The following is a 57671-nucleotide window of genomic DNA, read 5'->3' on the forward strand; positions in this document are numbered from 1 at the left end:
TCGGTCTATAAATTGCGCCATGAAATAGCCCTCTTCATGTTTCACAAGCGACCTAACTCAAACTGGTTAGGATGACTTACGTACTCGTAGGTACCACTCAGAAAGTAGGCGAACCTGTTTCTCGGTGTAGCCTTTTTCCATCATGCGAGCGACAAAGTCGTCGTGTTTCTTCTGATCTTCAGAAGACGTTTTCGCATTGAATGAGATAACCGGAAGCAGCTCTTCGGTATTGGAGAACATTTTTTTCTCGATTACCGTGCGCAGTTTTTCGTAGCTGGTCCAAACTGGGTTTTGACCATTGTTATTGGCTTTCGCACGAAGCACAAAGTTTACGATTTCGTTTCGGAAATCTTTCGGGTTAGAGATGCCCGCTGTTTTCTCGATCTTCTCTAATTCAGCATTTAGAGAAGCACGGTCGAACAGTTGGCCTGTTTCTGGATCGCGATATTCTTGGTCTTGGATCCAGAAGTCTGCATAGGTGACGTAACGGTCGAAGATATTCTGACCGTACTCAGAGTAAGACTCTAGGTATGCCGTTTGAACTTCTTTACCAATGAACTCGACATAACGAGGCACTAGATAGCCTTTCAAGAATTCAAGGTACTTCTCTGCCATTTCTGAAGGGAACTGCTCACGTTCTACTTGCTGTTCAATAACATAGAACAGGTGAACAGGGTTGGCCGCCACTTCCGTTTGGTCGAAGTTGAACACGCGAGATAGGATTTTGAAGGCGAAACGAGTTGATAGACCGTTCATACCCTCGTCAACGCCTGCGTAGTCACGGTACTCTTGGTAGCTCTTCGCTTTCGGATCGGTGTCTTTCAGTGTTTCACCATCGTACACTCGCATCTTAGAGAAGATGGACGAGTTCTCAGGCTCTTTAAGTCGCGAAAGAATACTAAATTGTGCCAGAGTTTCAAGCGTACTTGGTGAGCAAGGTGCTTTAGAAAGCTCACTGTTTTCAAGCAGTTTCTGGTAGATCTTCACTTCTTCCGACACACGTAAGCAGTAAGGTACTTTCACTATGTACACACGGTCTAAGAACGCCTCATTGTTCTTATTGTTGCGGAAGGTTTGCCACTCAGATTCGTTCGAGTGAGCCAGAATCATACCGTCGAATGGAATCGCAGACAGTCCCTCGGTACCATTAAAGTTGCCTTCTTGAGTTGCGGTTAATAGAGGGTGTAGCACCTTGATTGGCGCTTTGAACATCTCTACGAATTCCATCAAACCTTGGTTCGCTTTACACAGCGCGCCAGAGTAACTGTAGGCATCTGGGTCGTCTTGTGAGTAATGCTCTAACTGACGAATATCGACTTTACCAACGAGGGACGAAATGTCTTGGTTGTTTTCATCGCCTGGCTCGGTTTTAGCAATAGCCACTTGGTCGAGGATGGAAGGGCGTACTTTCAGCACTTTGAACTTGGTGATATCACCACCAAATTCATGCAGACGTTTTGCTGCCCACGGTGACATGATAGATCTTAGGTAACGATGTTCGATGCCGTATTCTTTCTTCAAGATCTCGCCATCTTCTGTCGGATTGAACAGACAGAAAGGGTGATCGTTAACTGGGCTTCGTTCGCCGTTCGCACTAAGCACATAAACGGGCATTTTTTCCATTAGGGCTTTTAGCTTTTCGGCAAGTGATGACTTACCACCACCAACAGGACCGAGTAAGTACAGAATTTGTTTACGCTCTTCCAAACCTTGTGCGGCATGTTTGAGATAAGAAACAATCTGCTCAATCGCATCTTCCATGCCATAGAAGTCTTTGAAGGTTTCATAACGTGAGATGACTCGGTTCGAGAATATACGGCTCAGTCTTGGATCTTGAGCAGTATCAATGACTTCTGGCTCTCCGATAGCCATCAGTAGGCGTTCTGCAGCATTAGCGTAAGCGCTTTTGTCGTCTTTACACAGGGCTAAGAAATCCTGTAACGACATCTCTTCATCTTTTGCAGCTTCATATCTTGATTGATAGTGGTCGAAAATACTCATGTCGCTTTCCCCTTTAACTAGTCAGTCTACCGACGAACGTTGACGCAGGCTTATCCACCTTTGATATGCCCTTCGTTGTATGAAGTTATACGTCCTGTTATCACGTTTGGTTTGTACTGGAAGTAAGCTAGACAACACCAAAGACTTTGCTTTATGGACACTTTTTCACTGCAACGGAGAACGATGGATAGGTACCTTTCAATCACTCCCTTTCTCATTTTAAGCCTAGTCGGGGATTTCCAATTTTGCTTAACAATTATGAATTTATTGCAAAAGTGACATTTGAATCACTGTTTGGAGATTGAAAAATTTATGTTGTGAATAGGAGTGATAGAAATCAGATATTTGGCTTTGAATCACTGATATTAGTGATTCGTATACAAGTCTAGAGAATGAAAGATAAAACTGTGCTGATAGAATGAGCTTGACTTGTGACAGGGGAAAAGAAAAAAGGAGAGCCTTTGCCCTCCTTTTCAAATACTTGCTGAATTATGCACTAAAGATTTGTGCTAGCTCGTTTGCACATAGGTGGTATTGACGAGGACAGTTGCGCCAGGTTTTTAGCATGCGGCGGTATTTGTCTAACATTGGCATTTGGCTATTGAAGTGGTGATCAGCTTTATCAAATTGAGGGTAAAGACCTTCTGAATCCACTAGGAAGCGCACATAGTGTACTTGTTGTGCTTCTGTCGCAATATCAAAGCCAAGGAACTGAAGGCGACGCTGGTCGACTTTACCGCGCTCTTCGTCATCCAGCATTTTGTTTGATTCTTGCATTGCGTGGTACATCTCCATGATGTCGATGATTTCACGACACTCGGTTTCTGTAATGCAGCCAAAATCTTTGTTCAACTCGCGCATTTGTAGCTCGTAACCACGCTCTACAATAGTCTGTAGACGCTTGTATTTTGCTGCGTTGTTAGGATCAAGTTGAGACATTAGGTTGTACTGGTTTGATAGGATCAAACGTTGAGCGTTTGACATTTCCATGGTGACCTCACTAAATAATCTAATACATTTTTAATGTGCTTAGGTTAACGTTTCGGATGAAGGTGAAACATGATCTCAACACATATTTAATATGAAAAATGGCAAGAATTATCGAATTTAACCAGTTTACAAATGCAGTATGAATGGGGCGTTACAACTTATTTGTGATAATGGTTGTATATGTAGTCACGGTCTGAAAAAACTCTCAGCCACTCAGGCTTAAAAACGGTCAGTACCGCTAAAGCCATTCCATTAAGAAGACCTTCAGGGAAAGCGAGTAACGGAACAAACACAAAGTAATTGTGCTGGATGGTTTGCCAATCATAGTGACCCACAGATAGGTGGTAAAAAGAATTGATCAGCAAGTGGAGGCTGCCGGTAAGTGCACCATTGAAGAATCCTGCCACAAAAATGAAAACGAAGATGTTACGTGGTAAGTACTGGTAGCTCAGAAGAAAGATGCTGTAACTGATAAGTATTGGAATCAGTGCAGAGAGCACCAGCGCGCTTGGCAACATCAACAACGATATGTCATGAATCAAGTGGTTGACGACCATCGCAGGGATGCAAAATAGAAAAGCCATGCGCCAACCATACATCATAGTTAGCGTGGTTAAAGCAAGGAAATGAATTTGTAACCCTTCTTTTACCCCTGCTTGGGCAGACCACAAAACGCTAATCAAGAAAAGTGTCGCGAAGACTAAATGTTGGAATGGCTTTTCTTGTTCCATTTTAGGCCAAACGACTCTTCGCCAATCGGGGAGACAATAAACGACGACGACCCAGAAAATAATGATGATCGAAACAAAATTAAACCAATCCATGTGTTATCCCAACGCTTTTCCTATGAGCTTTACTTACGGTTTCGTATTCCTAATACGTCTAATATGAGTTGGATAGGGCACAAGACCTGCTGGTCCGTTAGACACATATACCTACGTATAGGTAAAAAAATACCAGCAAGTTGCTGGTATTTTTAATCTATTCAATAACCTAATGCTACTTAGTATTTCACATTTGAGTGGTATTGGGAAAGAATTGACTGGATTTCGTCCATAGTTTCTTTAGATGGAGGATTTACACCATCAAGAGGATATTCAACACCAAGCGCCTCCCATTTGTGTGCGCCGAGTTTGTGGTATGGCAGAAGCTCTACTTTTTCAATGTTATCCATATCTTTAATGAATTCACCAAGCATATGAGCGGCTTCTGGTTCGTCCGTGTAGCCAGGAACAACCACATAACGAATCCAAGTCTTTTGACCAATTTTATGTAGATAACGAGCAAAGTCTAAAACACGACGGTTAGACACACCAATGAAGTCTTGGTGAATCTCATCTTTCATGTGTTTTAGGTCAAGCATGACTAGGTCAGTCGCATCCAACACTTCATCGATCACGTCGGTGTGTTTACGGATGTAGCCGTTAGTATCCAAACAAGTGTGAATGCCTTCTGCTTGAGCAGCGCGGAAGAAGTCACGAACGAACTCAGGCTGAAGCATCGCTTCACCACCGGAACAAGTAATGCCACCACCTGATGCGTTCATGAAGTGACGGTAAGTTTTTGCTTCAGCAATAATCTCTTCAACCGTAACTTCCTTGCCATCATGCGTGTCCCATGTATCGCGGTTATGGCAATACTTACAACGCATTAAGCAACCCTGCAAGAAGACGATAAAACGGATACCAGGTCCGTCTACGGTACCACATGACTCAAACGAGTGAATACGACCAGTTGTTGACATCTTTTGCTCTCATTTTTAATAAATTCTGACCGTTATTTTATTACAAATTGCAGGGTTAAAACAGTCTAAGTGGGCTTTCGTTGGCGAGATATTGAGCAAAGACAACGGCGAATGAAAACTCACACGCCGTATGGGGAGATTTCTTTAGAAGAAGGCGAACAAAGACAAAGAGCCTGTACCGTAAACGTCAGTTTGGGCTTCCTCATAGTCTGGCGTTTTCACTGTAAATGTTAAGCTTGCGCCATAGTTTTGGTTGTACCAAGCCGCACCTGCAACGGCACTCGCTTGCCAGTTCTGTAGTGTGACATCATATTGGTCTGATGGCTCTGGTAGACCTGAACGGTCGCCTTCAATAGTGATATCGTTAAAGCGGTAACGACCTTCAAAGCCCGTGAATAAGAACCAACTTGATGTGCTCTTAGCTAACATGCTGGCATGGAATGGACTTTCAACGCTGATGTTTGCGGCACCTATGCTGTTGGCTAAGTTAGTACCCCAACGAAACATGACACCTTGTGAAACGTCACTTCGGAAATTACCTGCGTTAATATCGTTAACGTTGGTAATTTCCCACTGTGTCGTTTTGCCTTCGCTACGCATCAATTTGTTGAACGCTCGGTAGCCGACGCTAAATGCCAACTCGTCATCAATTTGGTAATCCCAACCTTGTGGATCGGTTGAACCAGTAATGCTATGAACCAGCTCTTGCGCCTTTTCAGACAGTGAGCTCTCACCCGTTGCGCCGATAGTGAAATTGTAGCGAACAGCTTTATCAGCGGTGAGTGAGATATAGTTGATTTCAGTATGTAAGTAGCCCGCGTAAGGACGATCGTTGACAAGTGGGTAGTCGGCTTCGATGTCACTTGGCGTGTACATTTTATGCCCAAGCACTAATTCAATCTTATCGACGTTGCTTTGGCTAGAATCATTTAATGTAAACCATTTCCATTCTGCGTCTTCACGCAATTGTTCAGTCGCGTAAGAGAGAAAAATACCATTGGTATAATCTTGGTCAACGCCAAAAATGCCATCGTTATCGAGAGTGAAAGAGACTGTGGATTTGGTGGATGCGATTGCTGCCGGTGATAGCAGCGCAAGGATGAATAATTTACTGAGTTTCATAGTGTATGTTTGCAAGCTTTTTACGCATCATACGGAAGATCCCAGACAAAATCTTTTGTAATGTCACAACTTTAGTTCAAGAAACAAAAAAAGGTCGATGCTTTTCAGCATCGACCTTTGTTCTATCACTTAAAGTGCTAATTCAATCAGTCTTATAGAGACTCAGTGAATGTACGTGCGATTACGTCAGCTTGTTGCTCTGCAGTTAGAGAGTTGAAGCGTACAGCGTAACCAGATACACGGATTGTTAGCTGAGGGTATTTCTCTGGGTGCTTAACAGCGTCTTCTAGAGTTTCGCGGTTAAGAACGTTCACGTTTAGGTGTTGACCACCTTCGATACCAGATTCATGGTGGAAGTAACCATCCATTAGACCAGCAAGGTTAGCACGTTGTGAACCTTCATCTTTACCTAGAGCGTTAGGTACGATAGAGAACGTGTAAGAGATACCATCTTTAGCGTGAGCAAACGGTAGTTTACCTACAGACGTTAGAGACGCTACAGCACCTTTTTCGTCACGACCGTGCATTGGGTTAGCACCTGGTGCGAAAGGAGCACCTGCGCGACGACCGTCAGGCGTGTTACCAGTCTTCTTACCGTATACCACGTTTGAAGTGATAGTTAGGATAGACTGGGTAGGGATTGCGTCACGGTAAGTCTTAAGCTGACGAATCTTGTTCATGAACACTTCAACAAGTTCACAAGCGATGTCATCTACGCGAGCATCGTTGTTACCGAATTTAGGGTAGTCGCCTTCGATTTCGAAGTCGATTGCTACGCCATCTTCGTCACGAACTGGTTTAACTTTCGCGAATTTGATTGCAGATAGTGAGTCAGCTGCAACAGATAGACCTGCGATACCACAAGCCATAGTACGGCGAACGTCACGGTCATGTAGAGCCATTAGCGCAGCTTCGTAGCTGTACTTGTCGTGCATGAAGTGGATGCTGTTTAGTGCAGTCACGTACTGCTTAGCTAGCCAATCCATGAAGTGGTCTAGTTTGCCCCATACATCGTCGAAGTCTAGAACTTCGTCAGTGATCTTAGGCATTTGAGGACCAACTTGGATCTTCAGTTTCTCATCCACACCGCCGTTGATAACGTATAGAAGAGTCTTAGCTAGGTTAGCGCGAGCACCGAAGAATTGCATGTGCTTACCAATGATCATTGGAGATACACAACATGCGATTGCGTAATCATCAGACTCGAAGTCTGGACGCATTAGATCGTCGTTCTCGTACTGGATTGATGAAGTATCGATAGATACTTTTGCACAGAACTTCTTGAAGCCTTCAGGTAGTTGCTCAGACCAAAGAACAGTGATGTTTGGCTCTGGAGAAGGACCCATTGTGTATAGAGAGTTTAGGAAACGGAAGTTTGAACGTGTAACTAGCGTACGACCGTCAAGACCCATACCACCCATAGACTCTGTTGCCCAGATTGGGTCGCCAGAGAATAGATCATCGTACTCAGGAGTACGTAGGAAACGAACCATACGTAGTTTCATTACGAAGTGGTCGATCATTTCCTGTGCGTCAACTTCAGTGATCTTACCTTCAGCGATATCACGTTCGATGTAGATATCTAGGAAAGTAGAAGTACGACCTAGAGACATTGCTGCGCCGTTTTGAGATTTAACAGCTGCTAGGTAACCGAAGTAAGTCCACTGGATAGCTTCTTGTGCAGTTTCAGCTGGACGAGAGATGTCACAGCCGTATTTAGCAGCCATAACTTTCATTTGACCAAGTGCACGGTGCTGCTCAGCAATCTCTTCGCGAAGCTGCATAGTCATCTGTAGATCTTCACCGTTCTCAAAACGCTCTTGTAGAGACTTGAATTGAGCTAGCTTGTCTTGCATTAGACGGTCGATACCGTATAGAGCAACACGACGGTAGTCACCGATAATACGACCACGACCGTACGCATCTGGAAGACCAGTTAGAACGCCTGATTTACGACATGCTAGGATATCTGGAGTGTAGATATCGAATACGCCAGCGTTGTGCGTTTTACGGTATTCTGTGAAGATTTTCTTAACTTGTGGGTCAAGCTCGCGATCGTAAGCTTTGCAAGAACCTTCAACCATACGGATACCACCGTTAGGGATGATTGCACGCTTAAGAGGAGCTTCAGTTTGTAGACCTACGATAGTTTCTAGGTCTTTTTCGATGTAGCCTGCATCGTGAGCAGTGATGGTAGAGATAACTGAAGTATCGAAATCAACAGGAGCGTGAGTCGCGTTCTCTTGTTTGATACCTTCCATTACCTTAGCCCAAAGCTTGTTAGTCGCTTCAGTACCTTCAGAAACTAGGAAAGATTCGTCGCCTTCGTACGGAGTGTAGTTCTTCTGAATGAAATCACGAACGTTTACTTCGTTTTGCCAGTCGCCTGCAGCAAAACCTTCCCAAGCTTTAGCAAATTGCTCTGCCATGACATACCTACCTTTGTAGTAGAAAAAAATACGTACTGGTTCGCCGTTGAGCCAGCTATCTCCACTGTTAAACGGAGAACAGTACACTCTTAATGAATAACAATATTTATAGTCTTAAATAAGAAAGAGTAGGTCATAAAACTATAAATATTGTCACTGCTAATAATGTGGGTTCTTCCCAACCACAATTCAAGGCTACACTAAAAAAATTTTGCAAACCTTAAACTAAATCAATAAATCCTAAAAAATCTCGATAAAAATTGGGTAGCGACGAGCGCTACCCACACAATTTTTGAACGAATGTCATTATAGCCAAGCTTTAATGCCATATTGTCCTTCTAGCATACCTACTGCAAGCATAGCGACTAAACAGATAACAAGTACACCTACAGGGATCACAATCTTATCGACAAAGGATAGACGAGAAGCGCGCTCTTTATCACCAATCAGACCATTGTTGTCTAGCAGCATAGTCAGTGCCCAAGCAAGAACTGGGTTAACGACTGCAGAACCAAAGATACAGATACCTGCTGCTTGAGAATCTTTCGAGTCTTTCACCATCTGCATACCTGCTTCAAGTAGAGGTAGAGATACACCTACAAGAAGAGCAACACGCATTACTGGTGGCCATACTGCGATATCCATTGGGAAACCAAGGATTGCAATGATCATTACCAGAAGACCAAGAAGGATTGCACCGCCAGGGATAGGGCGTTTTGCGATCGCTGCTGGGATCATGTAAGTACCCCAAGATGAAGTGATGTTACCACCACCTACTGCTGTACCTACCATCTGACGGATAGAACACATTGTCATTGTGTCATCTACGTCCATCAATACTTTTTCTGTCTTTTTAGGGTAGTTCAATTCTTGGAAGATACGGTGACCTAGGAAGTCAGGAGACCACATTGCCACGGCAAGGATTGCAAATGGTAGAGATGCGATGAAGTGTTCCATGTTAGGAAGACCTAGCATCCAACCTTCTTCAGTACTGCCCCACCAGTAAACAGGGTTTAGGTTAGGAAGACCTGTTTCAGTGACGAATTTAATATCGAAACCTGCACCTAGTACTAAAGCGATTGCAAGACCAGTGAAAGCACACACCGGAATAGCAAGCCAACGCTTGTTCACTTTTGCAAGGAATGCGTATAGTGCGATAGTGACTGCCAGTACGATCAGACCAACATAGCCCATGCTACCAGCTTCAACAGTAGAAGATTGCAGACCAACTGCCCATTCTTGAATCGAAGTAATCTGGCTCATGGTACCAGTCAAACCCAAGAAGATAAGCAAGCCACCGGCTGTACCTTCCGAGGTGAGGTTCACCAGTTTGGAGCCGCCTTTTAGGAAACTCAGTAGAAGACCGAACACACCGATTAGAATTGCCAATGCAAGAGGGTGAGCACCAGCAAGAGCGATGGTACCAATAAGAGGGATCATTGGACCGTGGTTACCTGCAAGGTTGGCTTTAGGGTTAATAAAACCAGAAGCAAGTACACAGAAAAGAAGTGCAGGGATAAGCATTTCTACACGTGCAACTTCGATAGCAAAATCTTTGCCCAAGTTGACGTGGTCCCATGCTGCAGTAAGACCTTCAGCCCAAGACATCATTACCGCAGAGTACATTGCGATAATACCGATAGTACCAGCAAGTGCTGGAACAAGGTCTTCAAGCTCAAAGCGGAAGTCACGACCTGGCAAGTTCAAGCCAAATCGACGTGGCTTCATAATTTGTAGTTCGTGGTCTAGGTAGTCTGAACGGCTTGCGAACTCAGATGATGGACGATGAAGCTCGCGGTAGCTTTTAGTCTCAATATCCGAATCAGAGTGCGCTTTATTAACTGCGTCTGACATAGATTCCTCATATATTTAAAAGTTATGAATTCTAAATTGAATTGTGTTTTTCCGCTTCCTGCGGCACGTCCTATGCTAGCTATTATTAGATTTTGTCACACGAATATCTCGTGCCTAAGCATAGCTAATAACTTGTTGTGTTGAGGCACAAAAAATTCCTCATCATTGGGGCGGAGTCTAACAAGATAGCCCTTTGGGGTGATTGATTTAGATCACTTTAAGAATAGATGTGAAAGAAAACTACAGAAAGTGTCTGGCATGCGAACAACTTGGTTATTTCGTGTGTAATTCGATTACACAAGTTGCATAAAATTAGATGTGGTTTTGCGGAAATAATACTCAACGATATTTATTGATATCATTCATGAGTGATATTAAAAGCTGGCTTTATTCTTGCTTAGTACCGAGCAAAGACGATTTTTTGGCTAACCATTGCCGCTCAGTTTAGGAAGAAGACATGAAACAGCTTAAAGTACTGCCGCTAGTGGCAATCATTTCGGGATTAATGGTCGGTTGCGGTGGCGGCGGCGGCGGTGGCGGTGGCAGTTCTACACCGAGAACTACATTCACTTTTACTTTTGCTGCCCCAAATGTCATCAGTGAAGCAAACGCACAAAAAGATAGTTGTACTGTTTACGAGCGTAGAGTAGATGGCAATGGCATCAATCAAGTATTAACTTATCAACCAGCTGTAAGTGCACAGTTAACAGGGGATAAGGTTGTTGGTTTCTATTCTGACAAGAATGGTGTCCGTCAAGGCGACTTTATCTACCCATCAGGCACTACTTTGAAATTTGTTCTAGAAGACATTCCTGAGGACGGCTACTTTACTTATCAGTTGCTTGATGCTTCTGGAACCGTATTTACGGCAAACAGCTTTAGTCGAGACTTTTTACAGGACAATAACCTTAGAAACTCAACGTTCTCGATGAATCGAGAGGCGGTGTCTGCTTGTAACAAAAATGGTAACTTTAATAAGACTACCCGAACCGATCTTAACTATGTGGCAACAGAAGCTGGTGGCTTAGAGTACAACTTTATATCTCAAGTTGCTAAAGAGTCTAAGCCTGCTTATTCCATTGACTCTTTGGATGTGAGAGCTATTGGTTCGAAGATGGAGTCGACTATCGTGCTGCAATATGCGGACGCAGCGAAGACAGAACTGCACCAATATGGTATTCGCGATTGGTCAAGTGAATCACCATTGCCGTTGGTTGGTATGACTGGTTCTTCACCAATCTTGAACCCAACATCTTTTAAATATGACACTTTAGACATCAGTGTACTGGTTGGTGATTACAACTACGAAGTTGCAGAGTTACCTATGTCAACGACGAAGTTCTACCACCCGCTTGAACCTAAAACGGAAACTTGGACTTACAGTGTTGCAGCTGAAAAACCGATCAATGGTTGGACAGTTGCGCTGAACCAAAAGATGTACCAGGACGCAAAATGGGATATCTCAATTGATCCAAGCGCTTACTACAACCTAAATGCTCTGCCTGCAGCGCATGTGGTGAGAGGTTCAACGATTGATACTGGTTTTGCTTTCAATGACCAAGATAAAGGCTTTAGCCGCCTCGCATATCGTGCAGAGTCTAACTCTGGAACACTACACCGAGTAACACACAAGATATTTACAACTTTAGAGAGTGATGTCGTTGTTCCGGAATTGTACTACTACACATTCGATGACAGTGTGAAGCAAGATTTGAAAGTTTCTTCTACCAGTGATTACTCACAATCTATTGTCGTGGAGTCTGCTGAAGCAAACCTAAATAGCTATGACTTTGTTTCTCTTTTCTCTCATGGTGATGTGACCGATCTTAAAGTGGATCACGATGGTCTTGTGATCAGTGAAGTTGATTCTGAGAAGGTCAATACGAATGCTCAGAAGTCTGACTTTATGGTGTTGATTAAGTAATAATTAACATTTTTACAAAAAAGAGCCCCTTCCTGTGAGGGGCTTTTTTACGTCTAATATTCAGCATTAAAAGAATATATTGCTAAAAATTGCATATTCATTTGATTGTTGTATCTATCTATTCGAATTATTTAGGTTAATAATTTGTTGCAACTTGCGATGGGTGGTGATAGTTTGTTCCAATTCAAAGAGGGCGGAGTCCCTTAATTGCAGTGACAAAAACACAGGGAGTAAGGCGCATGAATGATGTACCAGCGCTAGATATAAAAGACCTGCACAAAACATTTGGACAAAATGAAGTCTTGAAAGGCATTTCACTTGCCGCTCATAAAGGTGATGTTATCTCCATCATCGGCTCTTCCGGTTCAGGTAAGAGTACCTTCCTTAGATGTATTAACCTTCTTGAAACTCCGACCGCCGGTGAAATTTGGGTAAATGGTGAACTTATCCAGATGAAGAACAACCGAGCAGGAGAGTCAGTTCCAGCTAATGAGAAACAAGTTCAGCGCATTCGCTCTCGTTTAGCCATGGTGTTTCAAGGCTTTAATCTTTGGTCACATCTAACCGTTCTAGAAAATGTGATTGAAGCACCAGTTCATGTGCTTGGCGTACCGAAAGCTCAAGCCATCGAAAACGCTGAACTGCTTTTGAAAAAAGTGGGATTGTACGAACGTAAAGATTACTACCCTGGACATCTATCCGGAGGTCAACAACAACGTGCTGCTATTGCTCGTGCTCTTGCTGTTGATCCAGAAGTGATGTTGTTCGATGAGCCGACCTCAGCACTCGATCCTGAGTTGGTTGGTGAGGTGTTAGGAGTAATGCGAGATTTGGCAGATGAAGGGCGAACGATGTTGGTCGTTACCCATGAAATGGCATTTGCGCGTGACGTATCTAACCACGTGATGTTTTTGCATCAAGGCTTAGTGGAAGAACAGGGAGATCCAGCTAAGCTATTTACAAACCCAGATTCAGAACGATTACAGCAATTTATCTCATCTATCTACTAATATTTCTTGGGTGGCAGTCTTTTGCCACCCATAAGCACAACAATCAAAACCAAATAAAAGCAATCACAGGAGTATGGAAATGAAAAAGTGGTTATTAGCAGCAACGCTTGCTGCAACAGCAGTGTCTGGTGTCGCTCAAGCGAAAGAATGGAAAACCGTTCGCTTTGGTATTGAAGGCGCTTACCCTCCGTTTAGCTGGACAGAAACGGACGGCTCTCTAAAAGGCTTCGACGTGGATATGGCGAACGCACTTTGTGAAGAGATGAAAGTGAAGTGTCAGATCGTTGCTCAAGATTGGGATGGAATTATTCCTTCTCTACTTGCTCGTAAATACGATGCGATTATTGCTGCAATGTCGATCACTGAAGAACGTAAGAAGAAAGTCGACTTCACAGGAAAATACGCGCTGATTCCAAACAAGTTCATCGCTAAGAAAGGTGCAAACCTAGATTTTGATAACCTTGATGGTCAAAAAATTGCCGTGCAGCGTGCAGCGTGCAACGACTCACGACAAATACCTGACAGATAACTATGGCGACAAAGTTGAAATCGTGCGTTACGGATCATTTGACGAAGCGTACCTAGATCTTGCAAACGGTCGTGTTGCGGCAGTGCTTGGTGATGCGTCTGCACTAGAAGAGGGTGTTTTAAACAAAGCTGGTGGCGATGCTTATGAATTTGTTGGTCCTTCACTAACGGATCCTAAGTGGTTTGGTGATGGTTTTGGTATTGCAGTTCGTAAGCAAGACAAGGATCTAACGAAAAAGCTCGATGCAGCTATTTTGTCACTACGTGAAAAAGGTGTTTATCAAGAAATCGCAGGTAAATACTTTAACTACGACGTTTACGGCGAATAAGCTGTAATTAAGCGACCGTTGGCTTGTTCCTAGAAGTAACCAACGGTCGATCTTTTGAGTTTAGGGATTAGGAACTCACCTATGCTGGATCTACAAGGATATGAAGCCTCGATCTTAAAAGGGGCTCTAGTAACCATCGAAGTCGCAATACTTTCTCTACTTTTAGCGGTCATTCTCGGAATGCTGGGTGCATTGGCGAAATTGGCACCGTACAAGTGGGCAAGAGCAGTTGCGACGCTTTATACCACTATCATTCGTGGCATCCCTGATTTAGTTCTGATGATGCTTATCTTCTTTGGTGGTCAAATTCTACTTAACAATAGCCTTTACTCGATCAATGAAACACTCAATGAATGGTTTACTGCAAGTGACCCAAATCATGAGTGGACTTCGTATTTGCCAGATTACATCGATGTCAGCCCCTTTATTGCTGGTGTTTTAACCATTGGGTTTATCTTCGGTGCATACATGGCAGAGACGTTTCGTGGCGCTATCATGGCGGTAGACAAGGGTGAACTAGAAGCCGCAAAAGCTTATGGCATGAGCCCGATAATGTCGTTCCGAAGAATTCTATTGCCTCAAATGATCCGACATGCTTTACCAGGCTTTGGTAACAACTGGTTGGTTCTACTGAAAACGACCGCGTTAGTATCCATCATTGGTCTGGAAGATATGGTGCGCATTAGCTCGTTGGCTGCGGGTACAACCAAAATGCCATTCACTTTTTACATGGCGGTTGCAATCATCTTCTTGTTCTTTACCAGTGTTTCAACAGGCTTACTTAAGTTGGTTGAACGCAAATTTAGTATTCACGCGAGGTAAACCATGGATTTTTCATTGATAATTGAAAGTTTCCCGGTCTACCTAGATGGATTGTGGACGACGGTATGGCTTGTTGCGTTAGCACTGGTGATTGGGTTAGCCGTATCGATTCCTCTTGCGATTGCACGTAATAGTGCAAACTACGCACTAAGCCTGCCTTCATGGGCGTTTATTTACTTTTTCCGAGGCACTCCTTTGTTGGTGCAGCTGTATCTGATCTACTACGGCATGGACCAGTTTTTTCCGGTAAAAGACACGCTTTGGGAAAACGCATGGTTTTGTGCGCTGGTGGCGTTTGTTCTCAACACGTCCGCTTATACTGCTGAAATTATTCGCGGGGCAATCAATGGCTTGCCGAAGGGAGAGGTAGAGGCAGCTAAGGCATACGGTATGAGTACGTTTATGACTTACCGTCGCATTATTCTTCCAAGTGCTTTGCGTCGCGCGTTACCTGCCTACTCGAATGAGGTTATCTTCATGCTTCATGGCAGTGCGGTCGCCGGCATCATCACCATTATGGATCTGACAGGTGCAGCACGTTTGGTGAACTCAAGATACTACGCACCATTTGAGTCATTCTTGACAGCGGGACTCTTCTACATGGCGCTGACATTTATTATTTTGTGGTGCTTCAAAGTGGCAGAGAAGCGCTTCTTGGCGTACCTAAGACCATTGAGCTAACAAGATGGGTTGTTCATTCCACTTCATGTAGGACAATACAAACATCAAAAAAGAGCGCTTGTTGGCGCTCTTTTTTATTTTTAGTCGATGTTAGTAAGAACTACTTGAAGGTTGACCAGATTGGCGCGTGATCTGAAGGTTTTTCAATGCCTCGTAACTCATAGTCAATATCGGATTCTATGCATTTTTCTGCGAGTGATGGTGTTGCCAAAATAACATCAATACGAAGACCACGGTTATCATCGAAGCCACGCGAACGGTAATCAAACCACGAGAAGCGGTCATCGACTTCAGGGTGTAAGTTACGGAAAGTATCTTCAAAGCCCCAATCTAGAAGCGTTTGCAACCACTCACGCTCTTCTGGTTGGAAAGAACATTTACCCGTTTTCAGCCAACGTTTACGGTTTGGTTCGCCGATACCGATGTCCGCGTCGATTGGGCTGATATTGATGTCGCCCATGACAATCAGCTGCTCATCGTTAGTGTGGTGATCGTTGAGGTAAGTCATCAAGTCTTTGTAGAACTGACGTTTGTATGGATACTTAGTTTCGTGAGCAACGTTATCACCTTGCGGGAAATAACCGTTAAGAACCGTCACTTTTTCACCGTTTTCATCTTCAAACGTCGCCATGATCATGCGCTTTTGGTGTTCTTCATTATCGGTTGGGAAACCTTTTTGAACGCTGATAGGCTCTTGTTTACATAGCATTGCCACACCGTAATGGGCTTTTTGACCGTGAAAGTAAACTTTGTATCCCATTGCTTCTACATCGTCGATAGGGAAGGCTTCGTCGTGAACTTTGATTTCCTGCAGACCAATCACGTCAGGTTGGTGCTTGTCGATGAGGGCTTGGAGTTGATGCAGACGCGCACGAAGTCCATTGATGTTAAAGCTAATTACTTTCATTTTTTATCCTTCTCAGAGGGCGTGTTTGAGCATGATGTTACCATTGCAAAGGCAAGCTGAAAATGGTTCTCATGTAAACGGAATAAGTTTAAAGAATTGTTAAATATGTAATTGCTATTGTGCCCGCGTATGGTTTAATGAGTCTCAAAAATGAGTTTGCTTGAATAAGGATGTTGTATGCGAACCATATCTGTGCAGTGGAAAATTACATTACTCTCCGGGCTTTGCCTTCTCGTCACTTCTTTATCTTTAATTGGTTTTTCGGTCTACAACGCGCTCGGTAACCAAAAGTTGTTGCAGCGAGAAACTAGCTCTTCTGTTATCGAAAAATCTGAACAACTCTTACAGACACGAGCGTTATTAAACGCGACGGAAGTGTCTGAGTATCTCAATGAAGCGACTTACCGCGCTGAAATGTTGGCAGCAAATGCGCTGTTTTTTAAAACCAACTCGGAAGAGAATTTTGGCAGTAGTGAAGATCTTCGCTCCGCTCTGAATGAAATGATTCGTCAGGCAGTGTTACGCTTTGACACGATACAAGCGGCTTATCTGGTGTTTAATCCAGACATGCTCGACAGTGAAGATGCCAACTATCGAAGTGCCGATTACGTCGGTTCTAATGAAGTCGGTCGGTTTGCGACCTATTGGTCCAAAGCGAGCAATGGTGAAAACGTGTTAGCGAGTACGATAAGTGAGCAAGCCTTGAATGAGAACGACAATGCTGAGCGCTTTTACTGTCCGCTCTCGTCTGGTCAAACTTGCATTGCATCGCCGCGGGTTAACACCAACGATGCTGGTTCCTTCTTAACAACATCGATCTCCATTCCACTCATTGTCGAGAGTATGCCGATTGGCTTCTTGGGTATAGAGCTACGATTAGACCAGTTAGCGAGCATTGCGATTAATTCTGATCAGAGCTTGTTTGCTGGTGCTGGAAAGGTATCAATGATCAGTCTCGATGGAACTTTGTTAGCGTCAGATAGTAACACTGATTCCCCTGGACAGCCTTTTTCGAGTTCCACCATTTCTAATGACAATCTCACTGATTTATTGTTTGGCGGTGAAGCCAAGGTTGAATGGGATGCCTCTGGTGAGTGGATGACGGTCTTTTCGCCTATCCAAATAGCGAATCAAACGTGGGGTGTGATCTTTGAAATGCCTCGTTCTGCAGTGCTTGCTGATGCGGATCAGTTAGACGCTTTGATTACCAATAAGATGCAAGACGGCGTTATTATTGAATTAAGTGTTGGTGTCGCACTTGTCGTTGTTGGACTGATTACAACCGGACTGCTGGCTAAGACCATAGTGAAGCCGATTCGAGAAGTTGTCGCTCGTTTGGAAGATATTTCGACAGGGGAAGGAGACTTAACTCAGCGTTTGGAAGCTAAAACAGACGATGAAATTGGTCAACTTGCGAGGGCGTTCAATCGATTTCTTGAGCGTTTGCAATTAACGATTAAAGAAGTCGCAGAAACATCTCGACAAATTGCAGATAAGACCGAACATGCAAAACACGTTGTAGCCGTTACTCGAAATAGCAGTGATTCGCAGTTTAAAGAAGTTGATTTAGTCGCGACTGCTGCTGAAGAAATGACGCAAACAGCGGCGTTGGTGGTACAAAATGCCGAAGTTGCGGTAAAGGCGGCTGGTGAGGCGAGTGAATCTGCAGAAAACGGTCAGAAAGTGATCTTGGCGTCTGAAGCTCAGATGCAAAAACTATTATTGACCATGATGAATGCCGTCCCGGTTGTAGAAGAGCTAGCGAAGAACAACGCCAGCATTACCGAAATTCTTTCTGTTATTGAAGGCATTTCTGAGCAAACCAACTTGTTAGCTCTCAATGCAGCAATAGAGGCCGCACGAGCTGGTGAACAAGGTCGTGGTTTCGCTGTGGTGGCTGATGAGGTAAGGAGCTTAGCAAGTCGAACTCAAAGTTCGGTGGGTGAAATTCGAGATGTCATTGCTAATGTTCAAAAGGGCACGCAAGCGGTTGTTGAGTCCATTACAGAAGGGAATCAAAGTGCGCAATCCTCTTCTCAACAGGTGAATATGGCGGTAGAAGAATTACAGAAAGTATTTGAGTCAATTGCTGCGATAAGTGATATGAATAATCAGATAGTAAAAGCGGCAGAAGAGCAGCAATCTGTCTCTAATGAGGTGAATCAAAGTGTGGCGAACATTCGCGATCTGAGCAGAGAAATCCTTAATCAAGCGCAAACGTCGGAAAATGCAGGTATCGAGATGACCTCACTTTCTGATCAACAGCAAACCTTAATGTCTCAATTCAAAGTATAACGTGGTATCAACGCAAACTCAGCTTAAACAAAGAGGAGCGAAATCGCTCCTCTTTTTTGTCTATTTGTTGTCTATCAGTTTGCGTTGATCTTATTTTCAAGATCGCTTTGTACGATCTTAATCGCTTTTAGCGCTATTTTAGGATCGATTTCATTCGTTTCTAGCAAGTAAATTAAATCGACAGCTAGCTTGATCTCTTCTGGGGCATCATCCAGTGGTGATTTCGATTCTTCAGACATGCTCAATTGTTCTCTCTTTGGGTTACTTGCTTTTCTAGCTCGCTTAATGCTGCTTCACAGCGAATCAGTCGTTGTTTTGCCGTTAATACAGCTTTCTGCGCTTCGGTGTGTAAATGAGCTGGAGCAATGGCAACTATTTGTTGTTTTTCTATAACCATCTCGCGCAAGCGACGAGCCCATTCTTTATGCTGCGCGACTTCTTGTTTTAGTGCATCAAGGGACTTGTCTTGTCGAGCAGATTTCTTAGGCTTTGCTTTAGGTATCTCGGCGATAGAAATTTCGCGTTGAATTGCCGTGATTTGGGCAACCAATCGGTCAGTCAGATATTCTGCTCGTTGCGCATTTAACTTACCTTCTTTTTGCTCCTTGATGATGTCGTTTAATGTCGCTCTTGCTTCATTGACACAAGGAACTAACAAACGAGAGCGGCAGCGAAATAGGCGTTCATCAAACAGCATTGCCTCATGGTGACCTCGCTGATGGTCAAGTGAAGCCGCTTTCTCAGACATTTGTTCTAGACCATTGGAAAGCTGTTTGATGTTCATGATAAGCCTACAAACCACGCATCATAAGCGAGTTTAATTGCTAATACGCTGACAACAGAAACAAACACAGGGCGAATAAATTTAGAACCAAAGCGGATTGCAGAGTGAGCACCAACAAATGCGCCTGCCATTAAACATACGCCCATTGTTAATCCTAGCACCCAATTTATATGACCCAAAACAGCAAAAGTGACAAGAGAAGTGAAGTTGCTAGTAAAGTTCATCGCCTTTGCTAAGCCGGAAGCGAGCAAGATGTTCAACCGATAAAGCGCCATTGAGCTTACAGTCCAAAATGCGCCAGTCCCTGGTCCGGCTAGACCATCGTAGAAGCCGATTGAGAATCCTTGCAGATACTGCTTTTTATTCAACATTGGGCATGGTTCAGGTGTCGGGCTTTGGTGAGTCGATTGTGGAGCTTTATGGAACACGGTATACATCGCGGCAGCAAGAATAATGAGAGGTAAAACCTTCTCTAGCCATTCAGTACTGATTGCGTCGACAAACAATGTGCCGAGCGTGGCACCAACAAGAGTCGCCACAAACGCTCGTCCCCAGCATTGTGGTTTAAACAAACGCTTCTTGTAGTATGTGAAAGCGGCAGTAGAAGAGGCAAACGATGCTGCCAGTTTATTTGTGCCCAATGCAATGTGCGGAGGGAGTCCCAACGACAATAAGGCAGGGACGGTGAGCATACCGCCACCGCCTGCAACCGCATCGATAAATCCAGCAACAAAAGCGACGAGCGCCAAAACCAACAGCATGGTTGGCTCAATCATTTCCATAAATCGTTATTCTTCTAATATTCTATCTTGCGTTTAAATGGCGGCAACGAGTCAATTAAGGCTTGCCCGTAGCGTTTTGTTATCAAACGTCTATCAAGGATGGTCACTCTACCAGAATCGCGCTCTTTGCGCAGTAAACGACCGACACTTTGAATCAGTTTTTTGCTCGCATCAGGCACAGTAATTTGCATGAATGGGTTGCCCCCTTTCTTTTCTATGTACTCTGAGTGCGCTTGCTCTACGGGTGAGGTAGGGACACCAAAAGGAATCTTAGTAATGACCAAGTTTTCCAATAGCTCTCCTGGTAAATCAAGACCTTCCGAGAAGCTACCCGTGCCAAAGAGAATACTGGTTTTCTGTTGGTCGACGAGCTTTTTATGTTTTTTTAGAATTTCTGCACGTGAACTTTCGCCTTGTACTTGCAGTGCCCAGCCTCGTTTTACAAAATCAGCACTTAGAGCATCTGCGACTTGGTTCATCTGCCAATATGACGAGAATAATACCAAGTTCGCTTTGTTGTCTTCTAAATACTTAGGCAAAATTTCAATAAGATATTCGGTAAACTGTGGCGCTTGAGGTTCATACTTCATCGCAGGGATTAAAAGCTCCGCTTGGTTCTGATAATCAAACGGTGACGCCAAGGCTAAAAACTGCGTACCTGACTCAGGTTTTGCGTCTACTCCCACTTGATGGCAAAAGTAATGGAATGAATTCAGTGCACGCATCGTAGCAGAGACTAATACCGCACCGATACAACGACTCCAGATTTGTTGATCAAGTTGCCAGCCTATTTCCAAAGGTGAAACGCTCACAATATAGTCACCTTCACGATCTGGGTGCTTCTCAAGCCACCTTGCTAACGGTGCCCCTTTTTCTCGTGTTGGCTCTGCCATCAAGTTCCAAACTTGAGCAAGATTTTCTAAGCGCTGAATGTAGAACCCCAATTCAGCCAGAGCTGGCTCTGCTAACCTTGAAGAAAGTTCCCCGTCTTTTACTCGCTCAGCAATCAAATCCGCAATTTTCGCGACACTTTGGTTTGCTTTTTTACTGAGCTGTTTTAAATCTTTAGATTGATTTTCTAACCAAGTTGGAAGTTCGCCATGTTCAAAGCGATAGATGTTTTCTTCAAATTGGTTTGGGTCAAATTGCTTTGTTAATTGGCTAAGCGCGGGAATGAGTTCTTGTACCGACTCCTGCAAGTCATTGCGAAAGCGTGCGACGCGTTTCTCGTCTGCCAATGATGAGAATTTGCTGGTGGACTGATTGAGTTTTTCTAACCAAGCTGCCGCTCCTTTTAAGCTTGCAGATGCGGAAGCGTGGTCTCGTGCGACGTGCGGAAGATGATGCGCCTCATCAAAGACATAAATAGTATTTTCCGGCTCGGGCAGAATTACGCCACCACCCAGATCGGCGTCTGCCATTACTAATGAATGGTTTGCGATGATGACATCATTTTTATCCAGTTCTGAACGTGCTTTTTGGAAAGGGCAGTTACGATGAGCTGGTAGGCTGTTATTACAGCTGTGCTTGTCACTGACAATCAATTGCCAGATATGGTCATCAATAGGTTTTGGCCAGGAGTCGCGGTCGCCATCCCATTTGCCTTGAGCAAGAGAACGGTACATGGTTTCCAACAAATCAATGTCTTTCTTTTTTGGCTTAGTCTCAAACATGGCAAGTTGTCCGCCATCGACACCACTTGCCGTTGCGAGTTTCTCCGCGCAGCAATAACGTTGGCGCCCTTTTGCCAGAATAAAAGAAAACTCTCGGTCGGTAATACGACGAAATAATGGGAGATCTTTATTCACCAACTGTTCTTGCAACGCGACTGTTGCAGTCGAAATCACGACTTTTCGGTTGTTGTAGACTGCCACGGGAATAACTGCCATCAGATATGACAATGACTTACCGATCCCTGTTCCTGCTTCTGCAACAAGCATTCTATTCGATTTGTGGTATTGCCCGCACAACGTCTTAGCAATCTCTGCGACTAGGTAATTTTGCGCTCTTCGAGGTACAAAGTTATCCAGTTGAGCTTGTAAGTTCTGGTAGCTGGTTCTGATCGATTTTTGGATGTTACTAGTTAGCATAAGTGCCTCAAACGCGTGGGGCGCGCATAGTAGCACACATCACTAGTTGTACTGTAGTTCACAAAACGGAATGCTTTTATGTGGAATGTAGATCTTGTTCACAAAAAAATATTGAACTCAATCTAAATGAAAATAATTTCATTAGGTGAAAAATATAAAGCTTCAAAAATGCCATTTGACCAGAATTTTATTCTGAATTAATTCGGTTTTTTGTTGTTGTAAGGTTGTTTATCTCTTTTGTTTATCTTTTGCTAAATTAAGAAAAATCAAGTCGATTGTTTAGAACTTCATCGAATAATTGAAACTTAAATTTCTATGTTGCTGTAAAATAAAGATTTTTTTGTTTTTTGATGTTGTGATTTAGAAAATTTGACAGCCAGAATAATCTTTTGCACTCTAGTGCCCAGATTTTGCAGGTAAAGCATTGTTGCGATTTGATAACAAGCGACCTCAAAAATATAAAAAAGGGAATCGGAAAGGATATCCCAATCTAAGAAAAGGCAGTGGATTAATTATGAAAAAGACTCTAGTAGCTCTTGCAGTAGCAGGCATCTCTACGTCTGCACTAGCAGCAGGCAACATCTACGACAACGGTACAACTTCTTTCAACCTTAAGGGTGAGATCGATACTTACGTAAGTACTGTAGAAGGCAAAGAAAACGGCAAAACTACAGTTAAGCGTGACGTAGACGTTGACCTATGGGCTAAAATCCAAATCGATGCAGAGCACAAACTAAACGAAGACATCAAAGTATTCGGTTCATTTGAACTAGAAAACGGCGAGTTCTTCGATAAAGACAGCAGCTCTGACCACGCTCGCGTACGTACAGATGACCTATACTTCGGTGCTTACTTCGGTGACAACTGGGGTGTGGCTCTAGGTGAAGTTGGTGATTTCGGCGACTCTCTAGACGCAATCACTATCGACAACACTAACGAAGGTCTTGGTTACGTTGATGATTTCGTAAAATCAAAAGAAAGTGCTGGTCACGCTGTTTCAGTTAAAGGTAGCTTCGACAAGCTAACTGTTATCGCTGATGCATACCTAGATCAAAACGAGAAAATCGATACTGCATTCGGTCTATCTGCACAATACGCAATCAACGACATGTTCACTGTTGGTGCTTCTTACCAAGATCAAGAGAACCGTGACGTTGCTGGTACTGATTACCAAGTAATGGGTGCAGCTGTTCGCTTCAACATGGATAACTTCTCTGCTGCAGTTAACTACGTTGCTGAAGAGCTAAACAAAGCTGACCAAGATACATGGTCTGCAGTAGCTGCTTACCAAATGAACGAAGCACGCGTTTACACTTCATTTGGTTTCACTGAGTACGAAGGCGACCACGACCAGTCTTACTACACGTTTGGTGCTGACTACGCTGTAACTGGTAACGTTCTAACGTTCATCGAATACACTGCAAGCGAAAACGACGAGAAAAACGTTTCTAAGAAAGAAGCTGACCTAGTTGTTGCTGGTGTTTACTACACGTTCTAATTTCAGAACTTAAGTAGATATAGTAAAGGTCGCATTTATTGCGGCCTTTTTTATATTAAAAGCTTGCATCTCCTTAGGCTCCTGAAAGCATGGACTAAGTGAGTACATGAAGATTTTTGAGACTTGAATGCGCTTACCAATTATCTACAGTCAATGATGTAGAAATGATTGGCTTTTCAGCAATGATTTCCTCAAACTGTGATGAATCGTAAGCGATATTTAACTCTTTTGATGTAATTAATTGAATTTTAAGGTTATTAGGATATGAGACTAAAAGCTTGGACTGTAGCATTTGTGCTTGGGTTGTTTGGTACAACAGCGAACGCAGACACAACAAATAAAGCTGATACTTCAGCAACCTTAACTACCGCTCAAGGCGTTCAAGTGCTGTTTGTAAATGGCGTTAGTGCGGATGATTTGAGTGAACCGTTTGGTCTTGTTGATGGCTCTAACCAAGTAGTTGTAAAAGTAAACAAAGCTATTGGGCGCGGTGATAAGCGTACTCAAGTTTACTCTGCACCGTATATTCTTGGCTTTAGCTCTGGTGCGGGTGAGCTTTATATTGATGCGCCATCTTTTAGAGAAAAACGTCAGGCAGACAAGCTGTTCGAACAAGACAAAATGGACTGGAAAGTAAGTTTCAACGATAAGTCAATTGATTACTCGCAATATAAAATGCCAGGTGAGAAAGGTGCGTTCCCTTACTCAAACCTAGATGAGCAACTAGCGGAATACAATGAAGCTAATGGCGTTTTCTTTGCTAACGGTAAGAGAGTCGAATTGTCTGAGCTACAAGCAGCGACGGCTGTAACGGCAACTAGCAAAAGCGCGCAAAGAGTAAAATCACCGGTAACAAAAGCGAAGATTGCCTACCTAGAAATGACAGACGAAGAACGTCAGGCATTCATGAAGTGGGTTGCTCAACAATAAATATTATTGGTGACGACAAAAATATAAAAAGCAGGTCTTGACCTGCTTTTTATATTTTTTGATGTGGGTGTTTTTGGATGTGCGAGCTTAGACGAGCTTAGAGAGTGACTTCTCGCCATTCTCCCGGCTTCAAGTCGTCAAGCGCAATATCACCCATGGAGTAACGTACTAAACGCAGTGTCGGGAAGCCAATATGTGCTGTCATTCGTCGTACTTGGCGATTTCGACCTTCAATGATCGTAATTGCTAGCCAAGTTGTAGGAATATTAGCTCTAAACCGAACGGGCGGATTTCTATCCCAGATCTTTGGTTCAGGCATCACTTCTACTTTTGCTGGTAATGTCATGCCATCTTTCAATTCAACACCTTTACGAAGTTTTTCCAAGTCCTCTTCATTAGGTGCTCCATCTACTTGTACCCAGTAAGTTTTTGGCGACTTTGATTGAGGTTGTGTCAACTTTGCTTGCAAGATGCCATCATTTGTTAGCACCATCAGACCTTCGCTATCTCTATCTAACCGTCCTGCCGCGTATACATCTTTGACAGGGATGTAATCCGCTAACGTTTTACGACCATCTCCATCGGTAAATTGGCTCAACGTATCATAAGGTTTGTTGAAGATGATCACCTTACGGTCTTCTGGTGTAATGCGTGGTTTTGTTGACTTTGATGAACGGGTAGAGCGCCCTGGTCGATTTTTCGCCTGTCCATTTGAATGGTTTGACTTGCCTGAGCGTTTAAAATGGCTCGGTTTAGAGTGGTTACTACGGCGACCTTTTTCATGACCCGTGCGAGATGACATGTTAACTACCTTGCAAAAATGTAAATGAACTGTGTTTGAAAGTTTTAAGTTTTCTTCTTATCGGCTATCATTTGCGCGCCTAAAACTAACAAAAGCGCACAGAATAATAGACTATTTCGTGTTATTTGTTTAATGATATAGCCAAGTTGCTTTTAGAGAGGTGTTTTTGCAAAAGAACTTCATGAAAGCAAACTTGGCACAAAGTGCACTCATGGATAGAGAGCCATAGAGCTTCAAACTATAAGAAAGAGTGCAAACCGCATGTCACGTTGGTGAGGAGGAATGCACTACTAACGTTAAGCAATGCGTAAATTCAACGAACTCAGTTGCTGAGTTGTTCAGCTTAGTTGAGTAAAAAATAGGGAAATTTCATGCCTACAGAAAAACCTACAATTATCTACACAATCACTGATGAAGCCCCGGCGTTAGCAACCTATTCATTACTACCAATCATTCAATCGTTTACTGCATCGTCTGGCATTAATGTAGATACTCGTGATATTTCGTTAGCAGGTCGTATCATCGCTAACTTCCCAGAGCATTTAAAAGAAGAACAGCGCATCGGTGACGCGCTAGCAGAACTTGGCGAGTTGGCGAAAATGCCAGAAGCAAACATCATCAAACTTCCAAACATTTCTGCATCTATCCCGCAGTTAAAAGCTGCTATCAAAGAGCTGCAAGCAAAAGGCTATGAGCTACCAAACTACCCAGAAGAGCCGAGCACTTACGAAGAAGAAGCGATTAAAGCGACTTACGACAAAATCAAAGGTAGTGCGGTTAACCCGGTTCTACGCGAAGGTAACTCAGACCGTCGTGCGCCACTTTCAGTAAAGAATTACGCGAAGAAGAACCCACACTCAATGGGTGCATGGTCAGCGGATTCTCAATCTCATGTTTCAAGCATGGCAGACAACGACTTCTTCGGTAGTGAAAAATCGGCAACCGTTTCTGGTGCTACTGACGTAAAAATTGAATTTGTCGCTGCAGATGGTTCGGTGAAAGAACTTAAATCGGCGTTCCCTTTACAAGACAAAGAAGTGCTCGATTGTTCGGTAATGAACAAGAAAGCGCTTGTTGAGTTCTTTGAGAAGGAAATTGCAGAAGCAAAACAGCAAGACGTTCTGCTCTCTCTACACATGAAAGCGACCATGATGAAGGTATCGGATCCAGTTATCTTTGGTCATGCTGTTAAGGTTTACTACAAAGACGTGTTTGCAAAATACGGCAAGCTATTTGAAGAGCTAGGCGTTGATGTAAACAATGGTATCGGTGACGTATACGCGAAGATCGATGCGCTACCTGCTGAACAAAAAGCGGAAATCGAAGCGGCGATCCTTGCGGTATACGAAACACAACCAGCACTCGCGATGGTTGACTCAGATCGCGGTATTACCAACCTGCACGTACCAAGTGACATCATCGTTGATGCTTCTATGCCAGCAATGCTGCGTGCATCTGGTCAAATGTGGGGACCAGACGGCAAACAGAAAGATACTAAAGCAATGATTCCAGATCGTAGCTATGCAGGTATTTACCAAGCGGTTATCGATTTTTGTAAAGAACATGGTGCATTTGACCCAACAACTATGGGTAGCGTACCAAACGTAGGTCTAATGGCTCAGAAAGCTGAAGAATACGGTTCACACGATAAGACATTCATTTTAGATGCAGCAGGTACTGTACGTGTTGTAGATGCTTCTGGTGCGGTTCTTCTTGAGCAAGAAGTAGAAGAAGGTGACATCTTCCGTATGTGTCAGGTCAAAGATGCGCCAATCCAAGATTGGGTGAAACTTGCGGTAACTCGTGCTCGTGCTTCGGGTGCGCCGGCTGTGTTCTGGCTTGATGAAGCGCGTGCTCATGATGCAGAACTTATCAAAAAAGTGAATGCCTACCTTCCAGCACACGATACTTCAGGTCTAGAAATTAAGATCCTTGCGCCAATCGATGCATGTAAATTCTCTCTAGAGCGTATCAAAGAAGGTCTAGATACCATTTCTGTAACGGGTAACGTATTGCGTGATTACCTGACCGATTTGTTCCCAATTTTGGAGCTTGGTACTTCAGCGAAGATGCTATCTATCGTTCCGCTAATGAACGGTGGTGGTCTATTTGAAACGGGAGCAGGAGGTTCGGCACCTAAGCACGTTCAGCAAGTTGAAAAAGAAAACCACTTACGTTGGGATTCTCTAGGTGAGTTCCTTGCGCTGGCAGCTTCTCTAGAGCACCTAAGCTCTGTGGCGGGCAATGCGAAGGCTCAAGTTCTTGCTGACGCTCTTGATAAAGCAACAGGCGAGTTCTTAGACGAAAATAAATCACCTTCTCGTAAAGTAGGTGAGTTGGATAACCGTGGTAGCCATTACTACTTAGCATCGTACTGGGCGAAAGCATTGGCTGAGCAAACAGAAGACGCGGATCTTGCAGCAGAGTTTGCCCCTGTCGCAAAAGCGTTGGCAGAGCAAGAGGAAGCGATTGTGTCTGAGCTAAACAACGCGCAGGGTGTAAAAGGCGAGCTAGGTGGTTACTACTCGCTTGATGATTCTCTAGCGTCTACATTGATGCGTCCAAGCGCAACGCTGAACGCTATTATCAATAAATAATCTTGTACACGCTACTTCGGTAGACCTATAGAAACAATAAACCCGCTTTACGCGGGTTTATTTTTCTCTTCATAAAAGCTCGTGTGCTTCTACGAGAGTAAATGATTTGTCTTTCCGACAGCGCTCTATTTATTTGGCTTGGCCTTCTATTGGAACAACGCTGCTTGCGTGTGAACCTTTTGGACCTTTTTCAATCTCGTATGAGACTTGTTGGCCTGCTTTCAGTGTACGATAACCGTCCATTTGGATAGTTGAGTAGTGGGCGAAAATGTCTCCTTCCTCTTCGTCTGAACAAATAAACCCAAATCCTTTGGCGTTGTTAAACCACTTTACTGTACCTGTAGCCATGCTTTTACATCCCTCATGCATTTTTTACTGATGTTGTTACTTCACCCAAGCCATCCCTTCAGCTTGGTCTCATTGTTAGCCTTGCTATGCTAGTAATTGCTAACACACGTCGAGTGTGCACATCCACATTCATCAAATTGTTAGAAATCCAACAAATTCAGAATGAGGATTTATGCATCAACACTTTCCACTGTAGTCAATGAATCTCGTCAGTCAATAGTGAAAGACAACATTAAGAAACATATTTGAAAACAAATCACTTTTGAGATTAACAATTTTGCAAACTCAATCGAGGTGGTTCGCCGAAGTTTAGATAAAAGGTCTGCAAGGTATTGAAATAGAGCGAAGGCATTCTAAACCAAGTGTGTACATTAGAAGATTCTACTAAATGAATAAAAAGTGATGTTTTCGTGATATTTAGCGACTTTTCCGTTGTAAGTGTGATCTTGGCAGTTTAAGAATGTTTATCGGTTATATGGAAACAGAGCAAAAATTGATAGTTCTAACAGCAAAAAATAACCGTTCTAAGAGATAAAAATCTTTTATTTGCGCGCCTGCCGGAGGTGCATTAGTCTCTATATGAGGACGCAAATTTTATCTATCAAAATCGAATTAGGTGTCATATCTCACTACACCGCACGGCATGCTTATGGTAGATTGTTTTTATAGGTCGAAAACATCAACCCTTTGATACGATATCTTTGAATTGCCATGAGTAAAAATTTTGAATGGGTGACTCCAGACTCAGATCTTCTGGAGCGAGAAAGTACAAAAGTTCAGCCGCCAAAGCTATACAACGTTGTACTCAATAATGATGACTATACACCTATGGATTTCGTCATAGAGGTGCTTGAGCGATTCTTTTCACATGATATTGATAAAGCAACGCAAATCATGCTCAAGATTCACTATGAAGGAAAGGCAATTTGTGGCACATACAGTGCAGAAATTGCCGAAACAAAAGTAGCGCAAGTGACGATGTACTCAAGGGAAAATGAGCATCCGCTACTATGTACTATGGAGCAAGCGTAATAAGAAGACTTGCTCGAGCAACCAAAGTTGTTCTTTCGGGAGGTACTTATGCTAAATAAAGAACTAGAGTCAAGCCTTAACGGTGCATTCGCTCGTGCACGTGACAAACGCCACGAGTTCATGACTGTCGAACACCTCCTACTTGCATTATTGGAGAATGATGCAGCTAAGGAAGCCCTTCTAGCCTGCAAAGCGGACCTTGATGCTTTGCGTAACGAACTCGATATTTTTATCGACCAAACAACGCCGCTCATCCCAGAAAGCGATGAGACGCGCGAAACCCAGCCGACATTGAGTTTCCAGCGTGTACTTCAACGCGCCGTCTTCCATGTTCAGTCGTCTGGTCGAAGCGAAGTGACCGGGGCAAACGTTCTTGTTGCTATTTTTAGTGAGCAAGAGTCTCACGCCGCTTATCTGCTGAAAAAGAATGATATCTCTCGTTTGGATATCGTTAACTTTATCTCTCATGGTATTACCAAAGCTTCTGGTTCAAGCGAAGACTCTTCTTCGTCCGATTCTTTTGGCTCGGAAGCGCCTGAAGAAACCAACCCAGAAGAACGTTTAGAAAGCTTTGCTACAAATCTAAACCAAGTTGCAAAAGCCGGTAATATCGACCCTCTTATTGGTCGTGATAAAGAGCTAGAGCGTACAATCCAAGTACTTTGTCGCCGCCGCAAAAATAACCCATTACTTGTGGGTGAAGCTGGCGTAGGTAAAACCGCGATTGCCGAAGGGCTCGCTTGGAGAATCGTTGAGGGGCAGGTTCCTGAAGTGATTCAAAACAGTGTGATTTACTCGCTGGACATTGGTTCTTTACTCGCTGGTACTAAATACCGTGGTGATTTCGAGAAGCGCTTTAAGTCTGTGTTAAAGCAGCTAGAGAAAGAAGAAGACGCGATCCTGTTTATCGATGAAATTCATACCATCATCGGTGCGGGTGCCGCTTCTGGTGGTCAAGTCGATGCCGCTAACCTGATCAAGCCTCTACTAAGTAGTGGTAAGTTGCGTTGTATCGGTTCAACGACGTACCAAGAGTACAGCAACATCTTTGAGAAAGAGCGTGCATTGTCCCGTCGTTTCCAAAAGATCGATGTGGTAGAGCCTTCTCTGGATGATACAACCAAAATTCTAATTGGTTTGAAACCTAAGTATGAAGCGCACCACGAAGTACGTTATACCAACAAAGCGCTGCGTGCAGCGGTAGAGCTGTCAGCGAAGTACATCAACGAGCGTCACTTGCCAGACAAAGCAATCGACGTTATTGATGAAGCAGGCGCCCGCAGTCGTCTAGCACCAGCAAGCCGTCGTAAGAAGACCGTTGGTGTTGCAGACATCGAAGCGATGGTCGCTAAGATGGCACGTATTCCAGAGAAATCAGTATCATCTTCAGATAAAGACATTCTGAAGAATCTGGATGACAAGATGAAGATGCTTGTGTTCGGTCAAGATACGGCAATCGATGCACTGTCAGAAGCAATCAAGCTATCTCGTGCTGGTCTTGGTGTGGATAACAAACCTGTTGGCTCATTCCTGTTTGCAGGCCCAACAGGCGTTGGTAAAACAGAAGTTACCGTTCAGCTTTCTAAACTACTAGGCATTGAGCTACTGCGCTTTGATATGTCTGAATATGGTGAGCGTCACTCGGTCAGTCGCTTGATTGGTGCGCCTCCAGGTTATGTTGGCTACGACCAAGGTGGTCTATTGACGGATGCGGTGATTAAACATCCTCATTCGGTCGTGCTGCTTGATGAGATTGAAAAAGCACACCCGGATATCTTTAATTTGCTACTGCAAGTGATGGATAACGGTACGCTAACGGACAACAACGGTCGCAAAGCGGACTTCCGCAACGTGATCCTTGTAATGACCACGAACGCAGGTGTAGCTGAAACTGAGAAGAAATCGATCGGTCTTATCCAACAAGACAACAGTCATGATGCGATGGCGGAAATCAAAAAGGTATTTACCCCTGAGTTCCGTAACCGTCTAGACAATATCATTTGGTTCAATAGCCTAGATGAAACGGTTATCCATCAAGTGGTTGACAAGTTCATCGTGGAGCTACAAGTGCAACTGGACGCTCGTGGTGTGTCGATGGAAGTATCGCAAGATGCGCGTCATTGGTTGGCTCACAAGGGGTACGACAAAGCGATGGGAGCTCGCCCTATGGGACGTGTTATCCAAGAGCAGCTTAAGAAACCTTTGGCGAATGAACTTCTATTTGGATCACTGGTTGACGGTGGAACAGTGAAAGTTACGTTGGTGAAAGACGAGCTTAAGTTTGAGTACTTAAGTGAGAAAGAAGCTGCGCTTCACTAAGCTTAGGTCTTGTTGAGTTCTAAAAGCGTGCGCTTAGTCGCGCGCTTTTTTATGCCTGCTATATATTCTCAATTAACCTCAATAAGCTTGGTTCAGCGAGAATGACCAGATTTGAAGGCGAGGCAACAATTTGAAACGCTGGCTATTTCGCTTCGTTGTCTTCCTTGCTTACTTTCGGTAAACAGAGAATCAGTGATAACGCTTTGAATCCTGTAACTTGAAGTCACTTGAGTATAGCTTGTAGCGTGAATTGAATTGCCAAAGCCAGACTGGTTTTTAAAGCAAATGACAAGCAATAAAAAACGGAGCTACGAGCTCCGTTTTTTATTGTATTCGAAAATCAGAGATTAACGAGCACGGAAGACGATGCGGCCTTTAGATAGGTCGTATGGAGTCATCTCTACAGTTACTTTATCACCAGTAAGGATACGGATGTAGTTCTTACGCATCTTGCCAGAGATATGTGCAGTCACAACGTGACCGTTTTCAAGTTCAACGCGGAACATAGTGTTTGGTAGAGTGTCAAGCACAGTGCCTTGCATCTCAATTACGTCTTCTTTAGCCATTTAATCCTCTTTAGAAATTAGGCGGTATTAGCGGGCTAATTTTGCCGCTAAACAGTAATTATGTAAAGTTGGGGCGTATTCTACCCTTGCCAACGCTGATTTACTAGCCTTTGGTGTCTCTGAAAGCGAGTTTTGTAGTTCATCGCCGGACATTCATCGATTTGATACCCTAGATACAGCCAATGTTTGTTGTGCTGTCGGCAGTATTCTAGCTGGAAAAGCACGCCTAAGGTCCCGAGAGACAAAGGATAATCTGGGTCAAAGAAGGTGTAAAACGCACTCGCACAATGCTCCATAATATCAGTGACAGCAACGGCTACTAGGCGCGCTTCGTCATCATAAACATGAAGAAAGCCAGTCGTTAACCATGTTGTTTGAGCAAATCGCGCGAACTCGTCTTCCCGAGGTGGATACATAGTACCATTTTGGTGCCGTTCGCAAATATAACGGCTGTAGAGTTCAAACCAATTTGAATCGAGCTCAGGTTTCATCTCCCAATGCAGTGCCTTTCCTTTGTTTAGCAAACGTTTCTGGCTTTTGGATGCTACGAAATCCGGTACTGCGATTCGGATTGGTTGACAAGCACTACAGTGCTGACAATGCGGCTTGTAAATGGTGTCTCCACTGCGGCGGAAACCATTAGCCATCAATACTTGATAGCTTTGCTCTGTATGCAAATCAGCATCAAGAGCTACTGCCACACGCTCTTCACGCTCAGGTAAATAGCTGCATGGATGGTTGTTGGTTAACCCAATACGAATATGTTGGAGATCTGTGCTCATGATACCGCGCCCTGCAAAATCTGTGGCTCAAACGTGCCCAAATCGGTTTTCTTATCTCTTAAAGATAGTAGTTTTTGTATGAAATCGTCGCGTTGGAGTTCAAATGCACCAAGCGATGCTAGGTGTGGGTTCATCACCTGGCAATCAATCAATTGACCTTGATTTGACGCCAAGTGTTCGCACAGATACCACAATGCGATTTTTGAAGCATTGTCTTTGAGGCTAAACATCGACTCACCACAAAAAAGTCGACCGACGCTAATACCATATAGACCGCCAATTAATTGATCGTCGTGCCATACTTCTACTGAGTGACAATGACCACGCTTTGCAAGCTCGATATAAGAAGCTTGCATCTCGTCATTGAGCCAAGTCTCTTCCGCAGGGCGGGTGGAAGAGCAAAACTGAATGACACGTTCGGTTGCGTTGTTTAACGTTACTTTATACTGTTGTTTACGCTGAAACTTTTTCAAACTCTTGGAAGGCGTAAAGGTCAAAGGATCGAAAACAGCTCGTGGTGATGGACTCCACCAGAGAATTGGCTCTCCGGGACCATACCAAGGGAAAATGCCTTGTTGATAGCCACATAGGATGCGGTCGGGGTTAAGGTCGCCACCAAACGCCAATAAACCGTTTGGATCGCTCAGCGCATCATAGGGAGATGGAAAAGAGAGCGAATCATCAAGTTCAGTTAAATAGATAGCCATAAAGAGAAGTTTACCAACATCAGAGCCTATAGGAGCTTATTATGAGCAGAGAAAGACTTAATATAAAACGATGGGCATGGATCATACTGTTTTTGCCATTTTTCGCCAATGCAGCTTATGAAAGAAATGTAGCAAAACCAGTCAATCAAGTGGTGTATGGCAAAGTCGATTCTGTGCGATACATAACTCAACAAGAAGTAAAGCAATCACAAAGTAACGGTTGGGAAACGCTTCTTGGTGCCACAATTGGTGGTCTAGTTGGCAACCAATTTGGTGGTGGCACAGGTAGAGAAGTCGCAACTGCCGTGGGCGCACTCGCGGGGGCCGCAGTCGTTCGAAATCGAAATAACTACGAATACACGGTTGAGTATAAATTGGTTGAGCTGCTAATTAAGGTTGATGGCAACAAACTTATCAACGTCATTCAAGACGTTGATAATAGTATGCTGTTTAACCGTGGTGATGATGTACGCATTCTGTATTTTGATGATGGTGTCAGGGTTGATATTGCGTATTAGATATTTCTAAGTAACCTCGAGATGTTTGGGGTAGCGACAATGGCTTGGTTTGTTAGCGTGGTTAGGATTTGAAGGTTCAGTGGAGCCAAGCCAAAAGTTGGCAACCAATACACTGCGTTGTTTTCTTTGCTCTCGAGTCAATGACAACGGTCTGAACCATGCATCTTGAAGTCACTTGGGTATATGTTTGTACTGCAAAAACGAAGTTGACTAATTATTCAAAAATTAGCGTAGATTTGCTCTGGTTTTGTGGTGGCTTTTTCGTTAGTCTGAATTCACGAAGAATTGTTTAGCTCTCAAAAATTGTGAAGTGAGAGCACAAAGGATTAACAACTTTTAATGGAAAGCCTAACGTTACAACCTATCAATAAAATTCAAGGGGAAGTGAACCTTCCTGGATCAAAAAGCGTTTCCAATCGAGCTTTGCTTCTTGCCGCTCTAGCAAAAGGCACGACTCGGTTGACCAACCTTCTCGACAGCGATGATATTCGCCACATGTTGAACGCTCTGACTAAGCTTGGTGTTCAGTATCAGTTGTCTGAAGACAAGACAGAATGTGTCGTAGAGGGGCTTGGTCGTCCATTTTCTGTTTCTGAACCTGTTGAGCTATTTTTGGGTAACGCAGGTACAGCAATGCGCCCATTGGCAGCAGCCTTGTGCTTAGGTGAAGGTGAATACGTTCTTACTGGCGAACCTCGCATGAAAGAACGCCCAATTGGTCACCTAGTGACAGCCTTAAAAGCAGCAGGCGCTGACGTCGAATATCTAGAGAACGAAAACTACCCACCGCTGAAAATCACTGGTACTGGACTTAAGTCTGGCTCTGTATCGATTGATGGTTCAATCTCTAGCCAATTTCTGACAGCGTTTTTAATGTCAGCACCGCTGGCTGATGGTGAGATTCGCATCAATATTGACGGTGAGTTGGTTTCTAAACCATACATCGACATTACACTCCATATTATGAAGCAGTTTGGTGTCAACGTAATCAACAATGATTACCAAGAGTTTGTGATTCCAGCTGGTCAGCAATATATCGCTCCGGGTGATTTTTTGGTGGAAGGTGATGCTTCTTCTGCTTCTTACTTTTTGGCCGCAGCTGCCATCAAGGGTGGTGAAGTAAAAGTAACCGGTATTGGTAAGAACAGCATTCAGGGAGATATCCAATTCGCTGATGCACTTGAAAAAATGGGTGCAGAAATCGAATGGGGTGATGATTACGTCATTTCTCGTGTTGGTCAGTTAAAAGGCATCGATATGGATTATAACCATATCCCTGATGCAGCAATGACTATTGCAACGACAGCGCTTTTTGCTGAAGGTACAACCGCAATTCGCAATGTATACAACTGGCGCGTAAAGGAAACGGATCGCCTTTCAGCGATGGCGACTGAGCTTCGTAAAGTCGGTGCTGAGGTGGAAGAGGGTGAGGACTACATCATCGTGAAACCAGTCCCTAAGCTTACGCACGCAGCGATTGATACTTACGATGATCACCGCATGGCGATGTGTTTTTCATTAGTGGCACTGAGTGATACTCCAGTGACGATTAACGACCCTAAATGTACGTCAAAGACCTTCCCAGATTACTTCGATAAGTTAAAGGCACTAAGCTGCTAATTCGCCTTATTGAAAGTGAAAAGCCAGAGTAGAGACTCTGGCTTTTTTATTGGAATTTGAAGCGCTTACTTGTTCAATGTGAACTCTTTTGAAAGGTGGTGCGCTAGGTACTTAAACATATTGAAAACCGCAGTAGTGTTGGTTGTCGGCAGACCTTTTTCATCTAAGAAGTACTCACCTTTAAACACCAAAACACCGTCTTTTTCTTCTACACTTGTTGCGCGCATGCCTTCAATGTAGTCATCGTGCTCTTGGATGATTTGGTTCGCAATTAAAAGAAGGTCGAACTCTTCAATGTGTTTTCTATCAGACATACCATTCTCGTCATTCAATGAAACTTTAAGTGGGGGCAGTATACCCACAATTGTGAAGGGTTTGCATACTAAAAACAGTGATTGCGTGTTTTACGAACGTCACACGTTAATATAGAGGGAGTAGCGAAGCGATTCTCATCTGCAAATAGCCGATATTTCACTGGCATAACTTAAGCTTACGTTCTGATCGCGTAAGACAAATTATTTTGTGATGAGAGACAAAATTTATCGAATTCGACTAGCGAGAGGAAACTTTGCCTGCTTAGTATATGCCGCTCAAGACCTTTTGCAGTACCCTGCCTCGTCAAAGTACAAAGGCGATGAATTGTCAACCAATCGGATCTGAATTTCAAAAAAGCAGTTGATCTTCTTTTCATCTCGCACAATAGTAAAAAAAGAAGCAATGAAATAGAACATTATGCGGGTAGCTTCCTTTGGGCTAGTTACCCGCATTATTATGAAGGACGTTAGAGTCAGTTATGGGTAAATCGCTCGTTATAGTGGAGTCACCAGCCAAGGCTAAGACGATAAATAAATACCTTGGTAAAGACTTTATTGTTAAGTCTAGTGTTGGTCACGTGCGTGATCTGCCTACGGCCGGTCAAAGCACTGGTGAGAAAAAAGCCGCAGCCATTTCTACTAAAGGAATGAGCCCGGAAGAAAAAGCGCGTGTCAAAAAAGAAAAAGACCGTAAAGCTCTAATCAAAAAAATGGGGATTAACCCATATCATGACTGGGATGCGAATTACCAAATCCTTCCAGGCAAAGAAAAAGTCGTTAGCGAACTGCAAAAATTAGCCAAAGATGCTGATTACGTTTATCTCGCAACCGATTTAGACCGCGAGGGGGAAGCAATCGCATGGCACCTTCGTGAGATCATCGGTGGCGATGAAGAGCGATACAAACGCGTAGTGTTTAACGAGATCACGAAGAATGCAATCCAGCAAGCTTTCCAGACGCCTGGTGAGCTAAACATGGATGGTGTTAACGCACAACAAGCACGTCGATTCATGGACCGTGTAGTAGGTTTCATGGTTTCTCCATTGCTATGGAAGAAAGTGGCGCGTGGTCTGTCTGCTGGTCGTGTACAATCAGTAGCGGTTAAACTACTGGTTGAGCGTGAGCGTGAAATCAACGCTTTCATTCCAGAAGAATTCTGGGATATCAACGCAAATACGCACACAAAAGATAAGACGGCGTTCAAACTGCTTGTTGCGCAGAAAGATGGCGTTGCGTTTAAGCCAGTTAACGAGGCTGAAACCAAGGCGGCGATGTCGGTACTGGAAAACGCAAGCTACGAAGTATGTAAGCGTGAAGACCGCCCAACGAAAAGTAAGCCGTCTGCACCATACATTACGTCTACACTTCAGCAAGCAGCGAGTACTCGTTTAGGCTACGGCGTTAAAAAGACAATGATGCTGGCGCAGCGTCTATACGAAGCGGGTTACATCACCTATATGCGTACCGACTCAACCAACTTGAGCGCGGAAGCAGTAGATGCAGTTCGCGGTTTCATCGGTTCTGAGTTCGGTGACAAATACCTTCCAGCTAAACCGCTAACATACGGTAGCAAAGAAGGCGCACAAGAAGCGCACGAAGCAATTCGTCCTTCCGATGTCGCTGTGAAAGCTGAAGACCTACAAGGTGTTGATTCGGACGCACATAAGCTGTACGCGCTGATTTGGAATCAATTCGTTGCGTGTCAAATGACGCCTGCAGAATACGATTCAACCACCATCAGTGTGAAAGCGGCTGAGTACACGCTAAAAGCGAAAGGTCGTATTCTTAAGTTTGATGGTTGGACTCGCGTTCAACGCCCAATGGGTAAAAACGAAGATACGATTCTTCCTGCTGTTCAACTGGGCGATAAGCTAGATCTTGAATCACTAGATCCTAAACAGCACTTTACCAAGCCACCAGCACGTTTCACAGAAGCGGCGCTGGTAAAAGAACTTGAGAAGCGCGGCATTGGTCGTCCTTCTACATACGCTTCAATCATCTCTACGATCCAAGATCGCGGCTACGTAAAAGTAGAACAGCGTCGTTTCTACGCAGAGAAGATGGGCGAGATTGTTACTGACCGTCTGGATGACAGTTTCAACGATCTAATGAACTACGACTTCACTGCGCGTATGGAGCAGAAGCTTGACCAAATCGCTGAAGGCGATGTGATGTGGAAAGATGTTCTAGATAACTTCTTCACAGACTTCACTGGCGATCTAGAGAAAGCGGAGCAAGACGAGAACGAAGGCGGCATGAAGTTGAATCACATTGTGATGACAGATATCGAGTGTCCGACTTGTAGCCGTCCTATGGGTATTCGTACCGCGTCAACAGGCGTATTCCTAGGCTGTTCTGGTTACGCATTGCCACCTAAGGAGCGTTGCAAGACAACCATCAACTTGGGTGACGAAGACGGTATCATCAACGTTCTAGAAGAAGATGTGGAAACAGCAGCTCTGCGTGCTAAGAAGCGTTGTCCTATCTGTGAAACGGCGATGGACGCATACTTGATCGATGATAAACGCAAGATGCACGTTTGTGGTAACAACCCGAACTGTGAAGGCTACATCGTCGAGCATGGCGAATTCAAAGTGAAAGGCTATGATGGTCCAGTTGTTGAGTGTGACAAGTGTGGTTCTGACATGGTGCTTAAGAACGGTCGCTTCGGTAAATACATGGATTGTACAAGTGAAACGTGTAAGAACACTCGTAAGATCCTGAAGAACGGTGAAGTAGCACCGCCGAAAGAAGATCCAGTTCATTTCCCTGAACTTCCTTGTGAAAACTCAGATGCGTACTTTGTTTTACGTGATGGTGCTTCTGGTCTGTTTATGGCTGCGAGTAACTTCCCTAAATCACGTGAGACTCGTGCTCCATTAGTTTCTGAACTTGCTCGCTTCGAAGAACGTCTTCCTGAGAAGTTTAAGTATCTGACTACCGCGCCAGCTGCGGACCCTGATGGTCGCCCTGCTGTTGTTCGCTTTAGCCGCAAGAGCAAAGAGAACTACGTGCGCACTGAAGACAATGGAAAACCAAGTGGTTGGACGGCATTGTTTATCGATGGTAAGTGGGAAATCACGGACAAGCGCAAAAAAGCGAAAGCATAATCCTAGAGATTGAATCGATAAGGCAGCTCATACGCTGCCTTATTTTTTACCTGCTATTTTACAATTCATTCATTTCACCAATCACTTTTCTTCCATTTTCACCATTCTTGTTTTCATCCAACGGTCATAGTTTCATCGTATCCTGTCGCAAAACTGCACTTGTGTAGTTAATCGGTTTGTAAATTGTTTTCACAATGTAATCGTTTGCGTCCCATTGTGTGATCAAGATACCGTATTGAGTAAGCAACATCTGTACACTACACGGAATGGCATATTTTAAATTGTAATTTAGTTCCAGTTCGATAACTTATTAGACAGATAATGCAACTGTATGCTGTTATTTAGCGCCGAAAATAAAGAATAACTAAGGCGTGTGCGTACGAGGATGTGCAATAGCTTTTTCAGTTCGTATTGTGAGGGTTCATAGAAGCTCATCAGTATGGACGTATTAACGTATTCGCTTGACTCCCCGAGTTCTGCTCATATCAAGCGAGTACCAGTTCCAAGCTATAACTATATGGAGAACAACGAATGGCTGGTGTTTTGGGAATGATTCTTGCTGGCGGTGAAGGCTCTCGCTTGAGACCTTTAACGGAATCCCGCAGTAAACCTTCGGTCCCTTTCGGCGGAAGTTACCGACTTATTGATTTCGCTCTGAATAACTTTGTGAATGCGGATTTAATGCGCATTTACGTCCTTACTCAATTCAAATCTCAATCTCTATTCCACCACTTGAAGAAAGGGTGGAACATCAATGGCATCACCGACCGCTTTATCGACCCAATTCCTGCGCAGATGCGTACAGGCAAGCGTTGGTATGAAGGAACGGCAGATGCTATCTACCAAAACCTGCGTTTTATGGAGTTGGCAGAACCTGATCAAGTATGTATCTTTGGTTCCGATCATATCTATAAAATGGACATTAAACAGATGTTGGCTTTCCACCAAGAGAAAGAGGCTTCGCTAACGGTTTCAGCGCTAAGAATGCCGTTATCTGAAGCGTCTCAATTTGGTGTTATCGAAGTAGACAACGAAGGTCGCATGATTGGCTTTGAAGAAAAGCCAGCTAATCCGAAATCTATCCCAGGTGATCCAGAGCACGCACTCGTGTCTATGGGTAACTATATCTTCGAAGCTCAGACACTGTTTGCCGAACTTATTGAAGATGCTGATAACGAAGCATCAACGCACGACTTTGGTAAAGACATTATTCCTAAAATGTTCCCGCGTGGTGATGTGTTTGTTTATGACTTCAGTACCAACCGCATCACGGGTGAGAAAGAAGAAGTATATTGGCGCGATGTAGGTACGATTGATGCGTACTGGCAAGCTCATATGGATCTTCTTGAGAAAGACGCACCGTTCTCTCTATACAACCGCAAATGGCCACTTCATACTTATTACCCACCATTGCCACCAGCGACATTTACTGACTCTGTTAATGGTCGAGTTCAGATCATCGATAGCTTGGTATGTAACGGTAGCTACGTGCGTGGTTCACGTATTGAAAAATCAGTATTAGGTTTCCGTAGCAACATTGCTTCGGCGTGTGACATCAGCCAGTGTATTTTGCTCGGTGATGTGAAAGTCGGGGAAGGTTGTGTGCTTCGTCGCGTGATTGTAGATAAAGACGCAGATATTGCGCCGGGTACGCAAATTGGTGTAAATCTACAAGAAGATAAGAAACACTACCATGTGTCAGATGATGGCATCGTTGTAATTCCAAAAGGAGCACGTGTTGGCTACTAACAATTTGTCTGTTCTGTTTGTAGCGTCTGAAGTCGAAGGACTAATTAAAAGTGGTGGCTTGGCTGATGTAGCCAAGGCACTGCCGGAAGCCCTTCAAAATCTTCAGCAAGATGTACGAATTTCTATTCCAGCCTATACTGGCATTGAGCAACTATCGGAAGCGGAAACGGTTCTAGAAACAGAGTTAACGAGTTGGCCACATACGGCATACCGAGTGCTTAAGTTAACGCTTGGGGATAATCCAGTTTACTTAATTGATTGTCCGCCGTATTTCAATCGTCCTTCTATGTACGCCGAAAACAACCAAGCTTATACAGACAATGGTGAACGCTTTGCATTCTTTAGTGCAGCGTGTTTGGACATGTTACCTAAGCTTGGCTTCCAGCCGGACATTGTTCACGCTAATGACTGGCATACAGGATTAGTCCCATTCTTGCTCAAACATCGATACGGCAATGAAGCCTTCTTTGCAAACACTCGCAGCGTTATTTCAATTCACAACGCGGTGTTCAAAGGGGTATTTAGTTACGACGATGTTCAATGCCTTCCAGAGTTCCATAGTCGAAATGTGCCTGATGCAGCCGTCAGTGCCACTCACATCACCATGCTCAAAGCGGGGGTGATGAATGCAGACAAAATCAATGCAGTAAGCCCGACTTACGCAGAAGAGCTTAAGACTGAGCTAGGTAGTCATGGTATGGCGTGGGAGTTTCAACAACGCGCTGACGATTTAGTGGGTATTCTAAATGGTTGTGATTACAGTGCGTGGAATCCAGAAACGGACTCTAGTTTACCGTTGAACTACAAAGCGAACCGACAAAGCATGGTGCGTGGCAAAAACGCTTGTAAGAGAGCCCTACAAGAAAAGCTGGGTCTTGAAGCATCTGATTGCGCTATGTTTGGTATGGTTTGCCGTTTAACGCAACAAAAAGGCGTGCATTATTTGCTACCAGCATTGGCTGACTTCCTCAAACATGATGTTCAAGTTGTCGTCGTGGGGACTGGCGATCCTATCCTTGCTGCCCAACTGAGAGACGTCTCAGCACAGTTCGCTAATAAGTTGGTTTTTGTGGAAGCATACGATAATGAACTCGCACACCTTGTTGAGGCTGGCTCAGATTTCTTCCTGATGCCTTCAGAATTTGAACCTTGTGGTTTAAATCAGATCTACAGTATGGCTTATGGCACGTTGCCGATTGTTCGTGGTGTAGGCGGTTTGAAAGACAGTGTTAATGACTACGACGCAGATCTTGAAGAAGCCACAGGTTTTGTATTCTATGAGCCAACACCACAAGCGTTGTTATTGACGATGCTAAGGGCACTGTTGCTTTACGCACAGAGTCCGAACGAAGTAAGGCGTGTACAGCTTCATGCAATGCAGAAAGACTTTTGTTGGCGTAAAGCTGCGGAAGAATACTTGCAGTTGTATAGAGCCGCGTTAAATTGACGCAAAATCTTTAAAAAGTGTAACGAAAGGCACCGAATAGGGTGCCTTTATTATCTTACCCATAAGGAGTGTGGTAGCATTTATCCATTCCTGTTCACAAAGAATGTTTTTCATACTGATACATGACTCAGCCACTTTTATTCCATAAAACCTTTATACACCCTACTAGCAAAGAGTGGGTCGTTTTCGTGCATGGTGCTGGTGGCAGTTCTTCGATATGGTTTAAGCAGATCAAAGCGTATAAGCAGCACTTTAACTTACTGCTGATCGACCTTCGAGGGCATGGAAAATCTAACCAACTGCTTAAAGAATTGATGACAAGTCGCTATACCTTTACGGCGGTGACTCAAGATATTCTAAAAGTTTTGGATCATCTTAAGATTCAGTCTGCGCACTTTGTCGGTATGTCTTTGGGTACTATTATTGTTCGTAATTTGGCTGAGTTAGCCTCTGAGCGAGTACGCTCTATGGTTCTTGGTGGCGCAGTTACGCGTTTAAATACCCGCTCACAAATCCTGGTGAAGTTAGGTAATCTAGGAAAGCACATTCTGCCTTATATGTGGCTGTACAAGTTGTTTGCCTACATTGTTATGCCGCAAAAAAACCAACGAGAATCACGTCACCTATTTATCCGCGAAGCAAAGAAATTATGCCAGAAAGAATTCAAACGATGGTTCATCTTAGCCGCTGACGTTAATCCCCTGATGAAATACTTTAAAGATCGTGAACTGCCTATCCCAACATTGTATTTAATGGGTGATAGGGATTACATGTTCATCAAGCCAGTTAAAGAGATGGTTGCGGTACATAAGCAAAGTGTTCTACGCGAGATTCCAGACTGTGGTCATGTGTGCAATGTAGAACGACCTGATGACTTCAATCAACACTCTATCGAGTTCATTAAGCAGCAAAGCTTAGCCGCTTAAACTTAAAATGATTGAAAAGAATAGGGGAGCCATTAAGGCTCCCCTATTTGATATCCGCATTGCCAACAAGCGCCAAATTGACCTTCATTTTGCTCCGAACATTGTGGGCACTGCCAATCTTGGTAAATAAGTTCTGCTTGTTTTCGATAGTCTTCGACGATGGCTAATGCTTTCAACTGTTGCTCCGGATGTAAAAGCCAAACATACGGGTCAGTATCATCGCTAAAAGGCAGCTCTCCCTTCAATCCGAACATGCCTTCACCTCGCACTTCGCAGGCTATTTGCTCGGTTTTAAGAAGCTCACAAACGATATGAGCTTCAGCCGGATTTTTAGCGATGTATATTTTCATTAAGCGTTTCCATTCTGTACTTGTGCAGGGCGAACCTTATTCATAACCCATTTAGCGATAATAGGGAACAAACCAAGTAGAGCAAACGATGCTAATACGGTTGGTGACACAATTCCAGAAAGACTATCAATGGTTGCTAGCTGTGTACCTGCATTCAGATAAACCGCAGTGCCGGGCAACATACCAATTTGGCTTGTTAAGTAGAATCGAGCAATAGTCATTGGTGTTAGACCCATTAACAAGTTGATTAGGAAAAATGGAAAAACAGGGATTAAGCGTAGCGAAAACAGGTAAAATGCGCCGTCTTTTTCTACACCCTGGTTGATCGCACCTAGCTTGTTTCCAAACTTACTCTGTACCCATTCCCTCAATAGGTAACGGCTGCTTAAAAAAGCGATCGTTGCACCGATTGTGCTGGCAAAAGAAACCAGCAGCAAACTTGTCCAGAAACCAAATAGCGCCGCACCAAGCAAAGTCACCACTGCTGCACCTGGAATCGAAAACGCAGTGATGGCAATGTAAGCAAAGAAATAAGTGGCAGCAGCGAATACGAAGTTTTCGCTAATAAAAGTGTTCAACGCTTCTTGTTGCGCCTTCGCGTTTTCTAGCGTTAGGTATTGACCAAAATTCACGCCTAAAAAGATAATCGTCGCGAGTAGGATCAGTCCTAAAATCAGTTTCTTATTCATATCAATAGCTCCGTTTGGCTTCTTAAATAATAAGACAGAATGGGGCAATAAAAAATTTCAAAAAAAACCGCAGTTTGAAAACTGCGGCTTTTACTCAATGTCATGCTGATATAAATGCTTTAGGAAAGAGCACTCATCAATTCTTCTCGACGAGACTGAGGTACGACACTCCAATGTGTGCCTTTGATTGCACCTTCTAACGCCCAGAGCAGTTCAAGGCTTACCGTAGAGGCATGCGTATCTTGGATTGCTTTGTATGCGTTTAGCGCGCCTTCTGCTTCAAGTTGCTCTACAGAGTCAATGCCCGCTTTCTTGAGCATACGCTCAGTTGCTAGACGCAGGTTAGGTAGATCTTTCAATCGATTAGGCTTGGTGCTTGCTTGTTGTTTTTTCTCTTGCTTAGCAGTCTCGAGGGATTGCTTGGCAACTTCAATCAAGCGGTCGGTTGTGTCCCAAAGATCATCAGAAATTGCATAGTATTTCGTAACGACTGGGAAACCACGTTTCTTGTAGACGTACGGTTTTAGTCCTTGAGTCTCGAAGTCAGATGAAGTTTGTTGGTCAGCTCGAATATGAAGTTGATTGTTTACGACAAGCGCAAACATCGTTTCATCGGCGAAGAGCCCAAAACCACCAAACATTGAGCGCGACTTGATATTACCAAGTGCCTCAAACAGCTTCATTGAGTCTTTGAGTATCGGTTTATCCATGGTGTGTTATCTCGGTGTAATTAATATTACGCCACCAAAAATCAGGTCCGAGAGATTAGCAAATGCATGCAGACACAATGTCATTAAAGGGTAAACTCACTTAATGCATATTTGCCATCGGTAACCCCGCTACCTTCCATCTAATAAGATGGTTCAGGCCGGAGGCTTTGCGTCCCACCCTTTCGGATGGTTTGCCCTGTGCGTGACTCTTTGAGGATACTTCGTATATTGAATTAACATCACGTTTCAAACGTTGAAGTGTGATCTTGGTTCAGTTAATAGTGGTAATTTGATGTGTAAAGTTTCATATTCTGGAATGTATAATTGTAATACAAAAGGTCTATCAAGGATATGTGCTACCTTGAGTTAAAACAGCAACTTATCTTCGTTCTTTAAATTATTTTTCTGATGAAATGTCCAAAAAAAGTTATTTTTAGGCAATAAAAAAGCGCTCTTAGGAGCGCTTTATAAAATCAAGCGAGAGATCAGTTCAATTTCTTAACTGTATTACGCACAACGATCTCTGGTTGCATTTCGAAAACACGCTTCTCATGCTCTTTATCTTTGATGCGCTCAAGTAGGATCTCAAATGCATTTTTACCCACACGACGTTTTGGTTGGTGAATCGTCGTTAGCGGTGGAGAGAAGTACTCAGCAAGTTCGATATTGTCGTAACCGATAACAGAAATATCGTCAGGTACTTTGATACCGTTTTGTTGTAGGCGGCTCATCAAGCCAAGTGCCATTGTGTCATTGAAACAGAAAACAGCGGTTGGACGTTTGTCCATAGCACTGATGTTATCTGCAGCTAAGACAGCCGTGTCACACTCAAAGTTGCCTTCAAGAATCCAGTCTTCGTTAACGGCTAGGTTTGCTTCAGCCATGGCACGGCGGTAACCCGCAATACGTTCTTGGCAAGCTGCTTTTTCGAAGTGACCGCTCAGACAAGCAATATCAGTATGACCATTGTCGATCAGGTATTTTGTTGCGATGTAACCGCCTTCTTCTGAGTTATCGATGATCTTGTCTGCTTGTGAGCTTTCAGGACCCCAATCCATGACAACTTTAGGAATGTCTGAATGACGGTCAAGCATCTCTTTTAGCTCTTCCGTAAGGTCAGAACACATTACTAGAATGCCATCTACACGTTTCTCAGCTAGCATGCGGATGTAGTCACGTTGCTTCTCGTAAATACCGCCCGTGTTACATAGGATCAGAGTGTATCCTTGACGGTAACAGTAGCTCTCAACGCCGTCGATTACTTCAGAGAAGAATAGGTTGGTAGATTGAGTAACTAACATACCGATGGTACGAGTTGAGTTGCATTTTAAACTGCGCGCAACGGCACTTGGTGCGTAATTAAGTTCATCCACCGCTTTCATTACTTTTTCTTGAGTTGCTTCAGCAACAAAGCGAGTTTTATTAATTACGTGCGAAACCGTAGTGGTAGAAACGCCGGCTAAGCGAGCAACGTCTTTAATAGTGGCCATAAATGATGTCCTGTATCGAGCTACTGTAAATACCGTAGTGAAGACAACCATACGCTTAGGGTCTTGCGCAAACCGAGCAACTGCGAATAGGGGCATTGCTGAGATATTTGGCAGCGGTTGTTCCGAAATCGGTATAAAAAGGTTTGTAGCAACATTTATCGCTGAGTCTCATATTCCTTTCTTATATAAGTGAGGAATTGGTCAGCAATCCTGTTAAGAAAACACAAAAACCGCTTTATTTCAGCGGTTTACATATAAATCATATTTAATCGTTTGCGCTCACATTTTAGACTGATGCGAGCAAGCTGGCAATATTCTAGGCAGTTGTTTTGTGCCCCTGAGGTCACATTTTAACGGCTAAATTGATTGTATTTCTCTGTGCCAGATTAAAAACAAACGAATAAAATAGGGAGTCTGAATGACAGACTCCCCAAAATAGGTGGCAATTATTCACCAAGAAGGTAGGTGCTGTCCAGTTTACAAAATGCAATTAATAGTTGCGTAACGCTAATGTAGAAGCCAAATTCGTCGAATTGCTTACATTTAGCAGCAAACTGTGGCAGCCAAGTCATAAGGTGTTGTTGGATGAACTCGTTCTGTTTTCCGAACGCTTCTTCCATATGTTTATCTTGCTCTAGTTCGTTCGAGCGGATAATCATGTTGCCTAGAAAATCTAGCTCGACCGCTAAGTGGTCCGCTGGTTCTTTCAGATTTTCGTCCACTTGCACGCCAAAGTCTGCCATCAGTTTTTCCATCTCTTCTGCTGGCTTATCATTTAATAAACCAGATTCGCCGATGTACATTGAAGCATAAGGCAGTGCGCCGTGTTTTTCTGTTTTTAGAAAGAGTTCACAGAAGTCCGCTGCTAATTCTAACTGAGCGTCTTCACGGTCTTGTAAACGGTTGAGTGCATCAACAAGGGTATCAACAGCTGGTTTTAGTGATTCGTTTTCACCAAGACCCGCTAAAAAGCTTCGAATTTCAACACTGTGGTAGGTTTCTAGTTCTTTCTCTGTCAGTTCTTTTGCGAACAGGCTAGAAAACCACCAATAGATTTCTGCGCGTTTCTCGTTAAAAGCTTTCACTTCTTGCATTTTTTTGCTCCTGAATGGTTATCCCTTAAGTGTAAACAATTAAGATGAATAGCAGTAACTATAATTGTTATGCATTATTGGAAAATATGCGTATTTGTGAATGGCTGTAAATAAGCTTGCTTTGAATCAATAAAATCGCAAAATCTTGCTTTTTAATGTATCTATGACTAGAAATGTTACTAGTTATGAATAGAATACGTCTTGGAAAATAAAAAAGACAGAAAGTGGTGTAAATGAGCTATCACGTATTAGTCGTAGAAGATGATGTTGTAACTCGCAGTAAGCTCGCGGGCTATTTCCAAAATGAAGGTTACAAAGTCAGTGAAGCAGAAAGCGGCGCAGAGATGCGCGAAGTGCTTCAAGGCGGTGATGTTGACCTAATCATGCTGGATATTAACCTGCCTGGCGAAGACGGCCTTATGCTTACGCGTGAATTACGCAGCCAATCAGATATCGGCATCATATTAGTGACAGGACGCACGGATAGCATTGACAAAATCGTTGGTCTAGAAATGGGCGCAGACGATTATGTGACAAAGCCTTTTGAACTAAGGGAATTATTGGTTCGCGTGAAGAACTTGCTATGGCGCATCTCTGCGGCACGCAGCGGTTCTCAAAAAGCAGCGAACGACACTAATGAAGAACACATTGTGCGCTTCGGTGAGTGGACGTTTGATATTCAGCGTCGAGCTCTAAGCCGTAATGGTGAGCCAGTGAAACTAACCAAAGCTGAATATGAGTTATTGGTTGCACTGTCCTCGTACCCAAATCAGGTACTAAGCCGCGAGCGTATTTTGAATATGATCAGCCACCGAGTGGATGCGCCAAATGATCGTACGATTGACGTACTGATTCGCCGCATGCGCGCTAAGATGGAGTTTGATCCTAAGAACCCACAAATCTTTGTGACGGTTCACGGTGAAGGCTACATGTTTGCTGGTGATTAAATCATACCTAAAGAAAAAGGAGAGCATTGGCTCTCCTTTTTTGTTTCCGCAATTTGACCACTGAATCGTTTTTAAGTGTTTTATGGTTGTTCTACTTCAACCATTGGTGTTTGACCTACGTTATCACGCAACTTTTGCCACAACCCACCTAAATACTCATGCCAATACAATTCGGTTTGTTCTAAGTAACGAGCTTTCGGAGTGTACTTTTGCCATGGCTGTTCAATGTCATCAATTGCCATAAAGTTGGTTGGCGCAGGGATTGGCTTGATACCTGCAGCATTAAACTCGTACAAAGCACGCTTCATATGGCTTGCTGAGGTTACCAGCACAATGTCTTTTTGCTTCACAAAGGCAGCGGCTTGGCGGGCTTCTTCCCATGTGTCTTTAGCGTCTTCGAGAAGGATGATGTCGGACTTTGCGACACCAAGAGAAAGTGCCACGTTAGCCATCATGCGCGCATGACTGATTTCAGATCCACCTGCGTAACCGGACAAAATTAACTTAGCGCCAGGGTACATACGTAAAATACGGATGCCCTCGGTAAGGCGCATTAGCGCTGTACGGCTTAGTTGAGAAGTTGGTGGGATCTCATCATCGACGACATGACCATTACCAAGCACCATGACATAGTCAATGCTACCTGATACAGGTAAAAACGCTTTGTACTCGCGCTCAAGAGGCATCAGAAGCTTGGTTGAAACAGGTTGGAAGGCAACGAGGAAAATGCCGACAAAAGAGAATAGAACAACAAAGCAGCCAGTTTTACGTTTCGTGGTAAAACTAATGAGAGCAAGACCTAACAAGCCTATGATTAGCAATGCCGGAAGCGGCATTAACAAGGCTGACATTACTTTTTTCAGCTCAAACATACATAAATAGTCCGAAAAAACATCAATTGATAATAAAAATGAGGATAACCCTCTTTATTCCTGCTTTCCTTGTGACAGAATAGCGGCACAATCCGTTATGATAACTCAGCAGAAGTGACAGAAGACCGCAATTTCGACGATATCGCCCACAAATTTGCAAAAAATATTTACGGCTCCGATAAAGGGGAGATCCGACAAATCATTGTGTGGGAAGATTTTCTACAGATTCTAAGTGAATTAGACGCCGACCATCAAGCATTACAAGTCCTTGATGCTGGTGGTGGTTTAGCACAAATGTCGCAAAAGCTTGCTAAGCTCGGACATCATGTCGCTTTGTGTGATCTATCTTCGGAAATGCTGCAACTAGCAAAGCAGGATATTGAAAAAAACGGTTTGCTTGAGCAGTATCGCCTGATTCATTCGCCTGTCCAATCCATTGGTGAACACATGGAAGCGCAGGTGGATCTTGTCATGTTCCATGCCGTTATGGAGTGGTTGGTTGATCCGAAAACCGCACTTGAAACGCTTTTGGAGCAGGTCAAACCGGGGGGCATCGCTTCGGTTATGTTCTATAACCACCACGGCTTGGTCTATAAAAATGTGGTTTGTGGCAACATTCCTCATGTTTTAGACGGCATGCCTCACCGAAAAAGATTTAAACTACAGCCACAAAAAGGGCTAAAACCTGAAGAGGTTTATCAATGGATAGAAGATTCTGGTTTTAGTATTTGTGGTAAATCTGGTATTCGTTCATTCAGTGATTACATAGGTAATATGCAATACATGGGCGATTACGAGTTTGAAGATGTGTTGGCGCTAGAAAAACAGCTTTGTCGACAAGAGCCATACCTCTCATTAGGCCGCTATATTCATGTGTGGGCTAAGAAGAACGATAAACAGGAATAACGATGAGTGAGATGACTCTCAATGCTGCAGAGCAACCAATCGATGAGTTGGTTGGCTGGGTAAAGCAGCACGATTTCTCGTTGAACCTGACCACTGAGCGACTGGCATTTTTGATTGCTATCGCTGTATTAAGTAATGAAAGGTTCGATGAAGAATTGGGTGAAGGTGAATTGCACGACGCATTTGCCATCGTCACTCGACTTTTTGATGAGACGGGAGAAGCTTCGGCTTTCCGTGCGAACAATGCCATTAACGAGATGGTTAAGCAGCGTCTTATGAGCCGTTTTGTCAGTGAGATTACTGACGGAGCGAGCATTTACCGCTTGTCGCCATTAGCGATAGGAATTACCGACTACTACGTGCGCCATCGTGAGTTCTCGAAACTGCGCCTTTCTATTCAGTTGTCTATGGTCGCTGATGAAATGGCGAAAGCGATTGAAGCGGCACAAAAAGGTGGCACTCCGGGCCACTGGAAGAAGAACGTGTACGGGATATTGAAATATTCTGTAGGCGAAATCTTCGATCAAATTGATCTCAACCAACGTGTGATGGATGAGCAGCAACAATCTGTGAAACAACAGATTGCTGACCTGCTTAACAAAGACTGGCGTGAAGCAATCAACAACTGTGAAGCGCTTCTGTCAGAAACATCAAGCACGTTGCGTGAACTTCAAGATACGCTGCAAGCTGCCAGTGATGAACTGCAAACTCAGATCCTAGACATTCAAGAGATTGTCTATGGTGACCCTGAGCTTGAGTTTATCGAGGAAGCCTTGTTTGGTCTTCAGATGAAACTGGACCGAATCACAAGCTGGGGCCAGCAAGCGATCGACCTTTGGATTGGCTACGACCGACACGTGCACAAGTTCATCCGTACTGCTATTGATATGGATAAGAACCGTGCTTTTAGCTCGCGTCTACGCCAGTCCGTTAAAGACTACTTTGATTTGCCTTGGTATCTGACTTATGCAGATGCGGAAAGGCTTTCTGACCTTCGTGATGAAGCCCTAGTACTGCGTGATGACGAGGTAACAGGTCAAGTTCCGATGGAAGTGGAATACGAAGAGTTTCAACAAGTCAATGATGAGTTGGCGGAGCGAATTGGTGACATGCTGAAAGCGCATAAAGACCAAGGCGCGCCTATTGACTTGAGCGTGGTACTGCGAGATTACCTTGCACAGCACCCTCATACTCATCACTTTGATTTAGCTCGCATTGTCGTTGATCAGGCGGTACGTCTGGGTTATTCAGAATCCGACTACCAAGCTGTTCAGCCAGACTGGAAAGCAATCAACGAATTTGGGGCAAAGGTACAAGCGAATGTCATCGACCGATACTAATGAATACATGTCAGAGAATCTGGCAAAAGCAATTTCTAACCCTCTGTTCCCAGCGCTAGACAGCATGCTTCGAGCAGGGCGTCATGTTTCAAGTGAAGATCTGGACAACCACGCGTTGTTGTCGGATTTCGAACTTGAGCTTTCTTCTTTCTACCAGCGCTACAACACTGAATTGGTTAAAGCGCCAGAAGGTTTCTTCTACCTCCGTCCACGTTCAACGTCTTTGATTGGTCGTAGTGTCCTTTCTGAGCTGGACATGCTGGTGGGTAAGGTACTGTGTTTCCTTTACCTAAGCCCAGAACGTCTTGCGCACGAAGGCATCTTCACTAACCAAGAATTGTACGACGAGCTACTTGCTCTGGCTGATGAAAACAAGCTGATGAAGCTAGTGACGAACCGTGCGACTGGTTCTGATCTTGATAAAGAAAAGCTGTTTGAAAAAGTACGTACATCACTCCGTCGCCTGCGTCGCCTAGGCATGATCATCAACATTGGTGAAACCGGTAAATTCAGCATCAGTGAAGCAGTATTCCGCTTTGGTGCCGATGTACGAATTGGTGATGATATGCGTGAAGCGCAGCTACGTCTGATCCGTGATGGTGAAGCGGTAGTGCACACCAAAGAGCCAAGCCAAGGCAGCCTATTGTCTGAAGAAGATCAAGACGACCAAGCCCAAGAAGAAACAACAGAAGAGGGTGAAGCATGAGCATGATTGAACGCGGTAAATACCAATCGCTGACCATGGTCAACTGGAACGGCTTCTTTGCCCGTACGTTTGACATCGATGGTCTGGTAACCACGCTATCAGGTGGTAACGGTGCAGGTAAATCAACCACAATGGCGGCGTTCATCACCGCATTGATTCCTGACCAAACGCTACTGCACTTCCGTAACACCACAGAAGCAGGCAGCAGCCAATCGTCTCGCGACAAAGGTCTGTACGGTAAGTTACAGCCGGGCGCATGTTATGCGGCGCTAGACGTGGTGAACTCACGTAACCAACGCCTATTGTTTGCAGTAAAACTGCAGCAAGTAGCGGGTCGTGATAAGAAAGTAGACATCAAACCGTTTGTTATCCAAGGTCTTCCAAGCCATGTAAAACCAACGGATATCTTGGTTGAAAGCGTATCTGCGACTCAAGCTCGTGTACGTCAAATCAATGAAGTAAAAGAATCGATCGCAGAATTTGAAGGCGTTCAATTTAAAGCCTTCTCTTCTATCGTGGATTACCACTCGCAGATGTTCGAATTCGGTGTGATTCCGAAGAAACTGCGTAACTCTGGTGACCGTTCTAAATTCTACCGCTTGATCGAAGCATCGCTTTACGGTGGTATCTCAAGTGCGATTACACGCTCGCTACGTGACTACCTTCTGCCACAAAACGGCGGCGTGAAGAAAGCGTTCCAAGATATGGAATCAGCACTGCGTGAAAACCGCATGACGCTAGAAGCGATCAAAACCACGCAAGCAGACCGTGACTTGTTCAAACACTTGATCACAGAGTCGACTAACTACGTGGCGGCGGACTACATGCGTCACGCGAACGATCGTCGTAACAAGCTGGATAAAACGCTGTCATTGCGTTCAGAGCTGTTCGGTTCTCGCGAAACTCTCGTTGAGCAAAACAACCTGCTTAACCGTGTTCAAGAAGAGCTGGAACTGCTGATCGAGTCGGAATCTGCGCTAGAGCAAGATTATCAAGCGGCTTCGGATCACTTGCAACTGGTGCAAAACGCATTACGCCAGCAAGAGAAGATCGAACGCTACCAAGAAGATCTTGAAGAGCTGAGTGAGCGTCTTGAAGAACAGATGATGGTAGTGGAAGAAGCGCAAGAACGCGTGATGATGGTGGAAGAGCAAGCGACCGTTGCGGAAGAAGAGGTGGATAGCCTTAAGACGCAGCTGGCTGACTACCAACAAGCACTCGACGTTCAACAAACTCGCGCCCTTCAATACCAACAAGCGGTTCAAGCGCTGGAAAAAGCGAAGCAACTACTTGGCGATGACAGCCTAACGGCAGAATCGGCACAAGCGCTTGTCTCTGAGCTTAAGAGCAAAGAATCAGAAAGCACCAATGCGTTGCTATCGGTTAAGCACAAATTGGATATGTCTTCTGCTGCAGCAGAGCAATTCGAAACGGCGCTTAAACTAGTACAAAGCATCGTTGGTCAAGTTGAGCGTAAAGACGCGTCTGAACATGCGAGAACCGCAATTGCGAAAGTGCGTGAATCTCAGCAAGTCGCGCAAAACGAACAACAATGGCGTGCACAGCACCGTGACCTTGAGCGTAGCCTTAACCAGCAACGTCAAGCACGTGAGCTCGTTAACGAATACCAAAAGCAGTTCCATGTTGAACTGACTGACGAAATCACGTTTGAGCAAGAGCGTGAACGTCATGCGATGCAAATCGACTCACTTGAAATGACGCAGGAAGACGTGCGTGAACAACGCAGCGAACAGCGTCGTCTAGAGCAAGATGCAGCAGCGGAAATCAACAAGCTAGAAGCCATTGCTCCAACGTGGATTGCAGCGAACGATGCGCTAGAAAAACTGCGTGAGCAAAGTGGCGCTGAGCTAGAAGATAGCCAGTCAGTCATGAGCCAAATGCAAGTGGTGCTTGAGCAAGAGAAGACCCTTTCTCTGGCAAAAGACAAACTGGCAGAGCGTCGCAGTCAGCTTGATACCGAGATTGAGCGTCTTGCTTCACCTGGTGGTTCAAACGACCCTCGTCTGAAAGGTTTGGCAGATACACTGGGCGGCGTATTGCTGTCTGAGATCTACGATGACATCACTATTGATGACGCGCCTTACTTCAGTGCGATGTACGGTCCGGCTCGTCACGCTATCGTTGTTTCTGACCTATCTGGTATCGAAGAGAAACTGGTAGAGCTAGACGACTGTCCAGAAGACTTGTACATCATTGAAGGTGACATCGATGCCTTTGATGACAGCTCATTCGACGCAGAAGAGTTAGAAGGCGCGGTTTGTGTTCGCATGAACGATCGCCAAATGCGTTACTCTCGCTTGCCTGAAATCCCATTGTTTGGTCGTGCAGCACGTGAGCAACGTTTAGAGCTACTACGTAACGAACGTGAGGAAGTGGTTGAGAAGCACGCGAAAGCAGCATTCGATTCGCAAAAAATGCAGCGTCTGTACCAAGCGTTCAACCAGTTTGTGGCAAGCCACATTCAAGTAGCATTCGAAGCTGACCCAGAGCAAGCGCTGGCAACCATTCGTGACAAGCGTAACCAAATTGCTCGCGTACTGGCTGACCTGGATGCGAAAGAGCAACAACAACGTTCTCAGCTTCAAACCAGCAAGCAAGCGTTGTCTTCTCTAGACAAGCTAGCACCAAACATGGCGCTGATTGAAGATGAGTCGCTGCAAGCACGCTTTGATGAGTTGGAAGAGAAAATCGCCCAGCTTTCAGAAGCAAAAGCTTTCCTAAATAACCATGCGAAAGCGGTGGCGGAACTGGAAAAAGTCGCTGTTGCCCTAGATGCTGACCCTGAGCAATTCGATGCGCTAGAAGCAGAATACAAAGCGGCAGACGAACAGCTACAAGATCTTAAGAAGCAAATTTTTGCACTCTCAGATCTCGTTGAGCGTCGCCACTACTTCGCTTACTCAGATTCAGTTGACCTACTGAACAAGAGCAGCGAACTGAGTGAGCAGCTAAAAGCGAAATTGGTTCAAGCTGAACAAATGCGTACTCGCTCTCGTGAAGAGTTGAAACAGTCCCAAGGTCAAATGAACCAATACAACCAAGTATTGGCGTCATTGAAGAGCTCACACCAAGCGAAACTGGAAACGGTTCAAGAGTTCAAACAAGAACTTCAAGAGTTTGGCGTTAACGCGGACGAAGGTGCAGAAGAACGTGCAATGCGTCGTCGTGATGAATTGCATGAGCGTCTACATACGTCTCGTAGCCGTAAGAGCGAATACGAGCGCACGATCACCTCTACTGAACTAGAGATGAAAGGCTTGGCGAAACGTCTGAAGAAAGTTCAGAAAGAATACGTTGAGCTGCGTACCTTCGTGGTTGCAGCGAAAGCTGGCTGGTGTTCAGTACTTCGTCTGGCGCGTGAGAACGATGTTGAGCGTCGTCTACACAAGCGTGAACTGGCTTACATGTCAGCGGATGAACTGCGCTCAATGTCGGATAAATCATTGGGTGCGCTGCGTCTCGCGGTTGCGAACAATGACGACCTGCGTGATGCGCTGCGTCTGTCAGAAGACAATGCACGTCCAGAGCGTAAAGTTCTGTTCTACATCGCGGTTTACCAACATCTTCGTGAGCGTATTCGTCAGGATATCATCCGTACTGATGATCCAGTCGAAGCGATCGAAGAGATGGAAGTAGAGCTGGCGCGTCTAACGGAAGAGCTAACGCAACGTGAAAACCGCCTAGCGATCAGCTCTGAGTCAGTAGCGAGCATCATCAAGAAGACGATTCAGCGTGAGCAAAACCGTATTCGTATGCTGAACCAAGGTTTGTCGAACATCTCGTTCGGTCAGGTGAAGGGCGTACGTCTAAATGTGAAGATCCGCGAAAGTCACGAAGTGCTACTGAACGGTCTAGCGACACAACAAGAGCAGCATAAAGATCTGTTTGAATCGACTCGCTTTACCTTCTCTGAAGCAATGGCGAAACTGTTCCAACGCGTGAACCCACACATCGATATGGGTCAACGTTCTCCTCAGGTTCTGGGTGAAGAGCTACTGGATTACCGTAACTACCTAGAGCTAAGTGTGGAAGTGAACCGTGGTTCTGACGGCTGGCTACAAGCTGAATCTGGCGCGCTATCTACGGGTGAGGCGATCGGTACTGGTCAGTCAATCCTACTGATGGTTGTTCAAAGCTGGGAAGAAGAATCACGCCGTTTGCGCAGTAAAGATATCGTACCATGTCGTCTGTTGTTCCTTGATGAGGCAGCACGTCTGGATGCGAAATCTATCTCAACGTTGTTTGAACTGTGTGACCGTCTGGATATGCAGCTTCTTATCGCGGCGCCAGAAAATATCAGCCCAGAGAAAGGTACGACCTACAAACTCGTGCGTAAGGTGTTTAAAGACCACGAGCATGTACACGTAGTTGGTCTGCGCGGTTTTGGTCAAAACGATAAACCTAAGACTGAAGCACAAGAGATGATTGAAGAGTTTGAGTCCTAAACTCCGAAGCTAATAAAACGCCCGCAAGAAACGCGGGCGTTTTTGTATTTGTAAAACGAAATAAGCCGAGTCTGTAGGGCAACAGGCTCGGCTTTTTTGCAGGCGCTTAAATGTGAAAAGGTAAGTCCTATTCTTCTGAAAAGTCGTTTCCTTTTTCGATCATTTCAGCAAGCTCATCAAGTGCTTGGACAGAGATTTCCGACAAACGTTGTAGGTGTTGGTCAAAGTTCTCTTGTTCAACAAGCGGAGTATCATTGTTATTAGTTTCTTTTGTTAGCATCGCCCAACCTCTCGAGTTGAGTAAGGGGGAGAAAATATAAAATCAAAAATCGGCAGAAAAAAGAAACGATCGATGTGTATTTTGTTAGCTGGATCATCGATTGCAGTGATAAAAACGATGAATTACTTAGGAAGAGAGCGATAGTGCTCAAATATGAAAAGAAAGCTAGCAACCACGAGAATGGCTGCTAGCGATTAGATTAGAACTGAGATTTTACGCCAAATTGCTCTGCTGCGTACGCAACACGCTCTTTTGGTTTTGGAT

The 57671-nt window shown here is 44.2% G+C and carries 48 protein-coding genes, 1 pseudogene and 1 riboswitch (2 of these 50 cut by a window edge); of the genes and pseudogenes, 22 read left to right on the forward strand and 27 right to left on the reverse strand.

The genetic code is table 11. The annotated features are described in order from the left end of the window. The 8 genes from VHA02S_RS01345 to VHA02S_RS01380 all read right to left on the reverse strand — a co-directional run. Positions 1-21 carry the start of a YeaH/YhbH family protein gene (locus tag VHA02S_RS01345; RefSeq protein ID WP_038898171.1) on the reverse strand. It extends 1251 nt beyond the left edge of the window, so only the first 21 of its 1272 coding nucleotides appear in the window; it begins with the start codon at positions 19-21; its stop codon lies beyond the left edge, outside the window. Between the two features lie 45 nt (positions 22-66). Beyond that, entirely contained in the window at positions 67-2001 is a 1935-nt protein-coding gene (locus VHA02S_RS01350) for a PrkA family serine protein kinase (RefSeq protein ID WP_005431706.1), read from the reverse strand. A gap of 489 nt (positions 2002-2490) precedes the next feature. Continuing rightward, positions 2491-2991 (reverse strand): YfbU family protein, encoded by a 501-nt coding sequence (locus tag VHA02S_RS01355; protein WP_005431701.1) that lies wholly within the window; start codon positions 2989-2991, stop codon positions 2491-2493. 158 nt (positions 2992-3149) lie between these two features. Next, entirely contained in the window at positions 3150-3815 is a 666-nt protein-coding gene (locus VHA02S_RS01360) for an energy-coupling factor ABC transporter permease (RefSeq protein WP_009698309.1), read from the reverse strand. Positions 3816-3994: 179 nt separating this feature from the next. Then, on the reverse strand, positions 3995-4735 hold the full coding sequence (pflA, locus tag VHA02S_RS01365) for a pyruvate formate lyase 1-activating protein (RefSeq protein WP_005446703.1): 741 nt from the start codon (positions 4733-4735) through the stop codon (positions 3995-3997). Between the two features lie 144 nt (positions 4736-4879). Then, entirely contained in the window at positions 4880-5857 is a 978-nt protein-coding gene (locus VHA02S_RS01370) for a lipid A deacylase LpxR family protein (protein WP_009698308.1), read from the reverse strand. Positions 5858-6009: 152 nt separating this feature from the next. After that, positions 6010-8286 carry a formate C-acetyltransferase gene (gene pflB, locus VHA02S_RS01375; protein ID WP_038898170.1) on the reverse strand — a complete coding sequence of 759 codons (2277 nt, stop codon included), beginning with the start codon at positions 8284-8286 and terminating at the stop codon, positions 6010-6012. Positions 8287-8592: 306 nt separating this feature from the next. Then, a complete protein-coding gene (locus tag VHA02S_RS01380; protein ID WP_005446706.1) occupies positions 8593-10140 on the reverse strand; it encodes a DUF3360 family protein in 1548 nt (515 codons plus the stop codon). Positions 10141-10597: 457 nt separating this feature from the next. Between VHA02S_RS01380 and VHA02S_RS01385 the strand changes: the two genes are divergently transcribed. The 5 genes and pseudogenes from VHA02S_RS01385 to VHA02S_RS01405 all read left to right on the forward strand — a co-directional run bounded on the left by VHA02S_RS01385 (position 10598) and on the right by VHA02S_RS01405 (position 15434). Further along, the gene (locus VHA02S_RS01385) at positions 10598-12064 is read left to right on the forward strand and encodes a hypothetical protein (protein ID WP_038898169.1); all 1467 of its coding nucleotides are present in this window, start codon (positions 10598-10600) and stop codon (positions 12062-12064) included. A 239-nt stretch (positions 12065-12303) separates the two neighbouring features. Further along, complete coding sequence (locus VHA02S_RS01390) at positions 12304-13074, forward strand: ABC transporter ATP-binding protein (RefSeq protein WP_005446708.1); 771 nt, start codon at positions 12304-12306, stop codon at positions 13072-13074. Positions 13075-13153: 79 nt separating this feature from the next. After that, positions 13154-13931: pseudogene (gene aotJ / locus VHA02S_RS01395) on the forward strand (L-arginine-binding protein AotJ). Between the two features lie 81 nt (positions 13932-14012). After that, complete coding sequence (locus VHA02S_RS01400) at positions 14013-14753, forward strand: ABC transporter permease (protein WP_017819029.1); 741 nt, start codon at positions 14013-14015, stop codon at positions 14751-14753. Between the two features lie 3 nt (positions 14754-14756). After that, complete coding sequence (locus VHA02S_RS01405; protein WP_005446711.1) at positions 14757-15434, forward strand: ABC transporter permease; 678 nt, start codon at positions 14757-14759, stop codon at positions 15432-15434. Positions 15435-15534: 100 nt separating this feature from the next. Here the strand turns inward: VHA02S_RS01405 and xthA are convergent, their stop codons facing one another. Continuing rightward, positions 15535-16341, reverse strand: a complete 807-nt coding sequence (xthA, locus tag VHA02S_RS01410; RefSeq protein WP_009698305.1) for an exodeoxyribonuclease III — start codon at positions 16339-16341, stop codon at positions 15535-15537. A 177-nt stretch (positions 16342-16518) separates the two neighbouring features. Here xthA and VHA02S_RS01415 point away from each other — a divergent pair, with 177 nt between their 5' ends. Further along, complete coding sequence (locus tag VHA02S_RS01415; RefSeq protein WP_038898168.1) at positions 16519-18636, forward strand: methyl-accepting chemotaxis protein; 2118 nt, start codon at positions 16519-16521, stop codon at positions 18634-18636. A gap of 74 nt (positions 18637-18710) precedes the next feature. Here VHA02S_RS01415 and rsmS read toward each other — a convergent pair whose 3' ends face one another. The 4 genes from rsmS to dinG are packed head-to-tail and all read right to left on the reverse strand — an operon-like array spanning position 18711 to position 22292. Next, the gene (gene rsmS / locus VHA02S_RS01420; RefSeq protein ID WP_005449861.1) at positions 18711-18875 is read right to left on the reverse strand and encodes a pleiotropic regulatory protein RsmS; all 165 of its coding nucleotides are present in this window, start codon (positions 18873-18875) and stop codon (positions 18711-18713) included. 2 nt (positions 18876-18877) lie between these two features. Then, positions 18878-19420 carry a primosomal replication protein gene (locus VHA02S_RS01425; RefSeq protein ID WP_038898167.1) on the reverse strand — a complete coding sequence of 181 codons (543 nt, stop codon included), beginning with the start codon at positions 19418-19420 and terminating at the stop codon, positions 18878-18880. Then, positions 19417-20202, reverse strand: coding sequence for a sulfite exporter TauE/SafE family protein (locus VHA02S_RS01430; RefSeq protein WP_005449856.1), 786 nt, complete (start codon positions 20200-20202; stop codon positions 19417-19419). The genes VHA02S_RS01425 and VHA02S_RS01430 overlap by 4 nt, the downstream gene beginning before the upstream one ends. A 14-nt stretch (positions 20203-20216) precedes the next feature. Continuing rightward, the gene (gene dinG / locus VHA02S_RS01435) at positions 20217-22292 is read right to left on the reverse strand and encodes an ATP-dependent DNA helicase DinG (RefSeq protein WP_029788996.1); all 2076 of its coding nucleotides are present in this window, start codon (positions 22290-22292) and stop codon (positions 20217-20219) included. A 514-nt stretch (positions 22293-22806) separates the two neighbouring features. Here dinG and VHA02S_RS01440 point away from each other — a divergent pair. Together VHA02S_RS01440 and VHA02S_RS01445 are read left to right on the forward strand one after the other, a co-directional pair. Beyond that, positions 22807-23790: a porin gene (locus tag VHA02S_RS01440; protein WP_009698301.1), complete on the forward strand. Its 984-nt coding sequence runs from the start codon at positions 22807-22809 to the stop codon at positions 23788-23790. Positions 23791-24054: 264 nt separating this feature from the next. After that, entirely contained in the window at positions 24055-24720 is a 666-nt protein-coding gene (locus VHA02S_RS01445) for a DUF2057 domain-containing protein (protein WP_038898166.1), read from the forward strand. A 97-nt stretch (positions 24721-24817) separates the two neighbouring features. Here the strand turns inward: VHA02S_RS01445 and VHA02S_RS01450 are convergent, their stop codons facing one another. Next, complete coding sequence (locus tag VHA02S_RS01450; RefSeq protein WP_005449848.1) at positions 24818-25522, reverse strand: pseudouridine synthase; 705 nt, start codon at positions 25520-25522, stop codon at positions 24818-24820. A 371-nt stretch (positions 25523-25893) separates the two neighbouring features. On the opposite strand from VHA02S_RS01450, the gene VHA02S_RS01455 reads away from it, so the two are divergent. Then, positions 25894-28119, forward strand: a complete 2226-nt coding sequence (locus VHA02S_RS01455) for an NADP-dependent isocitrate dehydrogenase (protein ID WP_038898165.1) — start codon at positions 25894-25896, stop codon at positions 28117-28119. 129 nt (positions 28120-28248) lie between these two features. On the opposite strand, the gene cspD is transcribed toward VHA02S_RS01455, so the two are convergent. After that, the gene (cspD, locus tag VHA02S_RS01460; protein ID WP_005427548.1) at positions 28249-28467 is read right to left on the reverse strand and encodes a cold shock domain-containing protein CspD; all 219 of its coding nucleotides are present in this window, start codon (positions 28465-28467) and stop codon (positions 28249-28251) included. Positions 28468-29178: 711 nt separating this feature from the next. On the opposite strand from cspD, the gene clpS reads away from it, so the two are divergent. Continuing rightward, positions 29179-29499, forward strand: a complete 321-nt coding sequence (gene clpS, locus VHA02S_RS01465; protein ID WP_005427554.1) for an ATP-dependent Clp protease adapter ClpS — start codon at positions 29179-29181, stop codon at positions 29497-29499. 48 nt (positions 29500-29547) lie between these two features. Beyond that, the gene (clpA, locus tag VHA02S_RS01470) at positions 29548-31818 is read left to right on the forward strand and encodes an ATP-dependent Clp protease ATP-binding subunit ClpA (RefSeq protein WP_005449844.1); all 2271 of its coding nucleotides are present in this window, start codon (positions 29548-29550) and stop codon (positions 31816-31818) included. 347 nt (positions 31819-32165) lie between these two features. On the opposite strand, the gene infA is transcribed toward clpA, so the two are convergent. From infA to aat, 3 genes are all read right to left on the reverse strand, one after another. Further along, positions 32166-32384 carry a translation initiation factor IF-1 gene (gene infA / locus VHA02S_RS01475; protein WP_001040192.1) on the reverse strand — a complete coding sequence of 73 codons (219 nt, stop codon included), beginning with the start codon at positions 32382-32384 and terminating at the stop codon, positions 32166-32168. 80 nt (positions 32385-32464) lie between these two features. Then, positions 32465-33166 (reverse strand): arginyltransferase, encoded by a 702-nt coding sequence (locus VHA02S_RS01480; RefSeq protein ID WP_005450375.1) that lies wholly within the window; start codon positions 33164-33166, stop codon positions 32465-32467. Next, positions 33163-33873 carry a leucyl/phenylalanyl-tRNA--protein transferase gene (gene aat, locus VHA02S_RS01485; RefSeq protein WP_005450374.1) on the reverse strand — a complete coding sequence of 237 codons (711 nt, stop codon included), beginning with the start codon at positions 33871-33873 and terminating at the stop codon, positions 33163-33165. Before aat ends, VHA02S_RS01480 begins: the two co-directional genes overlap by 4 nt. 41 nt (positions 33874-33914) lie before the next feature. Here aat and VHA02S_RS01490 point away from each other — a divergent pair, with 41 nt between their 5' ends. Together VHA02S_RS01490 and aroA are read left to right on the forward strand one after the other, a co-directional pair. Continuing rightward, a complete protein-coding gene (locus VHA02S_RS01490) occupies positions 33915-34391 on the forward strand; it encodes an outer membrane lipoprotein (protein ID WP_005450372.1) in 477 nt (158 codons plus the stop codon). 339 nt (positions 34392-34730) lie between these two features. Continuing rightward, on the forward strand, positions 34731-36011 hold the full coding sequence (aroA, locus tag VHA02S_RS01495; RefSeq protein WP_005450370.1) for a 3-phosphoshikimate 1-carboxyvinyltransferase: 1281 nt from the start codon (positions 34731-34733) through the stop codon (positions 36009-36011). 65 nt (positions 36012-36076) lie between these two features. On the opposite strand, the gene VHA02S_RS01500 is transcribed toward aroA, so the two are convergent. Then, positions 36077-36325 carry a YciN family protein gene (locus VHA02S_RS01500; protein ID WP_005450369.1) on the reverse strand — a complete coding sequence of 83 codons (249 nt, stop codon included), beginning with the start codon at positions 36323-36325 and terminating at the stop codon, positions 36077-36079. A 479-nt stretch (positions 36326-36804) separates the two neighbouring features. On the opposite strand from VHA02S_RS01500, the gene topA reads away from it, so the two are divergent. The 4 genes from topA (at position 36805) to VHA02S_RS01520 (ending at position 43557) form a co-directional block, all read left to right on the forward strand. After that, a complete protein-coding gene (topA, locus tag VHA02S_RS01505) occupies positions 36805-39435 on the forward strand; it encodes a type I DNA topoisomerase (RefSeq protein WP_038898164.1) in 2631 nt (876 codons plus the stop codon). A gap of 531 nt (positions 39436-39966) precedes the next feature. Further along, entirely contained in the window at positions 39967-41184 is a 1218-nt protein-coding gene (gene glgC / locus VHA02S_RS01510; RefSeq protein WP_005450367.1) for a glucose-1-phosphate adenylyltransferase, read from the forward strand. Continuing rightward, positions 41174-42631, forward strand: a complete 1458-nt coding sequence (gene glgA / locus VHA02S_RS01515; RefSeq protein WP_026000128.1) for a glycogen synthase GlgA — start codon at positions 41174-41176, stop codon at positions 42629-42631. Before glgC ends, glgA begins: the two co-directional genes overlap by 11 nt. A 122-nt stretch (positions 42632-42753) precedes the next feature. Then, positions 42754-43557 carry an alpha/beta fold hydrolase gene (locus VHA02S_RS01520; RefSeq protein WP_038898163.1) on the forward strand — a complete coding sequence of 268 codons (804 nt, stop codon included), beginning with the start codon at positions 42754-42756 and terminating at the stop codon, positions 43555-43557. Positions 43558-43589: 32 nt separating this feature from the next. Here the strand turns inward: VHA02S_RS01520 and VHA02S_RS01525 are convergent, their stop codons facing one another. The 5 genes from VHA02S_RS01525 to torD all read right to left on the reverse strand — a co-directional run bounded on the left by VHA02S_RS01525 (position 43590) and on the right by torD (position 47890). Next, positions 43590-43907 (reverse strand): putative signal transducing protein, encoded by a 318-nt coding sequence (locus tag VHA02S_RS01525; protein WP_038898162.1) that lies wholly within the window; start codon positions 43905-43907, stop codon positions 43590-43592. Further along, positions 43907-44596: a TVP38/TMEM64 family protein gene (locus VHA02S_RS01530; protein WP_005450359.1), complete on the reverse strand. Its 690-nt coding sequence runs from the start codon at positions 44594-44596 to the stop codon at positions 43907-43909. The genes VHA02S_RS01525 and VHA02S_RS01530 overlap by 1 nt, the downstream gene beginning before the upstream one ends. 119 nt (positions 44597-44715) lie before the next feature. Then, entirely contained in the window at positions 44716-45306 is a 591-nt protein-coding gene (locus tag VHA02S_RS01535) for a TfoX/Sxy family DNA transformation protein (protein WP_005450356.1), read from the reverse strand. Positions 45307-45422: 116 nt separating this feature from the next. After that, positions 45423-45512, reverse strand: a riboswitch (cyclic di-GMP riboswitch). Between the two features lie 279 nt (positions 45513-45791). Beyond that, positions 45792-46796 carry an HTH-type transcriptional repressor PurR gene (purR, locus tag VHA02S_RS01540; protein ID WP_005450353.1) on the reverse strand — a complete coding sequence of 335 codons (1005 nt, stop codon included), beginning with the start codon at positions 46794-46796 and terminating at the stop codon, positions 45792-45794. Between the two features lie 446 nt (positions 46797-47242). After that, complete coding sequence (gene torD / locus VHA02S_RS01545; protein WP_005450351.1) at positions 47243-47890, reverse strand: molecular chaperone TorD; 648 nt, start codon at positions 47888-47890, stop codon at positions 47243-47245. 233 nt (positions 47891-48123) lie between these two features. Here torD and torR point away from each other — a divergent pair, with 233 nt between their 5' ends. Next, positions 48124-48837, forward strand: coding sequence for a two-component system response regulator TorR (gene torR, locus VHA02S_RS01550; protein ID WP_005450350.1), 714 nt, complete (start codon positions 48124-48126; stop codon positions 48835-48837). A gap of 80 nt (positions 48838-48917) precedes the next feature. Here the strand turns inward: torR and elyC are convergent, their stop codons facing one another. Further along, entirely contained in the window at positions 48918-49709 is a 792-nt protein-coding gene (gene elyC, locus VHA02S_RS01555; protein WP_005450349.1) for an envelope biogenesis factor ElyC, read from the reverse strand. Between the two features lie 114 nt (positions 49710-49823). On the opposite strand from elyC, the gene cmoM reads away from it, so the two are divergent. From cmoM to mukB, 4 genes are read left to right on the forward strand one after another with little or no spacing between them, the layout of a single operon-like run. Beyond that, complete coding sequence (gene cmoM, locus VHA02S_RS01560; protein ID WP_005450347.1) at positions 49824-50615, forward strand: tRNA uridine 5-oxyacetic acid(34) methyltransferase CmoM; 792 nt, start codon at positions 49824-49826, stop codon at positions 50613-50615. Between the two features lie 2 nt (positions 50616-50617). Then, positions 50618-51955: a chromosome partition protein MukF gene (gene mukF, locus VHA02S_RS01565; RefSeq protein WP_005450346.1), complete on the forward strand. Its 1338-nt coding sequence runs from the start codon at positions 50618-50620 to the stop codon at positions 51953-51955. Next, positions 51936-52661, forward strand: coding sequence for a chromosome partition protein MukE (mukE, locus tag VHA02S_RS01570; RefSeq protein ID WP_005450345.1), 726 nt, complete (start codon positions 51936-51938; stop codon positions 52659-52661). The genes mukF and mukE overlap by 20 nt, the downstream gene beginning before the upstream one ends. Positions 52662-52663: 2 nt before the next feature. Next, the gene (gene mukB, locus VHA02S_RS01575) at positions 52664-57127 is read left to right on the forward strand and encodes a chromosome partition protein MukB (protein WP_038898175.1); all 4464 of its coding nucleotides are present in this window, start codon (positions 52664-52666) and stop codon (positions 57125-57127) included. A 127-nt stretch (positions 57128-57254) separates the two neighbouring features. Here mukB and VHA02S_RS26085 read toward each other — a convergent pair whose 3' ends face one another. Beyond that, positions 57255-57407 carry a hypothetical protein gene (locus tag VHA02S_RS26085; RefSeq protein ID WP_005450343.1) on the reverse strand — a complete coding sequence of 51 codons (153 nt, stop codon included), beginning with the start codon at positions 57405-57407 and terminating at the stop codon, positions 57255-57257. A 199-nt stretch (positions 57408-57606) separates the two neighbouring features. Then, positions 57607-57671, reverse strand: the 3' end of a protein-coding gene (locus VHA02S_RS01580; protein ID WP_005450342.1) for an alpha-L-glutamate ligase-like protein. The gene runs 904 nt beyond the window's last position; only the last 65 of its 969 coding nucleotides appear in the window; the start codon falls outside the window, past its right edge; the stop codon is at positions 57607-57609.

This window comes from Vibrio harveyi NBRC 15634 = ATCC 14126 = KCTC 12724 (assembly GCF_001591145.1).
Taxonomy (GTDB): domain Bacteria; phylum Pseudomonadota; class Gammaproteobacteria; order Enterobacterales; family Vibrionaceae; genus Vibrio; species Vibrio harveyi.

Bases quoted from the DNA above. Each gene is read 5' to 3' on its own strand.
- VHA02S_RS01520 (WP_038898163.1), top strand. From the start codon at position 42,754: ATGACTCAGCCACTTTTATTCCATAAAACCTTTATACACCCTACTAGC.
- VHA02S_RS01500 (WP_005450369.1), bottom strand. From the start codon at position 36,325: ATGTCTGATAGAAAACACATTGAAGAGTTCGACCTTCTTTTAATTGCG.
- VHA02S_RS01455 (WP_038898165.1), top strand. From the start codon at position 25,894: ATGCCTACAGAAAAACCTACAATTATCTACACAATCACTGATGAAGCC.
- clpA (WP_005449844.1), top strand. From the start codon at position 29,548: ATGCTAAATAAAGAACTAGAGTCAAGCCTTAACGGTGCATTCGCTCGT.
- clpS (WP_005427554.1), top strand. From the start codon at position 29,179: ATGAGTAAAAATTTTGAATGGGTGACTCCAGACTCAGATCTTCTGGAG.
- VHA02S_RS01425 (WP_038898167.1), bottom strand. From the start codon at position 19,420: ATGAACATCAAACAGCTTTCCAATGGTCTAGAACAAATGTCTGAGAAA.
- VHA02S_RS26085 (WP_005450343.1), bottom strand. From the start codon at position 57,407: ATGCTAACAAAAGAAACTAATAACAATGATACTCCGCTTGTTGAACAA.
- VHA02S_RS01535 (WP_005450356.1), bottom strand. From the start codon at position 45,306: ATGGATAAACCGATACTCAAAGACTCAATGAAGCTGTTTGAGGCACTT.
- VHA02S_RS01450 (WP_005449848.1), bottom strand. From the start codon at position 25,522: ATGTCATCTCGCACGGGTCATGAAAAAGGTCGCCGTAGTAACCACTCT.
- VHA02S_RS01490 (WP_005450372.1), top strand. From the start codon at position 33,915: ATGAGCAGAGAAAGACTTAATATAAAACGATGGGCATGGATCATACTG.
- purR (WP_005450353.1), bottom strand. From the start codon at position 46,796: ATGGCCACTATTAAAGACGTTGCTCGCTTAGCCGGCGTTTCTACCACT.
- VHA02S_RS01350 (WP_005431706.1), bottom strand. From the start codon at position 2,001: ATGAGTATTTTCGACCACTATCAATCAAGATATGAAGCTGCAAAAGAT.
- VHA02S_RS01525 (WP_038898162.1), bottom strand. From the start codon at position 43,907: ATGAAAATATACATCGCTAAAAATCCGGCTGAAGCTCATATCGTTTGT.
- VHA02S_RS01405 (WP_005446711.1), top strand. From the start codon at position 14,757: ATGGATTTTTCATTGATAATTGAAAGTTTCCCGGTCTACCTAGATGGA.
- VHA02S_RS01370 (WP_009698308.1), bottom strand. From the start codon at position 5,857: ATGAAACTCAGTAAATTATTCATCCTTGCGCTGCTATCACCGGCAGCA.
- torD (WP_005450351.1), bottom strand. From the start codon at position 47,890: ATGCAAGAAGTGAAAGCTTTTAACGAGAAACGCGCAGAAATCTATTGG.
- mukE (WP_005450345.1), top strand. From the start codon at position 51,936: ATGTCATCGACCGATACTAATGAATACATGTCAGAGAATCTGGCAAAA.
- aat (WP_005450374.1), bottom strand. From the start codon at position 33,873: ATGGCTATCTATTTAACTGAACTTGATGATTCGCTCTCTTTTCCATCT.
- glgC (WP_005450367.1), top strand. From the start codon at position 39,967: ATGGCTGGTGTTTTGGGAATGATTCTTGCTGGCGGTGAAGGCTCTCGC.
- pflA (WP_005446703.1), bottom strand. From the start codon at position 4,735: ATGTCAACAACTGGTCGTATTCACTCGTTTGAGTCATGTGGTACCGTA.
- VHA02S_RS01355 (WP_005431701.1), bottom strand. From the start codon at position 2,991: ATGGAAATGTCAAACGCTCAACGTTTGATCCTATCAAACCAGTACAAC.
- VHA02S_RS01415 (WP_038898168.1), top strand. From the start codon at position 16,519: ATGCGAACCATATCTGTGCAGTGGAAAATTACATTACTCTCCGGGCTT.
- VHA02S_RS01480 (WP_005450375.1), bottom strand. From the start codon at position 33,166: ATGAGCACAGATCTCCAACATATTCGTATTGGGTTAACCAACAACCAT.
- cspD (WP_005427548.1), bottom strand. From the start codon at position 28,467: ATGGCTACAGGTACAGTAAAGTGGTTTAACAACGCCAAAGGATTTGGG.
- rsmS (WP_005449861.1), bottom strand. From the start codon at position 18,875: ATGTCTGAAGAATCGAAATCACCACTGGATGATGCCCCAGAAGAGATC.
- infA (WP_001040192.1), bottom strand. From the start codon at position 32,384: ATGGCTAAAGAAGACGTAATTGAGATGCAAGGCACTGTGCTTGACACT.
- mukF (WP_005450346.1), top strand. From the start codon at position 50,618: ATGAGTGAGATGACTCTCAATGCTGCAGAGCAACCAATCGATGAGTTG.
- mukB (WP_038898175.1), top strand. From the start codon at position 52,664: ATGATTGAACGCGGTAAATACCAATCGCTGACCATGGTCAACTGGAAC.
- VHA02S_RS01530 (WP_005450359.1), bottom strand. From the start codon at position 44,596: ATGAATAAGAAACTGATTTTAGGACTGATCCTACTCGCGACGATTATC.
- xthA (WP_009698305.1), bottom strand. From the start codon at position 16,341: ATGAAAGTAATTAGCTTTAACATCAATGGACTTCGTGCGCGTCTGCAT.
- VHA02S_RS01360 (WP_009698309.1), bottom strand. From the start codon at position 3,815: ATGGATTGGTTTAATTTTGTTTCGATCATCATTATTTTCTGGGTCGTC.
- pflB (WP_038898170.1), bottom strand. From the start codon at position 8,286: ATGGCAGAGCAATTTGCTAAAGCTTGGGAAGGTTTTGCTGCAGGCGAC.
- VHA02S_RS01430 (WP_005449856.1), bottom strand. From the start codon at position 20,202: ATGGAAATGATTGAGCCAACCATGCTGTTGGTTTTGGCGCTCGTCGCT.
- topA (WP_038898164.1), top strand. From the start codon at position 36,805: ATGGGTAAATCGCTCGTTATAGTGGAGTCACCAGCCAAGGCTAAGACG.
- VHA02S_RS01440 (WP_009698301.1), top strand. From the start codon at position 22,807: ATGAAAAAGACTCTAGTAGCTCTTGCAGTAGCAGGCATCTCTACGTCT.
- aroA (WP_005450370.1), top strand. From the start codon at position 34,731: ATGGAAAGCCTAACGTTACAACCTATCAATAAAATTCAAGGGGAAGTG.
- VHA02S_RS01445 (WP_038898166.1), top strand. From the start codon at position 24,055: ATGAGACTAAAAGCTTGGACTGTAGCATTTGTGCTTGGGTTGTTTGGT.
- VHA02S_RS01380 (WP_005446706.1), bottom strand. From the start codon at position 10,140: ATGTCAGACGCAGTTAATAAAGCGCACTCTGATTCGGATATTGAGACT.
- VHA02S_RS01400 (WP_017819029.1), top strand. From the start codon at position 14,013: ATGCTGGATCTACAAGGATATGAAGCCTCGATCTTAAAAGGGGCTCTA.
- dinG (WP_029788996.1), bottom strand. From the start codon at position 22,292: ATGCTAACTAGTAACATCCAAAAATCGATCAGAACCAGCTACCAGAAC.
- VHA02S_RS01390 (WP_005446708.1), top strand. From the start codon at position 12,304: ATGAATGATGTACCAGCGCTAGATATAAAAGACCTGCACAAAACATTT.
- torR (WP_005450350.1), top strand. From the start codon at position 48,124: ATGAGCTATCACGTATTAGTCGTAGAAGATGATGTTGTAACTCGCAGT.
- VHA02S_RS01385 (WP_038898169.1), top strand. From the start codon at position 10,598: ATGAAACAGCTTAAAGTACTGCCGCTAGTGGCAATCATTTCGGGATTA.
- elyC (WP_005450349.1), bottom strand. From the start codon at position 49,709: ATGTTTGAGCTGAAAAAAGTAATGTCAGCCTTGTTAATGCCGCTTCCG.